Raw genomic sequence first — 57,671 nt, 5'->3', positions numbered from 1 at the left:
TGATTGAATACATTCATCAATTCACAAAAGGTGAAGCCATTGTGGCAACTGATGTCGGACAGCATCAAATGTGGGCAGCGCAGTTCTATCCATTTGAAAATGCAGATAAGTGGGTCACATCTGGCGGCCTTGGTACGATGGGCTTCGGTTTACCGGCAGCCATTGGCGCTCAGCTGGCTGATCAAGAGGCAACGGTTGTGGCGATTTTAGGAGACGGAGGTTTCCAAATGACCCTGCAAGAACTTGCCGTTATCCGTGAGCTGAACCTTCCAGTGAAAGTGATTGTTCTGAATAATCACAGCCTTGGAATGGTAAGACAATGGCAAGAAATTTTCTACGAAGAACGCTACTCATATTCTAAATTTTCAGATCAGCCAGACTTCGTTAAATTATCTGAAGCTTATGGCATTAAAGGAATCAGAATCTCATCAGACGAAGAGGCGAAAGAAAAGCTTGAAGAAGCGTTAACCTCTAGAGAGCCTGTTTTCATCGATGTCAATGTAGCGAGAGATGAAAAAGTATTCCCGATGGTCGCACCGGGGAAAGGACTTCATGAGATGGTGGGGGTGAAACCTTGAAAAGAATTATTGTGTTGACTGTATTAAATCGATCAGGCGTACTGAACCGAATCACTGGCCTTTTTACCAAAAGACACTACAACATTGAAAGCATTACGGTCGGCCATTCTGAGATTCAAGATGTATCACGCATCACGTTCGTCGTCCATGTAGACCAAGAGAAAGACATCGAACAGCTGACAAAACAGCTGAACAAGCAAATTGATGTTCTCAAAGTAACAGACATTACAAACCAATCAATCGTTCAGCGAGAGCTGGCTTTGATAAAAGTCGTTTCTGCACCGGCATCTAGAATGGAGATCACAGGGGTCATTGAACCGTTTAGAGCTTCTATTGTAGATGTAAGCAGGGAGAGTGTCGTCATTCAGGTGACAGGTGAGTCTTCAAAAATTGAAGCACTCATTGAATTACTTAAGCCATACGGCATTAAAGAAGTCGCCAGAACTGGCACCACGGCCTTTGCGAGAGATAATCAGCAAAAGCCGCAATCAAATAAAACAATTTCAATTGTCTAAACAAAAGGAGAGAGTCAAATGGTAAAAGTATATTATAACGGTGATATTCAAGAAAACGTATTAAATGGTCAAAAGGTTGCTATCATTGGGTATGGATCACAAGGTCATGCACATGCATTGAACTTAAAAGAAAGCGGCGTAGATGTGATCGTCGGCGTGAGAAAAGGCGGATCTTATACAAAAGCACAAGAAGACGGCCATCAAGTATTCACAGTAAAAGAAGCGGCAGCACAAGCAGATGTCGTCATGGTACTACTACCAGATGAGCAGCAAAAGAAAGTATATGACGAAGAAATCAAAGATCAATTAGAAGCAGGCAACTCACTTGTTTTCGCACACGGATTCAACGTTCACTTCCATCAAATTGTTCCTCCAAGTGACGTAGATGTGTATCTTGTGGCTCCAAAAGGTCCAGGACATCTTGTGAGAAGAACATATGAACAAGGCGCTGGTGTACCTGCCCTATTTGCTATCTATCAAGATGTATCTGGCCAAGCGAAAGACAAAGCACTTGCTTATGCAAAAGCAATCGGCGGAGCAAGAGCAGGCGTCCTTGAAACAACATTTAAAGAAGAAACGGAAACGGATCTATTCGGTGAGCAAGCGGTCCTTTGTGGAGGTCTTACTTCACTAGTGAAAGCAGGTTTCGAAACGTTAACAGAAGCTGGTTATCAGCCAGAGCTTGCATACTTCGAGTGTCTGCATGAACTGAAATTAATTGTTGACCTAATGTATGAAGAAGGATTAGAAGGCATGAGATATTCAATCTCTGATACAGCACAATGGGGTGACTTCGTATCAGGACCACGCGTTGTGGATGCAAACGTAAAAGAATCTATGAAAGCCGTCTTGACTGATATCCAAAACGGAACATTTGCAAAAGAATGGATTGTTGAAAACCAAGTGAATCGTCCACGTTTCAATGCGATCAATGCAAATGAAAATGAGCACCAAATTGAAATCGTCGGAAGAAAGCTTCGTGAAATGATGCCTTTCGTCAAACAAGGAAAGAAAAAGGAAGCGGTGAGCGTCGGTGCGGAAAATTAATTTTTTTGACACAACACTTCGAGATGGAGAGCAATCACCAGGAGTGAACTTAAATGCACAAGAAAAGCTAATCATTGCAAAGCAGCTTGAGCGCCTTGGGGTTAATATCATTGAAGCGGGTTTTCCCGCTTCATCCCGAGGGGATTTCTTAGGCGTACAAGAAATTGCTAGAACGATCAAAAACTGTTCAGTTGCTGGTCTTGCACGATGTGTGAAAGGTGACATCGATGCTGCATGGGAAGCGTTAAAAGATGGAGTGGAACCAAGAATTCATATCTTTATCGCTACTTCTGATATTCATCTGAAGCATAAACTAAAGAAAACACGTGAAGAAGTCGTAGAACAGGCTGTCTCAATGGTGAAATACGCGAAAGAACGTTTTCCGGTTGTCCAGTGGTCCGCAGAAGATGCGTGTCGTACAGATCTAGCTTTCTTAGCAGAAATTGTAGAGAAGGTCATTGACGCTGGGGCAAGTGTCATTAACTTGCCAGATACAGTTGGATACTTAGCGCCAAAAGAGTACGGCAATATCTTTAAATATATGAAGGAACACGTTCCAAATATCGACCGCGTCAATTTGTCTGCTCACTGTCATGATGATCTAGGAATGGCTGTAGCAAACTCACTTGCAGCCATTGAAAATGGAGCAAATCAAATTGAAACAGCTGTTAACGGAATTGGAGAACGTGCAGGGAATGCCGCTTTAGAAGAAATTGCAGTCGCTCTTCATATTCGAAAAGACTTCTACCAGGTCGAATCAACGATTCAATTGAATGAAATTAAGCGTACAAGTGATGTAGTGAGCAAATACTCAGGAATGATTGTACCGCGCAATAAAGCAGTCGTTGGCAACAACGCTTTTGCACATGAATCAGGTATTCACCAAGATGGTTTCCTCAAAGAAAAAACAACCTATGAAATCATATCTCCAGAGCTTGTCGGTGTGACAACAGATGTACTTGTCCTTGGGAAACACTCCGGAAGACATGCGTTTAAAGACCGTATGAAAACGCTAGGCTTTAAACTAACAGAAGAAGAAATCAATAAGTTCTTCGAAACCTTCAAGAACTTGACGGAGAAGAAAAAAGAAATCACTGATGATGATTTGATCTCTATTATATTAGAAGAAAAAGTAGCAGACCGAAAAATTGGCTACGAATTTGAAAGTCTTCAAGTGCACTATGGAACAGAACAAATGCCAACAGCAACGGTCTCTCTGAAAAATCAAGAAACGCAGGAAGTCATTCAAGAAGCAGCTACAGGCGCAGGCAGTGTAGAAGCTGTGTACAACACGCTGGAGCGCTGTATGGAGGAAAGAATTCATTTGCTAGACTACCGTATTCAATCGAATGGAAAAGGCAGAGATGCACTAGCGGAAGTATACGTCACTGTTTCAATAGAAGGAAAAGAAACAGCTGGACGCGGTGTGGCGCAAGATGTGCTGGAAGCATCGGCGAAAGCCTACGTCAATGCAGTAAACAGGCATTTAATCTTTAAATCAAATCTCATTGAAATTGAGAAACATCACGCGATTTCATAGGAAAGGAGGTAGGTTCTCATGAAAAAGAAAATTGCACTTTTGCCCGGCGATGGAATCGGACCGGAAGTTGTGACATCAGCGGTCGCTGTCCTCAAAGAGACAGCGGCTCAATTTCAACACGAATTCGAATTCGAAACGGCGCTCATTGGCGGTATCGCAATAGATGAAAAAAACAATCCGCTCCCAAAAGAAACGGTTGATGTATGCAAGAGCGCTGATGCGATTTTATTAGGAGCAGTCGGCGGACCAAAATGGGATCAAAACCCGCCAGAGCTTCGTCCGGAAAAAGGCTTGCTCGCTATTCGTAAACAACTGGACTTATTTGCAAACATTCGTCCTGTCAAAGTGTTCGATAGCTTAAGCGAGGCGTCACCGTTAAAACAGGATCACATTAGCGGAGTCGATTTTGTCATCGTTCGTGAATTAACAGGCGGTCTCTATTTTGGTGAACCAAGCGAGCGTTACACGGATGAAGAAGGAAAAGAAGCTGCGGTTGATACGCTTCTTTATACAAAGCAAGAGATTGTCCGTGTATTAAAAGAAGCATTCGACATGGCCTTAACGAGACGGAAAAAAGTAACGTCTGTGGATAAAGCGAATGTTCTTGCTTCTAGTAAACTATGGCGGGATGCGGTAGAAGAAGTGGCTTCTCAATATCCAGACGTCGAATATGAGCACATGCTCGTTGATAATGCCGCCATGCAGCTGATTTATAAGCCTGCTCAATTTGATGTCATTGTGACAGAGAATATGTTTGGTGACATTTTAAGTGACGAGGCTTCAATGATTACTGGGTCACTCGGTATGCTGCCATCTGCCAGTCTATCAAGTACTGGCCTCCATTTATATGAGCCGATTCATGGTTCAGCACCCGATATTGCGGGGCAAAACGTCGCAAACCCTCTAGCAACCATTTTGTCGGCAGCTAGCTTGCTTAGAACATCTTTTGCGTTAGAAGAAGAAGCGGCTGCAATAGAAGAAGCTGTGGAAGCTGTTCTTGCCTCTGGCAAACGAACAAAGGACTTATCGGCAAAAGAGGGAACGTATCAAACAACTGAAGAAATCACTCATGCAGTTGTAGACGCACTCAAGCAGCGCGTGAAAACAATTGTATAAATAGAATCTTGTGGAATTAGGTAGAGGGAGGAAAAGGGTTATGCCTCGAACAATCATCGAAAAAATATGGGATCAGCACGTTGTCAAAAGCGGCGAGGGGAAACCAGACCTTTTATATATTGATCTGCACTTGGTGCATGAAGTGACATCACCTCAAGCATTTGAAGGATTAAGACAAAAAGGGCGCAAGGTGAGAAGACCTCAAAACACGTTTGCGACCATGGATCACAATATCCCGACTGTGAATCGATTTGTGATCAAAGATGAGATTGCTAAAAAACAAGTGAGTGCTCTAGAGCGCAACTGTGCTGAATTTGGTGTCCGTCTAGCTGACCTTCACAGTGTAGATCAAGGGATCGTCCATGTTGTTGGACCGGAGCTTGGGTTGACACTGCCAGGGAAAACAATCGTTTGCGGAGATAGTCATACATCAACTCATGGCGCGTTTGGCGCACTTGCTTTTGGAATCGGTACAAGTGAGGTTGAACATGTACTTTCCACACAAACGCTTTGGCAGCAGCGTCCGAAAACATTAGAAATTAGAGTAGACGGAAAGCTGCAAAAAGGGGTAACGGCCAAAGATGTCATTTTAGCAGTCATTGGTGCGCATGGCGTGAAGTTCGGATCAGGTTATGTGATTGAATACACTGGGGAAGTATTCAGAAACATGACGATGGATGAACGCATGACGGTTTGTAATATGTCGATTGAAGCAGGCGCAAGAGCAGGATTGATTGCACCTGATGAAGTCACCTTTGAATATTGCCGCGGCCGCAAATATGCACCGCAGGGAGAAGACTTCGAAGCAGCGATTAAAGAATGGGAAGAACTTAAAACAGATCTAGGTGCAACCTATGATAAAACGATTGTTTTAGATGGGAATGAGATTTCACCAATGGTCACATGGGGAATTAACCCAGGAATGGTGCTGCCTGTAGATGCGTCGATCCCAGGACCTGAGGATTTTGCACAAGAGGATGATCAAAAAGAAGCGATTCGTGCGTACGAATACATGGGTGTTCATCCGCATCAGCGTATTGAAGATATTACGATTGAGCATGTGTTTATCGGCTCATGTACAAACTCAAGAATGACTGATTTACGCCAAGCAGCTTCTATGATAGAAGGACAAAAGGTAGCTGATCATGTCAGAGCGATTGTCGTGCCTGGCTCTCAAAGCGTCAAATTGCAAGCAGAAGAAGAAGGTCTTCATGAAATCTTCCTTGAAGCAGGATTTGAATGGAGAGAATCTGGCTGCAGTATGTGTCTTAGCATGAATAACGATGTGGTACCAGAAGGCGAACGCTGCGCATCCACATCAAACCGTAACTTTGAGGGACGTCAAGGAAAAGGTGCGAGAACGCATCTTGTCAGCCCGGCAATGGCTGCAATGGCTGCAATACATGGCCGATTTGTCGATGTCAGGAAGTTTAATCAAGAGAAAACAGTCGTGTAAGGAGTTGTCATAGATGGAGCCTTTAGTCACACACAAAGGGAAAGCCGCTGTGCTTAACCGTATCAACGTAGATACAGATCAAATTATTCCGAAGCAATTTTTGAAAAGAATTGAACGAACAGGATATGGCCGGTTTGCCTTTTTCGACTGGCGGTATTTAGCCGATGGCAGCCCAAATCCTGATTTCGAGCTGAATCAGCCGATTTATGAAGGAGCATCCATTTTGATCGCAGGAGAAAACTTTGGCTGCGGATCATCAAGGGAACATGCCCCTTGGGCACTTGATGATTATGGTTTCAAAATTGTCATCGCACCATCATTCGCAGATATTTTTCACCAAAACTGCTTTAAAAATGGGATGCTTCCGATTCGTCTTGATTATGATGTGTGGAAAACATTCGCTGCGTCATATGAGAACAAAGGGTATGAGATGACGGTTGATCTGGAAAAACAGCAAATAGAAGATCATGAAGGGAATATCACTCCTTTTGATGTGGATCCTCACTGGAGAGAAATGCTCCTGAATGGCTATGATGAGATCTCATTAACTTTACTACTAGAAGATGACATTCAAGCATTTGAAGATAAGCGCAGCAGCTGGCTGCGTGCGTAAACAACAAGAAGCCGTCCGCCCGAGGTGTGACGGCTTCTTTTTTGCATGAAAACCTCTCGTTACTTGTGTTTACTAACCTTCGTTGGTAAACTGATAAAAAATATGCGCCCGAAAGGAACGTAAGCATGAAACATGACAAGAAGAAAGATAATGTCATTTTGTTTCCTGGTCTGAAAGAAAGACTGATTGAAAAAGGAATGGCAGCATTAAAAGATAAACAGTATCAAGAGGCGCTTCACTTGTTTTCAGAAGCGAAATCTTATGATGACGATGAAGAATCCGATATTCACCTCGGCATGGCGATTTGTTTTCTGGAGCTGGGCGAGCTGCAGGATGCAAAGCGTGTTTGTGAAAAGATGCTGCATGAGGGATATGGTCATTACTTCACCGTGCTTCAAGTGTATATGACGATTTTAATTCAGCTGAAAGAATATGAAGAAGTGAAGCAGACAATTGAGGCAGTACTTGAGGAAAACCACCTTCCAGCAGAAAGCGCGGAGCATTTTTACAAGCTGCTCGAATTTAGTAGAAAAATGATTGAATCGCCTGAACAGATTTTAGATGAAGATGAGGAGGACGCCGGCGAAATCAATATAGATGATATGCTTGAGCGGCCAGAAGAGCAGGTGCAGTTCATCCATTCGTTGAAAGACCGGAACATCACACCACACATGGGTCTATTAAATACGATCTTACAAAAGCCTGATGGAAACCCTTTAGTCAAATCATTAATCCTGCAGCTTCTGTCAGATCATGATGTGGCAAAGCCGGTTCATGTGACGAAATTCGGTGATTCTTTAACGCTTGTTCCTTCTGAGGCTGTTAAGCCAGAGCAGATGCCGCTACTTCAGCAAGTCCTTCGTAAGCTCGATGACACACTCGGCAATGAGAACCCAACCCTTTACCAAGGCGTGGAAGAGTTATGGCGCCGGCACTTATTTGTCCTTTATCCATTTCTTCCTAAATACACAGATCCGAATCTTTGGGCAGCAGCACTTCATAAAGTCGGCTATGAAATGCACGGGATTGAGATTGACCTCGAAGAATTGCATCTATTGTATGAATTTAATGAACGAGAGCTGAGAGAAGCTTGCACAATGCTGAAAGATATTGAAGAAATTTCTTATTTGTAATTTGTCGATTTAGTTGAAAGACGGACTTGTTATGTTATAATATAATGGTTGTATTTGTGCATATATCGTGCAGTTGTAGATTCCAACGGTTGAAAGACGATATGTATAATCAAGTCAAATGTTGTATACATAATACCGCTTCTTGAGCGGCGTGCGTGGTTTTTGATTGGACGAAGTCTTTATGATGCTTTAGAATGTAACAACGCACAATCTGAATAGATTTTTGGAGGGAAACACACATGTCAGTAAAATGGGAAAAACAAGAAGGTAACGAAGGCGTCCTAACTGTAGAAGTTGATGCTGAAACATTTAACAAAGCACTTGATGATGCGTTTAAGAAGGTTGTCAAGCAAGTATCGATCCCTGGATTCCGTAAAGGGAAAGTACCACGTGGTCTTTTCGAACAGCGTTTTGGTGTAGAATCTCTTTATCAAGATGCATTAGATATTCTTCTTCCAGTTGAATATCCAAAAGCAATCGACGAAGCTGGTATCGAGCCAGTTGACCGCCCTGAAATCGATGTTGAGAAAATCGAAAAAGGCGAAAGCTTAATCTTCACTGCAAAAGTAACAGTGAAGCCTGAAGTGAAACTTGGTGACTACAAAGGTCTTAACGTAGAAAAAGACGACGCTACTGTCACTGATGAAGATGTACAAGAAGAGTTAAAAGGCATGCAAAACCGTCAAGCTGAGCTTGTTGTCAAAGAAGAAGGCGCAATCGAAAACGGCGATACAGTTGTGCTTGATTTCGAAGGATTCGTTGATGGAGAAGCATTCGAAGGCGGAAAAGCTGAAAACTACTCTCTTGAAGTAGGTTCAGGTTCATTCATCCCTGGTTTCGAAGAGCAGTTAGTTGGTCTTGAAGCAGGCGCTGAAAAAGACGTAGAAGTCACTTTCCCAGAAGAATATCATGCTGAAGACCTTGCAGGTAAACCAGCTGTATTCAAAGTGAAAATTCACGAAATCAAAGCAAAAGAACTTCCAGCACTTGACGATGAGTTCGCGAAAGATGTTGATGAAGAAGTAGAAACTCTTGCTGAACTAACTGAAAAAACGAAGAAACGTCTTGAAGAAGCGAAAGAAAACGAAGCAGAAGGTAAACTTCGCGAAGAGCTAGTGGAGAAAGCTTCTGAAAATGCGGAAGTTGACATCCCACAAGCGATGGTTGACACAGAGCTAGACCGTATGATGAAAGAATTCGAACAACGCCTTCAAATGCAAGGAATGAACCTTGAGCTTTACTTCCAATTCTCAGGACAAGATGAAAATGCGCTGAAAGAGCAAATGAAAGAAGATGCTGCTAAACGCGTGAAATCTAACCTAACACTTGAAGCAATTGCTGCTGCAGAAAACTTACAAGTGTCTGATGAAGAAGTAGAAGAAGAACTTTCAAAAATGGCTGAAGCATACAACATGCCAATTGAAAATATCAAACAAGCGATCGGATCTACTGACGCAATGAAAGAAGATCTAAAAGTTCGCAAAGCAATTGATTTTCTTGTAGAAAACCGTTAATATGGTGCATAATAATAAAACAGGGCGCGAGTGACTCGTGCCTTGTTTTGTACAATTTTTGACTTATCATCGCTTCTTTTGGAAACGATAGTGTAAGTCGCATCTTTCTGTTATACATATCTCAATGTGCAGTGTTAGAAACACATCATTACCGTCTTTTAGGAAAGTATGGTAAAATGCATACATACTGGACCCAGAAAGGTAGCTGACTGTTAGCTACAGGCAAGTGAAGAAGAATAAGGGGTGAAAGAATGTTTAAATTCAACGAGGAAAAAGGTCAATTAAAATGCTCGTTTTGCGGAAAAACGCAAGATCAAGTGCGTAAACTGGTCGCAGGACCTGGCGTATATATATGTGATGAATGTATCGAGCTTTGCACGGAAATAGTTGAAGAAGAGCTCGGCACTGAGGAAGAAGTTGAATTCAAGGATGTTCCGAAGCCTCATGAAATTCGGGAGATTCTTGATGAATATGTCATCGGACAAGAAAATGCGAAGAAATCCTTAGCTGTAGCGGTGTATAACCACTACAAACGGATCAATTCCAACAGCAAGATTGATGATGTTGAGCTTTCAAAAAGTAATATCTCTATGATTGGGCCAACAGGAAGCGGTAAAACTTTACTTGCTCAAACGCTTGCTCGTATTTTAAATGTGCCATTTGCGATTGCAGATGCAACATCATTAACTGAAGCAGGTTATGTTGGTGAAGACGTAGAGAATATTTTACTAAAGCTGATCCAAGCAGCCGATTATGATGTAGAAAAAGCGGAAAAAGGCATTATCTACATCGATGAAATCGATAAAGTAGCAAGAAAATCAGAAAACCCTTCTATCACTCGTGATGTATCTGGGGAAGGTGTTCAGCAAGCACTATTGAAAATTCTTGAAGGAACTGTCGCTAGTGTACCGCCTCAAGGTGGACGTAAGCATCCTCATCAAGAATTCATTCAAATCGATACAACAAATATCCTCTTTATTTGTGGTGGAGCCTTTGACGGCATTGAGCAAATCATCAAACGCCGCCTAGGTCAAAAAGTCATTGGATTCGGTGCGGAAAATAAAATCGAAGATCTTGAAAAAGAAGTCCTTCTATCAAAAGTACTCCCAGAAGACTTGCTTCGCTTCGGTTTAATCCCGGAATTCATCGGTCGTCTACCGGTTATTGCAAGCCTAGAGCCGTTAGATGAAAAAGCACTTGTAGAGATCTTGACGAAGCCTAAGAATGCGCTCGTTAAGCAGTATACAAAAATGCTTGAGCTTGATGATGTAGAGCTTGAGTTTGAAGAAGATGCTCTTAGCGAAATTGCGAAAAAAGCAATTGAGCGTAAAACAGGAGCTCGTGGTCTACGTTCAATCATTGAAGGCATCATGCTTGATGTGATGTTTGACCTTCCATCACGTGATGATATTGAAAAATGTGTGATCACTGGTGCAACGGTTGCCGATGGCGAGTCGCCGCGTCTTGTGTTAAAGGACGGCACAGTCGTCAATAAAGATACGAAAACATCTGCATAAGGGTAGTCTCACTCCTGAATCTTTTTGATTCAGGAGTTTTTTATTTATCGTGGAAGTTGTGTTTATTCCGTCCAGCTCTAGGAAATACTAGCAGACAGAAACCAATACATACGATAGATGAAGGAGGGAGCACCGATTGAGCTGGACAGGAATCGTATTATTCATACAGCTGTTCTTTGGTATCGTCATCGGGCTGTACTTTTGGAACTTACTGCGAAATCAGCGCACACAAAAGGTGACGATAGACAAAGAGTCAAAGAAAGAAATGGAAGCACTCAGAAAGATGCGGTCAATCAAGCTGAGTGAACCTTTATCAGAGAGAGTCCGGCCAAAGGGGTTTCAAGATATTGTAGGGCAGGAAGACGGCATTCGTGCACTAAAAGCGGCACTATGCGGGCCGAATCCTCAGCATGTCATCGTCTACGGACCACCGGGAGTCGGTAAAACAGCCGCTGCCCGTCTTGTGATGGAAGAAGCGAAGCGTCACGCTGATTCACCGTTTAAGAAAGATGCGGTCTTTGTAGAGCTCGATGCCACAACCGCGAGATTCGATGAACGAGGCATCGCAGACCCGCTCATTGGTTCCGTGCATGACCCGATTTACCAAGGGGCTGGAGCAATGGGACAGGCAGGCATTCCGCAGCCAAAACAAGGAGCCGTCACACATGCTCATGGCGGGGTTCTGTTTATCGATGAAATTGGCGAGCTGCATCCGATCCAAATGAACAAAATGCTCAAAGTGCTTGAAGATCGGAAAGTCTTTTTAGACAGTGCCTACTACAGTGAAGAAAATACCCAAATCCCAAATCACATTCATGATATTTTCCAAAATGGGCTTCCGGCCGATTTTCGATTGATTGGTGCCACGACAAGAACGCCTGACGAAATTCCACCAGCGATCCGGTCAAGGTGTCTGGAAATTTTCTTTAAGGACCTTGACCAGCATGAACTGAAAATCGTCGCTGCCAAGGCTGTCCAAAAAATTCAAAAGGAATTAAGTGATGAAGGGCTGAACCTTTTAACATCCTATGTGAAAAATGGACGTGAAGCGGTCAACATGGTGCAGATTGCCGCTGGTATGGCTGTCACGGAAAACCGAAAAGACATCACGATCGAAGATGTAGAATGGGTCATTCATTCAAGCCAGCTGACACCAAGATATGAACAAAAAGTACCAGAAAAGCCAAAAGTGGGGGTAGTCAATGGACTGGCCGTTTATGGACCAAACAGCGGCGCCCTGCTTGAGATTGAAGTGAATATCTGTAAGGCGCTTGAAAAAGGCAGTATCAACATTACAGGCATTGCAGAAGAAGAAAGCATTGGCAATCAGTCGAAATCCATTAGACGAAAAAGTATGGCCAAAGGGTCAGTTGAAAATGTATTAACGGTGCTTCGAAATTTAGGCATTCGGACAAATGAATATGACATCCATATTAATTTTCCAGGCGGTGCCCCTATTGATGGACCGTCTGCTGGGATTGCCATGGCGACCGCGATCTTCTCAGCCATACATCAAATCCCGATCGATCATCTGACAGCCATGACGGGTGAAATCGGATTGCAGGGTCAGGTGAAGCCGATCGGCGGTGTGATACCGAAGATTAAGGCAGCGAAACAAGCTGGTGCCACAACCGTCATTATTCCTTATGACAACCAGCAGTCGATCTTAAAAGAGATTGAAGGGGTCACCATTGTGCCTGTGAAGCACTTCCAAGAAGTGCTGGATCAGTGTTTGGTCAACCCGCCAGACGAGAAGAAAGATGGACTAGAAGACGAAATGAAAAGAAAATCTGTTTAATCCCCATCACATATGGGGATTTTTTAGTGAAATAGATCTTTTTTTCTTTTTCATGATAAAAAGAAAGGGTATACTACGGTAAGATCAACATTTCTCAAGTCTTTTACATTGTACAAGACTGAAACAGGTATATTATAATGATTCATACTAGTGACGGAGGTGTCAATCAACATGGCAGATGAAATCAAAAAGAATGTTCCGCTCCTTCCATTGCGAGGTTTACTTGTTTATCCAACAATGGTCTTGCATTTGGACGTTGGACGCGAGAAGTCTGTTCAAGCATTAGAACAGGCGATGATGAACGATCATATGATTTTTCTAGCAACACAGCGGGAAATTTCAATAGATGAACCAGGTGAAGAGGAAATTTTCAAAGTCGGCACCTACACAAAAATTAAACAAATGCTGAAGCTGCCAAATGGAACGATTCGTGTACTCGTTGAAGGCTTAAATCGAGCGCAGATCGAATCATACGTAGAGCTGGAGGACTATACGTCCGTCGACATAAAAGAAATGGCAGAAGAAGAATTAAAGGACGCAGAAGCAGAAGCACTCATGCGCACATTGTTAGATCACTTTGATCAATACATAAAAATTTCAAAAAAAATCTCAGCTGAAACATATGCAACAGTGACGGATATTGAGGAACCAGGGAGAATGGCAGATATCGTCGCTTCTCACCTGCCGCTCAAATTAAAGGACAAACAAGAAGTACTGGAAACAGTGGATGTCAAAAAACGGCTGAATCGGGTCATCAGCTTAATACACAATGAAAAAGAAGTACTGGAGATTGAAAAGAAAATCGGGCAACGCGTGAAACGTTCAATGGAACGTACGCAAAAAGAATATTATTTGCGTGAACAAATGAAAGCCATTCAAAAGGAGCTTGGAGACAAGGAAGGGAAAACTGGCGAAGTCAGTTCTTTAATGTCTAAAATCGAAGAGTCGAGCATGCCGGATTCTGTTCGTGAAACAGCGCTCAAAGAATTGAACCGTTATGAAAAAATTCCTTCAAGCTCTGCTGAGAGCTCTGTGATTCGAAATTATATTGATTGGCTGATCAATCTTCCATGGGGCATCTATACAGAAGATCGTCTAGATTTAAAGCTTGCAAGTGAAATTTTAGATGATGAGCATCACGGGCTGGAAAAGGTCAAAGAACGGGTGCTTGAATATCTTGCTGTACAGAAGCTGACCAATTCATTAAAAGGACCGATTCTTTGCTTAGCAGGACCTCCTGGGGTAGGGAAAACGTCACTTGCCAAATCCATTGCCAAATCACTTGACCGAAAGTTTATCCGGATCTCCCTTGGCGGTGTGCGCGATGAGTCTGAGATTCGTGGACATAGAAGAACGTATGTAGGTGCGATGCCAGGCCGTATCATTCGCGGAATGAGCAAGGCAGGAACGATGAATCCGGTGTTCCTTTTAGATGAAATCGATAAGATGTCCTCTGATTTTAGAGGTGATCCATCTTCAGCGATGCTCGAAGTCTTAGACCCAGAGCAAAATCATAACTTTAGCGATCACTATATTGAAGAAACATTTGATTTGTCTCAGGTGCTATTTATTGCCACTGCCAACAATTTAGCAACCATTCCAGGTCCACTTCGTGATAGAATGGAGATTATCACGATTGCAGGGTATACAGAGGTTGAAAAAGCAGAAATTGTGAAAGATCACCTTCTGCCGAAGCAGCTAAAGGAGCACGGATTAAAGAAAGGGAACTTGCAGCTTCGTGAAGCAGCGATTTATGATACCATTCGCTATTACACAAGAGAAGCGGGTGTTCGTGGATTAGAGCGTCAGCTTGCGGCGATTTGCCGAAAAGCGGCAAGAGCGATTGTGGCTGAAGACCGCAAACGCATCACGGTGACGGAAAAGAATTTATCTGAATTTCTCGGAAAAAGACTTTACCGTTATGGCCAGGCTGAAACGACAGACCAAGTGGGGGTTGTCACAGGACTTGCGTATACCACTGTTGGCGGAGACACCTTGTCGATTGAGGTATCACTCTCACCGGGTAAAGGCAAGCTCTTGTTAACAGGGAAGCTTGGTGATGTCATGAGAGAATCTGCACAGGCGGCATTCAGTTATATTCGTTCGAAAGCAGATGAACTGAACATTGATCCTAATTTTAATGAAAAGCATGATATTCATATCCATGTTCCAGAGGGTGCGGTTCCAAAGGACGGGCCATCAGCTGGTATCACCATTGCGACGGCTCTTGTATCAGCCCTCACAGGTCGACCTGTGTCAAAAGAGGTTGGTATGACAGGAGAGATTACGTTAAGAGGAAGAGTGCTTCCAATTGGCGGACTAAAAGAAAAAGCATTAGGCGCACATCGCGCAGGACTGAAAACCATTATTCTTCCAAAGGACAATGAGAAGGATATTGATGATATTCCTGAAAGTGTGAGAGAAGGACTAACCTTTATTCCGGTCTCACATTTAGATGAGGTGCTTGAGAAAGCGTTGGTAGGAGAGGGAAGATGAAAGTAACAAAATCAGATATCGTCATTAGTGCGGTAAAACCAGAGCAGTACCCGAGCGGGGGACTGCCTGAAATCGCTCTTGCTGGACGATCAAATGTTGGGAAGTCCTCGTTCATCAACTCATTGATTAATCGTAAAAATTTAGCGCGTACGTCTTCTAAACCAGGTAAGACTCAAACGCTTAATTTCTACATCATCAATGATATGCTCCATTTTGTGGACGTTCCAGGCTACGGCTTTGCTAAAGTATCAAAGACAGAGCGCGAAGCCTGGGGTAGAATGATCGAAACGTATATTACAATGCGTGAAGAATTAAAAGCAGTCGTCCAAATTGTGGACCTGCGTCATAAGCCATCAGTAGATGATGTGAACATGTATGAATTCCTGAAATATTACGGAGTTCCCGTGATCGTCATCGCAACAAAGGCGGACAAAATTCCAAAAGGCAAATGGGAAAAACATGCGAAAGTCGTCAAACAGACACTCGACATTGACCCATCAGACGAACTAGTCCTGTTCTCTTCTGAAACGAAAAAGGGAAAAGACGAAGCCTGGAATGCCATCCTTGCGAAGATTAACAGCTAAAAGAAAAGGCATCTGTCATGGACAGATGCCTTTTTATTGTATAAGTTATTTCCTTTTTAAAAATAATAAGAGGAGACTGACAGCAATCAGTACATAAGGCCAGTACAATTCAAAACCGGAAGTAGGGATCGAAAGGGAACTTAGCTGTTTTGTAATTTGCTGAAAGAAATAAAGGAACAGACCGAGTGCAATGAGAACAACACTTTCAATACGATATTCTTTTTTCTGAGATGATTTCATAAAGAGTGCAAGTCCAACGATGAATACGATCATCGTAAATGTGTCTGGCCAGTGGTCTAATTTTGGTTGAAGAATAAAGTGTAGCGAAAGGCCCGTCATAAGCATACCGATAAACACATGAGCGCTTTCTTGCTCCTTCTTTCCTTGATATAAGAAAGCGAGGCCAAAAAGCAGTATGAGTGTATACCATTTCTCTTGATCCTTCCAAATGTCAAATTGACCTCCTGAGAGAATGGCATATAGCGCTACAGCCAGCAAAGTGAGCGGCAGCAAAATGGATTTTTTCTTCAAAGATGTCACCTTCTTTTAAGCAGATCATTTGTCCGCACGCGCCAAATCTGGTAAATTGCTTGAAGTGATGATATGGCATAATTAGTGTCGAACATTTTTCTACTATATCACAACATTTTTGAAATCTGTTCACAATTTTCATCCAGTTAAAAATGAATATATGTTATAATCATTATAAATAATAAATTCTATATTGTAATTATTATAAATTAGACAGGGCGTTGGGGGTGCAAGCTGAAGTTATGCATATTCTTGTTGTGGGTTTAGATTATAAAACAGCCCCTGTTGAGATACGGGAACAGCTGAGCTTTGAACCGAGCGAGCTCGGAACAGCGATGTCCAAGCTTAAAGAAGAAAAAAGCATTCTAGAGAATATCGTCATCTCAACATGTAATCGAACAGAGATCTACGCAGTGGTAGATCAGCTTCATACTGGACGGTTTTATATAAAAAGATTTTTAGCCGATTGGTTCGGTTTAGAAAAAGAAGATGTCTCTCCTTATTTGAAGTTCTATGAAAATGATGGAGCGGTTGAGCATTTATTCCGTGTGGCCTGTGGACTTGATTCCATGGTGATTGGCGAAACACAAATACTTGGTCAAGTGCGCTCTAGCTTTAAAGTAGCTCAAGAGGAGAAGACCATTGGTACCGTTTTCAATTATTTATTTAAACAGGCGGTCACCGTTGCAAAACGCTCTCATGCGGAAACAGACATTGCGTCTAATGCCGTGTCTGTCAGCTATGCAGCTGTCGAGCTTGCGAAAAAAATCTTTGGACGTCTTTCTGATAAACATGTCCTGATTCTTGGTGCGGGTAAAATGGGCGAACTAGCGGCTCAAAACCTTCAAGGTCAAGGGATTGGTCAAGTAACGGTCATCAATCGAACGTATGAGAAAGCAAAAGAATTGGCGGGTCGTTTTTCAGGAGAGCCTAAAAGCTTAAACCAATTGGAAAAAACATTATCCGAAGCGGACATTTTAATTAGCTCCACTGGTGCGAAACAATTTGTCATTACAAAGGAAATGGTCGAAAGTGCGAATAAAAAGCGGAAGGGCAGACCTCTATTTATGGTGGATATTGCTGTGCCCCGTGATTTAGATCCAGCCATTTCTGAAGTAGAAGGTGCTTTTTTGTATGACATTGATGACCTTGAGGGCATCGTGGCAGCCAACTTAAAAGAGCGCCGTGCGGTGGCTGAGCAGGTTGAGCTCCTCATTGAAGCAGAAATTGTGGAATTTAAGCAATGGCTGAATACGCTTGGTGTGGTTCCTGTCATTTCTGCACTTAGAGAAAAGGCGCTGACGATTCAAGCGGATACGATGCAGAGTATTGAACGAAAGCTTCCGAACCTCACACACCGTGAAATGAAGCTATTAAATAAACATACGAAAAGCATTATTAATCAAATGCTGAAAGATCCTATCTTAAAGGCAAAAGAAATTGCCGCGGAGCCGAATGCAGAGGAAAAACTTTTACTCTTCAAAGAAATCTTTGATTTACAGGTTGAAGATGAAGAGCAAAAGGTGGAGCCTGTACAGGTGGAGCAAGGGTCATTTCAGCTGTTCAAACCAAATATGGCACAAGGCTTTGCTACAGTTGCCAGTGAGTGATTAAGCGATGATGGAATCCATTGTAGCGAGACTAGGCGAAGCGACGACCTTGATCTATGCACTAAGTGTCTTGTTCTATTTCATAGATTTTCTTCAACACAACCGGAAGGCTGGAAAAATGGCTTTCTGGTTGCTTTCTATTGTCTGGCTGCTGCAAACAGTCTACATGTTCTATATTATGATGGAAACAGACCGATTCCCTGTGTTGAATGTAGCAGAGGGTTTATATTTTTATACGTGGGTGCTTGTGACACTTTCACTTGTTCTCACAAAAGTATTGCGTGTTGAATTTATTGTCTTTTTTACAAATGTCATCGGTTTTTCCATGATGGCGATTCACACCTTTACACCATCTGATCTCCACTCAGCAGAACTAACGGGGAAGCTGACGAGTGAACTGCTTGTGATTCATATTACGATGGCGATTTTATCATACGGTGCTTTTTCACTTTCATTTGCTTTCTCCCTTCTCTATCTCTTTCAATATCGTTTGCTGAAAAAGAAAAAATGGGGAAAATGGCTTCTGAGAATTGAAGATTTATCGAAGCTTGATCATATGGCGTACGTATTAAACATTATTGGTGTGCCAATGCTCTTGCTTAGTTTGATTCTTGGCATCATTTGGGCATATATTTCGTATGATACGTTGTACTGGACAGATGCAAAGGTGCTTGGTTCGTTTATTATGCTGTTTTTATACGGCTTTTACTTATATATCAGATTGGTGAGAAATATGCAGGGCAAAATCGTGGCACTGTGGAATGTTGGTTCATTCATTGTGCTGATGATCAATTATTTTCTGCTTGGTAGCTTATCAACCTTTCATTGGTTTCAATAAATAATGATGAGTCTAAAGGGCATTGTCGGGAGGAAGACGTATTGCGTACAATTAAAGTAGGTTCTAGAAGAAGTAAGCTTGCAATTACACAAACAAAATGGGTTATTCAAAAGCTGTCTGAACTAAACCCTTCTTATTCTTTTGAAATAAAAGAGATTGTGACAAAGGGTGATCAAATTTTAGATGTGACCTTATCAAAGGTTGGCGGAAAAGGACTGTTTGTCAAAGAAATTGAACAGGCGATGCTGAATCATGACATCGATATGGCGGTTCACAGTATGAAGGATATGCCGGCTGCTCTTCCTGAAGGTTTAGTCATTGGCTGTATTCCTGAGCGTGAAGATGTAAGGGACGCTCTTATTTCGAAGGATCATCTGCGTCTTCATGAACTGCCGAAGGGTGCTATTGTGGGAACAAGCAGCTTACGGCGCAGTGCCCAGCTTCTTCAGGAAAGACCAGATCTTGAAATTAAATGGATTCGAGGAAACATTGATACAAGATTGGAAAAGCTGAAAAATGAAGAATATGATGCCATTATTCTAGCGGCTGCTGGGCTGTCCAGAATGGGATGGAGCAAAGAGGTTGTGTCGGAATTTTTATCTCCTGAGACTTGCCTGCCCGCCGTTGGCCAAGGCGCTTTGTCGATTGAGTGCCGCGGGGATGATGAAGAGCTATTGCAGCTCCTCGCTCAATTTACGAATGAATATACGAAGAAAACGGTTCTCGCTGAAAGAGCTTTCCTCAAACAAATGGATGGCAGCTGTCAGGTGCCGATCGCTGGCTATGCAACGATGAATGAGCGTGATGAAATTGAACTGACGGGTCTTGTGGCATCAGCTGACGGACACACGATTATTCGAGAAACTGTATCAGGCACTGACCCTGAGGCAATTGGGACAGCATGTGCGAAGCAGATGGCTGATAAGGGAGCAAAAGATTTAATCGACAAGGTGAAAAAGGATCTGTCCTCCCAATGACCATAGGCAAATCGCTTCACGGACAGACGGTGCTTGTCACTCGAAATGAACGTCAAGCGGGTGTGTTTCAGCAAAAGATTGAAGAGCTGAACGGCCATGCTGTTTTAACCTCTCTTATTAGGTTTGAGCCTATGCTCACAAAAGAAAAAGCGCAGGCCTTTTTAAAGGACTTAGAAAATAGCCAATGGCTTGTTTTCACGAGTGTGAATGGTGCGTCTTTTTTTCTGAGCTACATAAAGGACCATCATTTACATAAGAGTTTATCGCATTTGAAAGTGGCTGCTGTAGGTGAGAAAACCTCTGCCTATCTTGAGCAGCACGGCTTGAAGGTGGATGTGGTACCAGAACGATTCATAGCGGAAGAGCTCGCAGATGCGTTACTTGACCATGTGCGTCCGGGAGAGCGTGTGTTTGTAGCAAAAGGACACCTGTCTCGAGATGTCGTGAAGAAAACCCTCATTCCGCTTGGCATAGAAGTAAAGGAATGGATTTTATATGAAACCGTCAAGGATGAGGAAGGTATTGCCGCTCTCAAAACGGCGATGACGAAGCAATCATTTGATTTTATTACATTTACGAGCTCATCCACTGTCCATTCATTTATGCATGCCATGGAGGCAGATGCAGCGAAGCTGGCTGCTTCTGGCACCTGTTTTGTGACGATCGGTCCTCTGACAAAAGAGGCACTGCTTCAATACGGGATTTCTTCTGAAACCCCAGATACTTATACGGTAGACGGAATGCTTGAATTGATGTGCCGTTTATCTGAAAGGAAGTTGAACCAATGATGAAATTTAACAGACACCGCAGACTGCGGACAAGCGCAGGAATGAGAGAATTAGTCAGAGAAACCTTTTTAAGACCATCTGATTTCATTTATCCGATCTTTTTTGTAGAGGGAGAAAATGTCCGAAAAGAAGTCCCTTCAATGCCGGGTGTTTATCACATTTCAGTGGACCTTGTAAAAGAAGAAGTCCAAGAACTTGTCGACCTAGGTATCAAATCAATTATTGTATTTGGTGTTCCAGATCATAAAGACCATGTGGGCAGTGAGGCGTATCACGACCATGGCATTGTTCAAAGAGCGACGCTTGAGATCAAAAAGCATTTCCCAGAACTTGTGGTCATTGCAGACACTTGCTTATGCCAATATACAGATCATGGACATTGCGGCATCGTTGAAGATGGTGAAATTTTAAATGATGAATCTCTTCAGCTTTTAGCGAAAACAGCTGTTAGCCAAGCGCGCGCAGGTGCAGATATCATTGCTCCTTCCAATATGATGGATGGATTTGTTGTGGCCATTCGTGAGGCACTTGATGAAGCTGGTTTTATTCATGTACCTGTCATGTCATATGCTGTGAAATATGCAAGTGCTTTTTACGGCCCGTTTCGTGACGCGGCGCATAGCACACCGCAGTTTGGAGATCGTAAAACATACCAAATGGACCCTGCAAACCGTTTAGAGGCACTCAGAGAAGCGCAGTCTGATGTAGAAGAGGGGGCTGATTTCCTCATTGTCAAACCATCCCTTTCTTATTTAGATATTATGCGTGATGTCAAAAATGAATTTACACTCCCTGTTGTTGCTTACAATGTGAGCGGAGAATATGCAATGGTCAAAGCCGCTGCTCAAAATGGCTGGATTTCTGAAAAAGAGCTTGTTCTTGAAATGCTGACAAGCATGAAACGTGCAGGAGCAGAGCTCATCATTACGTATCATGCAAAAGATGCAGCCAAATGGCTCTCAGAATAAAGAACGGATAGACAGGAGGACGTTGAAATGGGACGTAGCTATGAAAAATCAAAGCAAGCATTTGAAGAAGCGCAGCATTTAATGCCTGGTGGTGTCAACAGCCCTGTGCGTGCATTTAAATCAGTTAACACAGACCCGATTTTTATGGAACGAGGCAAAGGCGCCAAGATATATGATATTGATGGAAATGAATACATCGATTATGTCTTATCATGGGGACCGCTAATTTTAGGGCATACGAATGACCGTGTGGTTGAAAGCATTCAACGAGTTGCGGAACAGGGGACAAGCTTTGGTGCTTCCACGTTAGTTGAAAATGAATTAGCTAAGCTTGTATCAGAGCGAGTTCCTTCCATCGAAGTCATTCGTATGGTCAGCTCTGGTACAGAGGCGACCATGAGTGCACTTCGTCTAGCTCGCGGCTTTACAGGCAGAAATAAAATTGTGAAATTTGAAGGCTGCTATCATGGCCACGGCGATTCTTTGCTCATTAAAGCGGGTTCAGGTGTCGCAACGCTAGGGCTTCCAGATAGCCCAGGTGTACCTGAAGGGACTGCAAGCAACACGATCACAGTGCCGTACAATGATTTAGAGAGCATTCAAGTTGCTTTTCAGGAGTTTGGAGACGATATTGCAGGTGTCATTGTCGAGCCGGTTGCAGGAAATATGGGGGTTGTTCCTCCGCAAGAAGGTTTCTTACAAGGGCTGAGAGACATCACGGAGCAATACGGAGCTTTACTCATTTTTGATGAGGTCATGACTGGCTTCCGTGTGGATTATCACTGCGCGCAAGGCTATTTTGGCATCACACCTGATCTGACGTGCCTTGGTAAAGTGATCGGAGGCGGTCTCCCGGTCGGTGCTTATGGCGGAAGAGCGGATATCATGAGACAAATTGCACCAAGCGGTCCAATTTATCAAGCAGGAACGTTATCTGGTAACCCTCTTGCGATGACAGCAGGCTTAGAAACCTTAAAACAGCTGACACCTGAGTCTTATGAAGAGTTTAGACGAAAAGGAGACCGGCTGGAAGAAGGCATTTCAAAAGCGGCGAAAGTACACGGAATTCCATTAACGTTTAACCGTGCGGGTTCGATGATTGGATTCTTCTTTACAAATGAAGAAGTGGTCAATTATGACAAAGCAAAAACCGCTGATCTCGCTTTATTCGCTGAATTTTACAAGGAAATGGCGGATCGCGGCATCTTCCTTCCTCCTTCTCAATTCGAAGGACTGTTCCTGTCAACAGCTCATACAGATGAAGACATCGAATATACGATTGAGACAGTGGAAAAGGTATTTCAAAAACTGCGTCGATAAACGAAAGCCGGTATGGGGACATATCGGCTTTTTTGTGTTGCTGAAAACCAATCATATTTTCACTGCCTCTCACATACATCTGTATTGACATCTAATTTTATTTTGAAGGATTAGATGAAAGGAGGACACCGACTTGTCTCAAAACAATCGATTACAGTTTTCGGTAGAAGAATCCATTTATTTCAAAAGCGGACAGGAAGTCAGTGAGCTGCTGTCAATTTCTCTCGATCCTGACATTCTCGTTCAAGAAGTGAATGATTATGTTTCGATTAGAGGTTCACTCGAGCTAACAGGAGAATACAAGATAAATCAAGAGGAGCTATTGGGTGAATTGAGTTCCTATGCATCATATAGGGAAGCTGATGAGGTGAAGGTAAGAGAAGACGGAACGGCGGAGCTTCTGCATCAATTCCCGGTTGATATCACCATCCCTAAGAATAAAATCAGTCATTTAAATGATGTGTTTGTGTTTATTGATGCGTTTGATTACCAGCTGACAGAAAATCGTTTGCTCACCATTCAAGCTGATCTGGCGATTGAGGGTCTATTAGACGAGAAAATGCCTCAAGCGCCTGTAGTGGAGCCGTATGAATTTGTCCATCGTCCTCAAGAAGAATATGGCGATGTGACCTACAATTATCAGCTGCAGCCAGAGCATGAGGAACAAGAAGAGCTGCAAGGCAATGAACGTGAGGTCTATGAGGAACAGGCTGTATTACAGCATGATACACGCGCCGAGCAAGAAGAACAGGAAGAAGAACGGGAAGAAGAAATTGAGATAGAGCTGGTGAGTAGGGAAGAAGAGGGAGAAACCGAAGAACTGGAAGAATCGGAAGAACTGGAGGAAACGGAGAGCCAAGAATATGAGGAACAGGCTGTATTACAGCATGACACACGCGCCGAGCAAGAAGAACAGCAAGAAGAACAGGAAGAAGAAATTGAGATAGAGCTGGTGAGTAGGGAAGAAGAGGGAGAAACCGAAGAACCGGAAGAATCGGAAGAACTGGAGGAAACGGAGAGCCAAGAAGAAGTGGCGCTTGATTATCGCTCCTTACCTGAAGCTCAGGTGCAAGAACCACCATTTTTTGAACCGCCTAAGCTCTTAGAAGAAGAGAAGCGGGAAGATACGTTCTTTGAGGTGGAAGTGAGAAAAGATCCGGAAGCAGCCGAAGAGCTGGAAGAAACGGTTCAGCCGTATCCAATATTTGAATCACCCACTTACCACGTAGAAGAGGAGCAAGAGGAACAGGAACAGGATGATACGAACCAGCTCGGACGGTTATATGAACGAGAAGCACCAAAAGTATATGAGTCAGCTCAAGAAGAAGAGGAGCCTGAATATGACGAGAGAGAAACGTCTGGCAGTGAGAACTCTCTTTATTTAACAAAGCTATTTGCTAAGCAGGAGGAGGAAGATTTTTCTCGCATGAAAATATGTATAGTTCAGCAAGAAGATACGGTCGATCTTATTTGTGAGCGATATCAGTTGAATGTGCAGCAGCTCCTTCGCACAAACTCATTATCGGTTGATGCGGAGCTTGAAGAAGGGCAGATTCTTTATATTCCTGAATATCAAAAAAGCAATGCATAACAAGCGATGACCGACCGAGAAAATGTGGTGAGTGAACGTGGATGAAATCCAATCTATCCTATACGAATACGGGCTTGAGGCGGAATACATTGAACCTGTCAGTCCTGCTGTTGTCAAAGTATATACAAAGCAGGGCATATTTGCCCTAAAGCGAGTAAAAGCCAATCGACATATGCAGTTTACAGAGCAAATGCTTGAACTAGAATCAAAGGGCTATCGCTCTTTTGTGCCGATTTATCGGACGAAGAGCGGTTCTTTTTTCTCAAGTCATCGAGAAAGCCAGTACGCATACTATCTCATGCCGTGGCTGACGAATGAAAAGAGAGAAGAGCAGGACGATAAACATGAATATTTATTTCAAGAGATTGCAAGACTTCATAAGCGGACTGAAGTGATGATGGATATCACAGAGCAAGAGATAGAAGCGCACTACACACAAATCAAGACCAAATGGGAAACAGAGAAAGACATGTATGAACGATTCATAGAGCGGGCAGAGCAGACTTGGTATATGTCACCATTTGAGCTGGCTGCTGCGATGTATTTTTCAGAGGCGATGTCTGCCAGCGAATTTGCGCTTGAACGATTAGAAGATTGGCATGAAGAAATGAAAGATCAAGAGACAACACGTGTTGTGTTAAATCATGGGCAGCTGTCGATTCATCACTTTTTGTATAATGATGTGGGCACAGGACATTTCACCAATTTTGAGCGGTCTAAAAAAGCCGCCCCCATTTATGACCTTCTAACCTTTTACTTTCGGACATTCAAAACCTATCCTACGTCTTGTCCTGAATGCACTTCCTTGTTTTATACGTACCAAAAAGGAAATCCTCTTCGGGAGGAAGAGCTGCATTTGTTTCTTAGTTACCTTGCTTATCCGCAAGGTCTGTTTGATACAGTAAAAGCCTATGAAGCAGGCGGGCAGGATGAAATGGAGAGCTGTCAGCGGCTGTTAAGAGCGTATTGGCAGATGAAAAATTCAGAGCCGATCGTCATGAAGATTCATGAGATTGAGCAGGCTAGACGGCTTGAAGAAGAACAAAGTGCCTCGTCATCAGCGGAATGACGAGGTTGTTTTGTGTTCATATTGACCGGTACATAAGCGCGAGAGTTTAAAACCAATCAAGGTGAAAGGCGCAGGCGAGAAAAATCAGAATACCTAGGATGAGGACGTCAAATGTCGTGGGGAAAATGATCGTACGAAACCCTTGAAATATCGCAATCGGGAGAACGACTTGGGAGGCCACTGCCCGAATTTGTCTCAGCCAGGGGGGAAGTGTGTAAGGATTGATCTTCTTCAAAGCAAACGCCCTCCTTCTTCATTTTGTTATTATCATATGGGTAATAGGGCAAAGGGTGCCTGCCCAATTTGTATAAAGAAGAAGAAAAGCGGAAAAGATGATTGACGAAAACAAAAGGCATTTAGTAATATAAATAAAAGATGAGTATGTGCTGATGAACGTGATATATCGTAAGCGTGGATCAGGAAGAGTACGAGCAAGACCCTAAAGAGAGGGAGACCATGAGCTGAAAGGTTTCCTAGGATGTACTTGTTTGGAAGGTCGCCTGTGAGCTTAATTTCTTGAATGAACAAGTAGAGAAATTCGGGAGAACCCCGTTATCCTTTAGAGTGTATGGGACACGTCTATGTGTTCCATGAAAAAAGGTGGTACCGCGAAAAAGCTTTTTCGTCCTTTTATAAGGATGGAAAGGCTTTTTTTATGTTTCATCAGCCGAAAAAATGTGGAGGTTACACAAATGGGAACAAATAATCAAGAAATGCCAACAAAGTACGATCCAAATGCGATTGAAAAAGACCGCTATACGTACTGGCTTGAAGGGAAATTCTTCGAAGCACAAAATGACAAAACGAAAGATCCATATACAGTCGTCATTCCTCCACCAAACGTGACAGGAAAACTGCACCTTGGGCATGCATGGGATTCTACACTTCAAGATATTGTGACGCGTATGAAACGGATGCAGGGCTATGATGTTCTATGGCTTCCAGGAATGGACCATGCCGGTATTGCGACCCAAGCAAAGGTAGAGGCAAAGCTTCGCGAAGAAGGCGTGAGCCGTTATGACCTTGGCCGGGAGAAATTTGTGGAAGAAACGTGGAAATGGAAAGAAGAATATGCGGACTTTATTCGCAGCCAGTGGGCGAAAATGGGACTTGGTCTTGATTATTCACGTGAACGTTTTACATTAGATGAAGGTCTGAATAAAGCGGTACGCCAAGTGTTTGTCCAATTGTATGAAAAAGGACTTATCTATCGCGGAGAGTACATCATTAACTGGGATCCAGCGACGAAAACGGCACTTTCTGATATTGAAGTCATTTATAAAGATGTTCAAGGTGCGTTTTATCACTTGAGATACCCGCTTTCAGATGGCACGGGTTCAATTGAAATTGCGACGACAAGACCTGAAACCATGCTTGGGGATACAGCCGTTGCCGTGCACCCTGATGACGAACGCTATCAGCATTTGATTGGAAAAACAGTGGTCTTACCAATTACAGGCCGAGAGATTCCAATCGTTGGTGATGACTATGTCGATATGGAGTTTGGTTCAGGAGCTGTGAAAATTACACCTGCCCATGACCCGAATGACTTTGAGCTTGGAAACCGCCATGAGCTAGAGCGTATTCTTGTCATGAATGAAGATGGCACAATGAATGCAAATGCATTGCAATACAAAGGAATGGACCGCTTCGAATGCCGTAAACAGCTTGTGAAAGATTTACAAGAAGAGGGTATTTTGTTCAAAATTGAGGACCACATGCATTCAGTTGGTCATAGTGAGCGAAGCGGAGCTGTCGTTGAGCCTTATTTATCTACTCAATGGTTTGTAAAAATGCAGCCGCTGGCAGACGAAGCCATCAACCTTCAAAATGGGGACGACCAAGTTCAATTTGTTCCAGACCGCTTTGAAAAGACGTATTTACACTGGATGGAAAATATCCGTGACTGGTGTATTTCTCGTCAGCTATGGTGGGGACACCGCATTCCGGCTTGGTATCATAAAGAAACGAAAGAAGTATATGTTGGACTGGAAGCGCCAGAAGATCTGGAGAACTGGGAACAGGATAACGATGTGCTTGATACATGGTTTAGTTCAGCGCTTTGGCCTTTCTCTACAATGGGCTGGCCGGATGCAGACAGTGAAGACTTCAAGCGCTACTATCCAACAAACCTGCTGGTCACAGGCTATGACATCATTTTCTTCTGGGTCTCTCGCATGATCTTCCAAGGCCTTGAATTTACAGGGGAAAAACCGTTCAAAGACGTTCTGATTCATGGGCTCATCCGCGACGAACAAGGACGTAAAATGAGTAAGTCGCTCGGCAACGGAATTGATCCAATGGAGGTCATTGATCAATACGGTGCAGATTCATTAAGATATTTCTTAGCGACTGGAAGCTCACCAGGTCAGGATCTTCGCTTTAGCTTTGAAAAGGTTGAATCCACTTGGAACTTTGCGAACAAAATTTGGAACGCATCGCGTTTTGCTTTAATGAACATGGATGGCTTAACGTATGATGAACTTGATTTGACTGGAGAAAAATCAGTCGCTGACCAATGGATTTTAACCCGCTTAAATGAAACGATTGAAAGTGTCACACAGCTAGCTGACAAGTATGAATTCGGTGAAGTGGGCAGACATTTATACAACTTCATTTGGGATGATTTCTGTGATTGGTACATTGAGATGGCGAAGCTTCCACTTTATGGTGAAGATGAAGCAGCGAAAAAAACGACTCGTTCGATCCTTGCGTACGTATTAGATCAAACGATGAGACTTCTTCATCCGTTTATGCCGTTCTTAACAGAAGAAATCTGGCAGCATCTTCCGCATGAAGGTGAGTCCATTACTGTAGCAGCTTGGCCTGAGGTGAAGCCGGAGCTTTCAAATGATCAAGCTTCTGCTGATATGAAACTGCTTGTTGAACTCATTCGCTCTGTTCGTAACATTCGCAGTGAAGTAAACACACCAATGAGCAAACAAGTCGAACTTTACATCAAAGCATCCACATCTGATGTACAAGAACGTTTAGAGAAGAATCGTTCATATATTGAGCGCTTTACGAACCCAAGTGTACTTGAAATTGGCACAGATGTCCCAGCTAGTGATAAAGCGATGACGGCTGTTATTTCTGGAGCAGAGCTCATTCTGCCGCTTGAAGGCTTAATTAACTTAGATGAGGAAATTGCTCGTCTGCAAAAAGAGCTTGATAAGCTGACAAAAGAAGTAGAACGCGTCCAGAAAAAGCTTGGCAACGAAGGCTTTATGAAAAAAGCACCTGAAAGTGTCGTAGAAGAAGAGCGTGCGAAAGAACGTGACTATGTCGCAAAACGCGAAGCTGTTCAAAAGCGGATTGAAGAGCTGAAAGCATAAGGTTGAAAAGACGGCTCCTAACAAAATGGAGTCGTCTTTTTTGAAAATTTCGGATGAAATGAGAGATGACATTGTTTACAACCTATCATGAAGCCATTGAGTGGATTCACAGTAGACTTGCCTTTGGTGTAAAACCAGGTCTTGAAAGAATGAAGTGGCTGATGAACAGACTAGGCCATCCGGAACAACGCATAAAAGCGGTGCATGTTGCAGGTACAAATGGAAAAGGTTCAACCATTGCGTTTACTCGTTCCGTTTTACAGGCTGCAGGCTATTCGGTCGGAACCTTCACCTCTCCGTTTATTTTAACGTTCAATGAACGAATCAGCGTGAACGGAGCGCCTATACAGGATGAAGAATGGCTGAGTTTGGTGAATAAGGTCAAGCCTTTTGTTGATGAATTAGATCAAACAGAGCTTGGAGCAGCAACAGAATTTGAAATCATTACCGCATGTGCATTTGCTTATTTTGCCGATGTGCACCAAGTAGACTTTGTCCTATTAGAGACAGGGCTTGGTGGAAGACTTGATTCAACAAATGTTGCCGTACCTATTTTAACAGCGATTACGTCAATTGGTCATGATCATATGGCAATTTTAGGTGACAAACTTGAACAGATTGCATCTGAAAAAGCGGGCATTATCAAAGAGGGTATCCCGATGATCACTGCTGTTCATCAACCGGAAGCACTTGCGGTCATTCAAAACATCGCAAAAGAAAAGAATGCGGAATGCATCTCATTACAGGATACTTGTACCTTCGGTGAGCAGCAGCCAACAGAAACAGGCGAACGGTTTACGTTACACACATCAAAAAGGCAGTATCCGCAGCTTGAAACAGGGTTGATCGGAACGCATCAACGGCAAAATGCTTCTCTTGCCGTTCTACTCATTGAATGGCTGGAGCAAGAAGGCTATATCAGCGTGACAGAAGAGCAGATGTATGAAGGCATTCGGCAGGCAGTGTGGGCTGGAAGATTTGAAAAGGTCAAAGATCATCCACCAGTTTATTTAGACGGCGCTCATAATGAAGAGGGAATCGACCGTTTAATTGAAACCGTACAAGCCCATTTTTCTAGTAAACAAGTGCATGTCTGTTTTAGTGCTTTAAAGGATAAGCCGTACAAGCAAATGATTCAAAAGCTTGAAGCTGTTAGTTCATCTATTCATTTTGTTTCGTTTGACTTTCCAAGAGCTGAATCAGCTGAGAAACTTTATGCGTGCAGTCAGTTAGAGGCAAAATCATATGATGATGACCCTCGTGCAGCGCTTGAATGGATTCAGAAAAAGAGTGATGATCCTTCAGCGGTGATCCTTGTGACAGGCTCTCTTTATTTTATTTCAGATATACGAAATCGTATGATCGGGTAACGAAAAGACGCAAATGGCTTTGATGCCTCCTGCGTCTTTTTCTTTTTATATGTAGTAAAGGGGGAAAATCATATTTTCACTAGATGCTTTAGTGGATAGGGTCATGGTAAAATCCGGTCTATCTTATTCCCGGAAGGAGCACCATATATGATTGAGATTTTTCTGTTTATTGCAGGCATCACGATGGGTTCGTTCTTTCATCTCGTTGGCGAAAGGCTGCCGGTGAAGCGGTCTATTCTCTTCCCTCGCTCTCACTGCATAGCCTGTAAACAGCCGCTTTCTCTATACGAGATGGTCCCGATAGTTTCGTATGCTTTCTTGAGGGGGGCCTGTAAACATTGCGGCACTCGGTTGTCTAGGTTATATCCAATGGTTGAGCTGCTGTCAGGCGGTCTTTTTTTGTTCATTTATAGAATCGCTGGTTTTTCGTTTGAAGGTCTTTTCCTTGTGATTCTTTGTAGTTTATTCGTGATTGCTGTCGTGAGTGATCTTCTCTATATGAGGGTGCCGAACGAGCTGTTTCTCTTCTTTTTCCCTCTTTTCGTCATATACCGCACGCTGGAACCGCTTCTTATCTACTGGGAAGGAGCGGCTTCCCTGATTTTTTGCATTCTTTTGTTTTCTAGTCTAGATTATTTTAAGCCAAATAGCATGGGCGGAGCTGATATGAAGCTGTTCAGTTTGCTTGCGTTTTGCTTTGGCTTCAAGCCGTTCCTCCTCATGCTTTTTCTCTCATGTATCGCTGGAATGGTCTATGCGAAGGTCTTTTCCTTTCAATTAGACGAGCCATTCCCCTTTGTTCCTGCGATCGCTTTTTCTTTTTGGCTGTATCTCTTTGAGGCTCATGTCTTGTTTCTATTTGACTAGTCGAAGGGATGAAAAAATTGGCGAACACTTTTTTGCCCTGCCGACAAAAGTCTTGTTCTTTTTTTTTACTGCTATGTTAAAGTGTGAAACAGAAAGAAGGACGGGTTAAATTCGCGCTGATTCATTGGACAGAAAGGTCTTTCTTACAAACATGTCAGAAAGCGGGGAATGACAGTGAAAAAGAGGCAGGCAAAAAAACAAGGGCTCAAGGTCAATATTAATGGCAAGGAAGAAATGCTGCATGAAGATGATCATCAGCCGCCAAAACAGCAAGAAGATCAAGTGACGTTTTCGAATTGGGAGGAAAAGAGGCAGTCGGAACAGGAGACAGCGGCTTCTCAGGAAGATTCGTCTAAACCGAAAGAAGAAGATTTCCAGTGGGATGATGCAGCTGATCATATTTATCATTCTGATCCAAAGGTCGTCACGCCTTATCAAAAGAAAAAAGGCTCCTTTGATCAGAAGTTTGGTAAAAACCGCGGTCCCTTCAAGAGAGTAATGACAACGATTGTGTTTGCGGTGGTTCTTGGGACAGGCCTTGGGGTGTTTGCGCTTAGTTTAAGTCAAGATGGTACACCAAGTCCATCAGGTGGAGATATCAGTGTCTCAGCATCTGGATCTGGAAATCAATCATCGATGAAAGCCGGCGGGGATGCGCCGAAAGCAGGTACTACGGATGAATCAAAAGAGAACAACGATGAAAAAAGTGCCTCTGGCAGTTTGTCAACCTTTGTTGTACAGGCTGGGAAATTTTCCTCTGAAAAAGGAGCAGATGACTTAGTTGGAAGCTTAAAAGATGCAGGATATGCGGGGAAAAAGGTCTCGATGGATGATGGATATTATGTCATTGCTGGGCTTGCGACAGAGCAGGGAATGACAAGCGCTGTAGGGAAGAAGCTGATCGATCAGCACTTTGAGGCGTGGGGAGGAAAGGAGCTCTCATTTCAAGTACCGGATGAGCTGACTAGTTTAATAGAAAAGGCATCTGTATTATCCTCTAAAGTGATTGCCGGCGATGAAGTGGATCAAAAGGAAGTCACGCAGCTGGTTTCTGAGCTTGAAAGTGCCAAAACAGCGGACGCATCGGCTAAAAGCAGTTTGCTAAAAGCTGTGCAGCTATTAAATGACCCAACTGCTGAAAACGGCTGGAAATCTCAGCAGGCACTGCTTGATCAATTAAATACGTAAAATCATTTTTTAAGAAACGAAACTAGTCAAAAAATGACTAGTTTTTTTCTTTTACATCCAACATAATGATGAAGGTACATGAAAAATGAATTTTCGTAGATTGTCGGTAAGATGTACATTTGCTAGGATGAATGGGTATCTTACTTCTTAGGCTAAACCCTGAAAGGATGAACAAAAATGAACCAATTGATTCTCGCATCTCAATCACCTAGAAGAAAAGAATTGCTTGATCTAGTAGGGTTTTCTTATGACATTCAAGCAAGTCATTTAAAAGAAGAAATAAATCGAAACCTTTCTCCTGCTGAGAACGTCCAATGGTTGGCAGAACAAAAAGCAAATGATATTCAAAGATTAAATCCTAAAGCTGTGATCATTGGTGCAGATACAATTGTTGCAATTGATGGCAAATGTCTTGGGAAACCAAAAGATAAGAAAGAAGCGGCTTTCATGCTTCAATTATTATCAGGAAAGACACATCAAGTCTTGACGGGTGTCACGGTTCAGTCAGAGAATAGAAAAGAAACATTTTATGAACAGACAGAAGTGACATTTTGGACGCTGACTCAAAATGAAATAGACCGCTATATCAATACGGGCGAGCCCCTTGATAAAGCGGGAAGTTATGGCATTCAAGGGAAAGGCGCACTGTTTGTTCAAAAAATAGATGGTGATTATTTTTCCGTTGTAGGTCTACCTATTGCGAAAACAGTCAGAGTGCTTGAAACCTTTGGAATCACCCCTTTTTGAAGACAGGAAGGAATTCTAAAAGGAGTGGTCATCCTGAACGATTTCCCTATGCTGCTAAAGCATTTCCCTCATGATGAAAAACCGAGAGAACGATTTATCAAATACGGGCCCAGCAGTTTGTCAAATCATGAACTTGTTGCGATCCTTCTAAGAACAGGCACAAAAAAAGAATCAGTTCTCCAAATTTCCGCAAGACTTCTGCAAACATTTGGCGGTCTTCGCTCTGTAAAAGAAGCCTCAATTGAAGAAATGTCGAAGATCCGAGGAGTTGGAAAGGCGAAGGCGATTTCTCTTTTAGCTGCTTTAGAACTCGGCACTAGATTACACCATCAAACGACGGATAACCGCTATGTGATCCGCACACCAGAAGACGGAGCGAACTTTGTGATGGAAGATATGAGATTTTTGACACAGGAAAATTTCGTTTGTCTTTATCTCAATACCAAAAATCAAGTTCTTCATAAACATACCGTGTTTATTGGAAGCCTGAATTCATCGATCGTTCACCCGCGTGAAATTTTCAAAGAGGCCTTTAAACGTTCGGCGGCTTCATTTATATGTGTGCACAACCATCCATCTGGAGATCCGACGCCCAGCAGGGAAGATATTGAAGTTACACAGCGACTTTTTGAATGTGGAAAGCTGATTGGAATACAGCTGCTTGATCATCTTGTCATAGGTGATCAAAAATTTGTGAGTTTGAAGGAAAAAGGGTATTTGTAACACTTTTTTTTTCAATGTTTTACGATATAATAGAGTTTATGAGTTTTTCCCTAAAGGGAATTTTGGTTTAAGAAAGGAAGATACATACATATGTTTGGAATTGGTACAAAAGACCTTGGAATAGATCTTGGAACAGCGAATACGCTTGTTTTTATTAAAGGAAAAGGCATTGTTGTAAGAGAACCTTCGGTCGTAGCTTTGGAAACTGATACGAAGTCTATAGTGGCGGTCGGAAATGACGCTAGAAACATGATTGGCCGTACACCTGGTAATGTTGTGGCACTACGCCCGATGAAAGACGGAGTCATTGCAGATTACGAGACGACAGCAACAATGATGAAATATTACATTAATCAAGCATTAAAAGGCAAAGGGCTTTTTGCTCGCAAACCTTACGTGATGGTATGTGTACCATCTGGTATTACAGCTGTAGAAGAGCGTGCAGTCATTGATGCGACAAGACAAGCTGGAGCACGTGACGCATACCCGATTGAAGAACCATTTGCTGCGGCGATCGGTGCTAACCTGCCTGTATGGGAGCCAACAGGAAGTATGGTTGTGGACATTGGCGGCGGTACAACAGAGGTAGCCATTATTTCTCTTGGCGGCATTGTGACATCACAATCGATCCGCGTGGCAGGAGATGAAATGGATGATGCGATCAGCAGCTACATCCGTAAAACGTATAACCTGATGATCGGTGATCGTACGTCAGAAGCCATTAAAATGGAAATCGGTTCTGCGCAGCCTGATGTACATGATGAGATGGATATTCGCGGCCGTGACCTTTTAACTGGTCTGCCAAAAACGATCTCTATTACGGCAGATGAGATTGCAAAAGCGCTTCGCGATACGGTGGAAACAATTGTCGATGCGGTGAAAATGACACTTGAAAAAACCCCGCCTGAGCTGGCAGCAGATATTATGGACCGTGGAATCGTTTTAACTGGCGGCGGTGCATTGCTTCGTAATCTTGACAAAGTCATTAGTGATGAAACGAAGATGCCAGTCATTATTGCTGAAGACCCGCTTGACTGTGTGGCGATCGGAACAGGAAAAGCACTAGAGCATATTCATTTGTTCAAAGGAAAATCTAAAGATAATCGATAATCGGGCGTAAATAAAGAGGTGTAAGACATGCCGCAGTTTTTTATGAATAAAAGATTAATGTTGCTCCTTGTCTGTGTCATCGTACTGGTGGCCATGATTGGTTTTTCAGTGAAAAGCGGCAGAGGTGCTTCATGGCCGGAAAAATTAGTGGGGGATACGACAGGCTTTTTTCAAGGTGTCTTTCATAAACCATCACAATTTATTGCCGGTATTTATGGGAACGTACAAGATTTAAAGAACACATATGATGAAAACGAGCGTCTTCGAAAAAAACTTGATGGACAAACTCAATATGAGGCGAAACTTCAAGAGCTAGAAGATGAGAACAAAAAGCTTCGCAAGCAGCTCGGATATGTGAACTCTATTCGTGATTATACGCCAATTCTATCAACGGTTATCGCGAGAAACCCGTCCCTTTGGGATAGCTTTGTGATGATTGATAAAGGGAAAAAACAAGGCGTTGACAAAGATATGGCGGTCACAAATGAGAGTGGTGCGTTAATTGGGAAAATTGAAAGTGATAAGCTCAACAATTTTACTTCAACTGTAAGGTTGCTAAGCTCTACGGACCAAAATAATAGAATTTCAACGAAAATTTTTGCGAAAAAGGGCAAAGAAGAACTCAACGGAATTATTAACGGTTATGACAGTAAGAAAAAAATGCTGACAATGAATATTCTGAAATCTGATGCAGATGGAGATGTCAAAAAAGGAGATCTTGTTGAAACATCTGGAGCAGGGGGCGTATTCCCGCAAGGCTTGACGATTGGTAAGGTGAGTGAAATCGAACCAGATCATTACGGCCTGACAAAAATTATTTATGTAGAACCAGCGGCTGAACTCAACAATTTAGACCGCGTGATTGTGGTGAATCGCAGCTCAAGTACGGCAGATGCATCTGAATTGACGAAGGAGGAAGGCTCGTGAGACGTGTCCTTCTTGCTTTCGTTATGTTGTTTATCTTCGTATTTGACAGTATTTTTGTCGATCTAGTGAAGCTCCCATTTGTTTCAGACAATCAAATTTTAGCTCCTCATTTCATCTTACTCGCACTTGTATTTATGACTGCTTTTGTGAATCAAAAATATGGTGTGATTTTCGGTTTTATCTTTGGACTTTTATATGATATTTCGTATACAGGCATACTTGGTGTTCATATGTTTGGCTTTGGAGCGCTCTGCTATTTGCTAGCGAAAGCCTTTAAAGTTCTGCAAACGAATATGTTAGTGGTCGTCTTTCTGTCGATTATTGCTGTTTCCGTGATGGAGTTTTATGTATACGGCGTTCAAGCGACAATTCAACCAGGAATTATGCCGTTTAATACGTATGTCATCGAACGCTTTATTCCAACGATTCTTTTAAATACTGCTGCGTCTCTCATACTTGTTGTGCCGCTTAGGCTCTTTTTCATCAATATGAAACAAGGACTGATCGACGAATAAAAGCAGGAGTTTGTCCAATTACGGCGAAATGAGTATGTTGTTGAGGTGAGCATCTTGAAAACTCAAAAACAGCAATATGTGACGATAAAAGGTACAAAAAACGGATTAACATTACAGTTAAATGATGACTGTTCGTTTGATGACCTTCTTTCTGGCTTGCGAGAGGTTCTTTTACTTGAGCAATATACAGATGGTAGAGAAGGGCATAAGGTCAATGTGCATATTAAGCTTGGTTTTCGGTATTTAACAGAGGATCAGGAAATGCGTTTGACTGAAGCGGTCTCTGAAAATGAACATCTCGTCATTCACTCCATTGAAAGTGACGTCATGTCAACTGAAGAGGCGAGACGATTAAAAGCAGAGGCCGAAATTACCTCTGTAGCCAAAATTGTGCGCTCTGGACAGGTGCTGTATGTCGAAGGAGATCTCTTATTAATAGGAGATGTCAATCCTGGCGGAACGATTCGTGCAGGGGGAAATATTTTTGTGCTCGGCTCTTTAAAAGGCGTGGCACATGCTGGATGTAATGGGAATAAACAAGCTGTCATTGCGGCATCTCGTATGATTCCAACACAGCTTCGCATCGCACAAGTGTTTAACCGTGCACCAGATCAAAAAGAAGATGGAAACGAAATGGAATGTGCTTATTTAGATATAGATGGCAACATGATCATTGAACGCCTGCAGCAATTGGCTCATATAAGACCTAATCTGACAAGGCTTGAGGGAGGAATGTGAAATTGGGCGAGGCTATTGTGATTACCTCAGGAAAAGGCGGCGTTGGCAAAACAACAACATCTGCAAACTTAGGCACAGCACTAGCAATTCAAGGGAAAAAAGTGTGTCTAGTGGATACCGATATTGGCCTTCGGAATCTAGATGTCGTGATGGGGCTTGAGAACCGCATTATTTATGATCTAGTCGATGTAGTAGAAGGAAGATGTAAAATTCACCAAGCGCTTGTAAAAGATAAGCGTTTCGAGGATCTTTTGTATCTTTTACCCGCTGCTCAAACAAGCGATAAAACGGCTGTAGAGCCGGAGCAGATCAAAGAATTAATTCAATCATTGAAACAAGACTTTGATTATGTCGTCATTGATTGCCCTGCTGGAATTGAGCAAGGCTTTAAAAATGCTGTATCTGGTGCAGATAAGGCAATTGTCGTGACGACGCCTGAGATCTCAGCTGTGAGAGATGCTGACCGTATCATCGGCTTGTTAGAACAAGAAGATATCGAACCACCTCGTTTGATTGTCAACCGTATTCGTACACACATGGCGAAAAGTGGCGATTCAATGGATGTGGATGAAGTTGTACATCACTTATCGATTGATCTTCTTGGCATTGTCGCAGATGATGATGACGTGATTAAGGCTTCAAACAATGGTGAACCGATTGTCATGGATGCTAAAAACAAAGTATCGATTGCGTATCGCAATATCGCCCGCCGTGTACTAGGCGAATCTGTTCCGCTTCAATCATTTGAAGATGAAAACAAAGGAATGTTTGCGAAGCTGAAAGCATTTTTTGGTGTAAGAGCATAAGCATTCAAGTAAGATGAGACCGATTCGATGAGAATCGGTCTTTTTGTTGCATATCAGATGAGGTCGTCACATAAAATGTACAAACTGTTTGTATGTAAAGGGTGATCTCATGAAAAGAGTGGACGAGTACCGAAAGAAAATTGCGCAGCGCCGCAAAACGAAGCAGCCAGCTGCTCCACCTAAGAAGACGACTTTCAAGAAAAAAGAAGATATCCCTCCATGGGTCATGCTGACAGAGGAAGAAAAGCATTCAGGGTCGTCTTCCTTTGAGTCGTCGTCTCATCAGCCGAAGAAATATCGGCATCCGTTATTTAACCCCAATACCTTTGTGCTGAAATGTTTATTATCTGCGTCCCTTGTGTTGATTGCAGCCATTTCATTTAAAGGTCAGGCAGGGCCGTTTCAGCAGCTGAAGCCGATCATTACGCAGACCTTTGAGCAAGATTTTCAATTTGCTGCTGCCAATCACTGGTTTGAGAAAACAGTTGGAAACCCCCTTGCCTTTTTAACCGACAAAAAGGCAGACCAAAAAGATGTACAAGCGAACCAAGAACTGGCTGTACCTGCTTCTGGAAAAGTGCAGGAATCCTTTACGCAAAATGGAGCAGGTGTCAAAGTCGAAACATCGGCTGAAGCCATTGACAGTATGAAAGAAGGCTATGTGGTAGAGGTAAAAAAGAAAAGTGACACAGGGCTTACAGTGGTCGTGCAGCATGCGGATAACAGCTATAGCTGGTACGGTCAGTTAAAGGAAGCCGATGTGGCCTTATACGATTTTGTCGATAAGGGTGAGAAAATTGGCCAGATCTCACTTGATGATCAAGGAAAGGGCACATATTACTTTGCCATTAAGCAAAATGAACAGTTTATCGATCCTATTCAGGTGATGACCTTTGAATAGATGGCTGGTCATGCTGACGAAAATTCACATTCATCCGCTGCTGTGGATTGTGATGGCGTTTGCGATTCTCTCTGGTCAAATCAAGCCGCTGCTTTGTCTGCTCATCATCGTCTTTGTCCATGAGCTTGGACATGCAGCGGCTGCTTGCTATTATCATTGGCGCATTCGGCGGATTTTTTTACTGCCATTTGGCGGAGCGGTAGAAGTAGAAGAGCATGGGAACCGTCCGCTAAAGGAAGAGTTGGCGGTCATTTTATGCGGGCCGCTCCAGCATGTACCGCTCCAGCTTATGGCATGGCTTTTCATGGAAACTTCTCTTATTTCGCACGACATTTTTACGATGTTCACTTTTTATAATATGGCGATTTTTCTTGTGAATCTTTTGCCTATTTGGCCGCTTGATGGCGGGAAATTATTCTTTTTGCTCTTATCAGCATATTACCCTTTCCAACGTGCACATGCCCTTGCCATAAAAGGCTCCCTTGTCTTTTTCGGTCTATTGACAGGCGGATTACTTTTGTTTGCGCCTCTGCAATTCAATGGCTGGGTGCTGCTCACTTTTTTAGCCTATTCACTCGTAATGGAGCACCGGCAGCGGCATTACGTCAGGGTCCGCTTTTTACTAGAACGCTATTACGGTAAAAAAGAGCAAAAGGTAGAAAAGCTTATTCCGCTGAGAGCGAGCGCTGAGGAAAAAGTATATGAAGTAATGGCGCGATTCCAAAGAGGCTGTAAGCATCCGATTATTATTGAAAGAGATGGCGTGAAAATGAGCCAGCTTGACGAAAATGAACTGCTCCATGCGTATTTTTCAGATCGAAGAACCACCTCCTCAATGGAAGAGCTCCTTTTGCCGTACTAGTGATGAAAATACGTTGACATTCTGCGTCTAATTTGATATATTTTTTAATGTTATGGATATGTAGCACCCGTGCTACAACCGCGCGAAGCAGGTGTAAAGAGCCTAAGGCCCCCTGTATTCGGCGAGTCTGAGTTTATTAGGAGGTGCAGAGATGTACGCAATTATCGAAACTGGTGGTAAACAAGTAAAAGTTGAAGAAGGTCAAACTGTTTATGTTGAAAAACTAGCTGCTGAAGCAGGTGAAACAGTAACTTTTGAAAACGTATTGTTTGTCGGCGGAGACACTGTCAAAGTGGGTAACCCTTCAGTTGCTGGAGCAACAGTAACGGCTAAAGTTGAAAAACAAGGTCGCGGTAAGAAAATTACTGTGTTCAAGTACAAACCGAAGAAAAACAACCACAAGAAACAAGGTCATCGTCAACCTTACACTAAAGTTGTTATCGAAAAAATCAACGCTTAAGGCGTGTGAGTGATATGATCAAAGCAACCATTACTCGGTCGGCAGCAGATGAAAGCATTACGTCTTTTCAGATGACTGGACATGCCGAGTTTGCTGAAAAAGGTCAGGATCTCGTTTGTGCAGGTGTATCTGCTGTTGTTTTCGGCTCAGTCAATTCAATTATTGCACTGACAGGAATGGATCCACTGCTCGATATTGGTGAAGAAGGCGGCTATTTCTCTTTTGAATTGCCAGCTGATACAGATACAGTATCCTTTGAAAAAGCCCAGCTGCTTTTAGAAGGCATGGTCGTTTCCTTAGAGACAATCGAACGAGATTATCACGATTATGTGAGAATATCTACAAAAAAATAGGAGGTGAACTTCATGCTTAGATTAGATCTTCAATTTTTCGCATCTAAAAAAGGGGTAGGTTCTACAAAGAACGGACGTGACTCTGAGTCTAAACGTTTAGGCGCTAAACGTGCTGATGGTCAATTCGTAACTGGTGGTTCTATCCTTTATCGTCAACGTGGAACGAAAATCTATCCAGGTGAAAACGTTGGACGCGGAGGCGACGACACTCTTTTCGCTAAAATCGACGGAACGGTTAAATTCGAACGTTTCGGTCGTGACCGTAAAAAAGTGAGCGTATATCCTGCGGCACAATAATTGCTAAAAACTCCGGTCATTGACTGGAGTTTTTTTCACTTTTTACAAGTAGTATCGAAGATGATAAAAGAAGATGCACTCCATAAATATCAAAGAACGTTTGCTGACTTTGCCTCATTTTCTCCTATAGATCAGAAAAAACAACCTTTCCTCACATAACTAGTGTTTTTCTATGCTGTCTTCTCTGTTATAATTCAGGGAGACATAGTGATGATAAGACTCCTAAAAGAGAGACCAAACGATTGGGAGTGCGATAATGGAAGAGATACCAAGTAAACAAAACGAAAAATTAACTCACGTTGCATTAACAAATGAATTGATCTATCTGCTCAGTCGTTCAAGACACGACTGGATGAATAAATTGCAGCTGATCAAGGGCAACTTGACATTAGAAAAATATGACCGGGTGTTTGAAATTATAGAAGAAATGGTCATTGAAGCACAGCATGAATCCAAACTCTCAAATTTAAAAATTCCCCAATTGGCCTATTACTTTCTAACATTTAATTGGGAGTCGCATTTTATCACCCTAGAATATGAAGTGCTTGGTGAAACCCGAGACTTATCAGCATATGAATCGCAGCTGCTAACGGTATCACAGGAGTTGTTTTCGATATTCGATCAATCAGTTTGCCAAAAAACTGAAAATCATTTAACGGTCACGTTCCAAACAGATCAAGAAGAGAATGATGTGGTCTTATATTTTGATTTCAAAGGAAAATTAACAAGTTTGGATGCGTTAAATGCGTTCCATGACGCAAACTATCCATGTATGAGTGTAGCTCAATTTCATGTGACAAGTCATGAGTCCATGATTGAGCTTTGTTTGAGGCAAGAACGAGATATGTGATGCAGAGAAACGGAGGAAGTTATGTTTGTAGATCAGGTTAAAGTGTATGTTAAAGGCGGTGACGGCGGAAACGGTATGGTGGCGTTCCGTCGTGAAAAATATGTGCCAAAAGGCGGACCAGCTGGCGGCGACGGCGGAAATGGTGCAGATGTTGTATTTGAAGTAGACGAAGGACTCAGAACGTTGATGGACTTTCGTTATAAGCGCCATTTTAAGGCGGATCGCGGCGAGCATGGAATGAGTAAAAACCAGCATGGCCGAAATGCGGAAGAAATGATTGTCAAAGTTCCGCCCGGTACGGTCGTGACAGATGCAGAGACGGAACAAGTACTCGCTGACTTAACAGAGCATGGACAGCGGGCAGTCATTGCAAAAGGCGGACGAGGCGGACGTGGAAATTCACGTTTCGCAACACCGGCAAACCCTGCACCGCAGCTTTCTGAAAACGGTGAGCCGGGAAAAGAACGTGACGTCATCTTAGAACTAAAAGTACTTGCAGATGTTGGACTTGTTGGTTTCCCAAGTGTCGGGAAGTCGACACTGCTTTCAATTGTCTCTTCTGCGAAACCGAAAATTGCGGATTATCATTTCACAACGCTTGTGCCGAACCTAGGAGTTGTCGAAACAGATGATAACCGAAGCTTCGTCATGGCGGATCTGCCAGGACTGATCGAAGGAGCGCACGAAGGTGTTGGCTTAGGTCATCAATTTTTACGCCACATTGAGCGGACAAGGGTTATTGTCCATGTCATTGATATGTCAGCACTTGAAGGACGTGACCCGTACGAAGATTATGTGACGATTAATGAAGAGCTTGAGCAATACAATATGAGATTGACTGAGCGTCCACAAATCATTGTAGCGAATAAAATGGACATGCCAGATGCAGCTGACAATCTAGCGGCATTTAAAGAAAAATTAACGGATGACTATAAAGTGTTCCCTATTAGTGCGATCACAAGAGAAGGGCTTCGTGAGCTTTTATTTGAAATCGCCAATCAGCTTGAAACAACACCGGAATTCCCGCTCTATAATGAAGAGGAACTGTCTGATAACCGCGTGATGTACAGGTTTGATGAGGGAGACGCGCCATTTGAGATCACAAGAGATCCTGACGGTACGTTTGTCATAACGGGTAAAGCACTTGAGCGACTGTTTAAGATGACAGATTTCTCAAGAGATGAGTCCGTGAAACGATTCTCTAGACAACTGCGCGGAATGGGTGTCGATGATGCCTTGCGTGAGCGTGGTGCAAAAGACGGCGACATCATTCGTCTGCTTGAATTTGAATTTGAATTTATTGATTGATCAAAAGGAGGGTCCAGTCCATGGGCTCTCCCGTTTTTAAAAGGGGAGAAAACAGGTGAAAGAAGAAACGTTCTATTTAGTAAGAGAGGATGTCCTTCCAGATGCGATGCGAAAAACGCTTGAAGTCAAAAAGCTTCTCGATCGCAAAAAAGCGGATTCAGTTGCCGATGCTGTTCAACAAGCGGATTTAAGCCGCAGTGCTTTTTATAAATACAGAGATGCTGTTTTTCCATTTTATACGATGGTGAAAGAGCAGATCATCACATTGTTTTTCCACCTTGAGGATCGGTCTGGGGCTCTGTCAAGGCTGCTTCAAATTGTGGCGGACTCTGGCTGTAATGTGTTATCCATTCACCAAACGATTCCGCTGCAGGGAAGAGCGAATGTCACCCTATCCATTAGCACGGCTGGTATGGCAGATGATATCAATACAGTCATGAATCAATTAAGAAAACTTGAATTTGTCGAAAAAGTTGAAATTCTAGGTTCTGGGGCGTAAAAGGAGAGATCATAGCAGATGAAGCAATTAACTGTAGGTTATTTTGGACCAGAGGCAACATTTACTCATTTGGCCGTATGCTCTTGCTTTCCAGCAGATGCAGTGCAGCGTGCCTATGCAACGATTCCGCAATGTATGGATGCTGTGTCAAAAGGCGAAGTCGATTTGGCGGTCGTTCCACTTGAAAATGCACTCGAAGGATCTGTGAACTTAACGATTGATTATTTAATTCATGAAGAAGCGCTGTCCATTGTTGGTGAAATGACAGCACCGATTCGGCAGCATTTGCTTGTCCACCCATCAAGAGCGGAAAGCTGGGAGACATTAGATGTGATCCAATCACATCCGCACGCTATTGCCCAGTGTCATCAATTTCTGAAAAAACAGTACCCAGATATTCCGCACCGTCCGGTAGAATCAACAGGCTATGCAGCCAAATATATCAGTGAGCATCCGGATGAGGCTGCTGGGGCCATTGCCAATGAAATTGCCGCACAAACGTATGGTTTAACGATTGCAAAAAAAGACATTCATGATTATCCGCACAATCATACACGCTTTGTTATTTTACATAAAGATCCTAAGGCGTCGTTCCCAATGAATGCTGGGTTCTCATCGAAGCCAAAAACGACCATTGTGGTCAGTCTGCCAAAGGATGATCAATCAGGTGCATTGCATCGCGTGTTATCTGCTTTTTCTTGGCGGAATCTCAACTTGTCAAAAATTGAATCTCGTCCGACAAAAACAGGTCTTGGACACTATTTATTTATTATAGATATAGAAAAAGAAATGGATGATGTCCTTGTCCCTGGCGCGATTCAGGAATTAGAAGCGATTGGCTGTGAGGTCAAACTGCTCGGCAGCTACCAAACATATGAACTAACGAATGAAAAATAGTGTCCCTTGCAGGACACTATTTTTTTAGTCTTTAATTAAAAAACCAGCGTCATCGAGCGCTTGAATGGCTTGGTCAAGCTGCTTTTGACTGTAAGAAGTGAGTGTATGTAAATGCACGCCGTCTGTTAGTTCTGACAAGTAGGAGGCGCCCGTGTTAGAAATGTGATGAACGAAATCAGCTACTTGCTTGCGAGTACTGACGCGAATAGAGGCCGTTAGTTCACCGTAAACAGGGTGCTCTATGATCACATCTTTCACTGTCACACCAAAGTCTACAATCAAGGTCAGTTCCTCTTCTGTGCGAACAGGATCATGCTTGCAGGCGATGATTTGTTCAATTTCTCTTTCTGGCGCATGCTGCGGTGCCATATACACATAGCCTTGACTTGTGGCAATAATGGGTTCGTTTTTTGCTTTTAATAGTGACATATCTTGTACAATGACTTGTCGAGAGACAGCCGCCTTTTTAGCCAAAAAACTTCCGGTGAGCGGTGTATCTGTTTCTTTCAGCCACTCTAAAATGGCGTTTCTTCTCTCTTCGCCAATGAGTTTCCTCTCTTGCTCCACGTCTTATGCTCCTTTCTTCTCCTTTTGCAATTGTTCAAATGTATGCAAAAGCTGATCGATGTCCTCTTTTGATGACTTCGATCCAAATGATAGTCGAATGAATTGAAGGGCATCACGATCTGATATGTGCAATGCCTTCACAGCGGGGGAAGGATGATGATAACCTGAAGCACATGCGCTTCCAGTCGATATACAAATCCCATGCCGGTTACATGCTAACATTACATATTGTCCTTCAAACCCTTCAAAAAAACAACCAATAATATGAGGCAGCATGCGGCGATTGCCATTGTTTTGAAGTGTACGAACAGGAAGTTGTCTCATTTTCAGCTGCTGAAGAAAATAATCACGAAGCAGCTCATTCTGTTGATGCTGCTCATCTAGCTTAAGCATCAATTGTTCGCTCGCAGCAGCAAAAGCACCGATGCATGGAACGTTCACTGTTCCAAGGCGGAAGCCATTTTCCTGAACTGCACCTGAATATAAAGGCTTCCAAGCAACATGTGCGCCCATATAGACAGCACCAGCGCCCTTAGGTGCATACACTTTATGGCTAGAGATGGAAACGGCATCAACCCCAAGCTCCTTGATGGACACACGAATCTTTCCGAATGTTTGCACGGCATCTGTATGAAAAAGTATGTGCCTTTCTTTTAAAAGGGGTGCTAATTCAGCAAGCGGCTGGATAATCCCTGTTTCTGAATTAGCATGCTGAATAGATACTAGTCCTGTTTCAGGCAATAATGCTTCTTTGAGAATGTCCTTAGTGATGATCCCATCTTGATTCGGTTCAATGATTGTGACCTTCACGCCAAGACGCTCTAAGCTACTAACCGCATGATGAACAGAAGGGTGCTCTACAGAAGTTGTGATGACATGCTGCCTGTGTGCTGGCAGACCATTTGCAATCGATTGAATCGCAAGAAGGTTGGATTCTGTTCCGCCGCTTGTAAAGTAGATGCCGTCTGGTTCGCCCTCAAGAATGGCAGCGAATGATTGTCTGCTGTAAGTCAGTATGTCATTTGCTCTTCCACCTGCATCATGAAGACTGCTTGCATTCCCGTAGCAATCTTGACTTAGCTGCTGAAAAACATGCAGTGCTTCCTCTGAAACAGGTGTAGAAGCTGCGTAATCTAAATAAACCAATCCATCCATCTCCTATGAGAAAATTTTTTCTTGTATTTATTGTAGTGTTGTGTAATGATATGTGTCAAGACAGGTGTAAATGACAGGAGGGGCGAAGGTGTCATCAATCAAAAAAGTCATTGTGGTGGGATCAGGCATTGCAGCGCTTTCCTTTGCAAAAACCATTTCAGAAAGCTGCCAAGTTATCATGATGACAAAAAAACAATTTTCCTCTAGTAATTCCATGCTTGCACAAGGAGGAATCGCTGCTGCCTTTTCAGCACAGGATTCAGTTCATCAGCATGTACAAGACACATTAGCTGCCGGCGGTGATCACAATGATGAGAGGGCGGTACAAGAGATCGTAAGTCGTGGAAAGCAATTGGTGGAGCAGCTCGTAGAAGAAGGCTGTCCATTTGATCAGACGGAGACGGGCGAGCCGCAATTAGGTAAAGAGGGGGCACATACGACTCATCGCATTTTGCATGCAGGAGGAGACCAAACAGGCAAAACCCTCGTGCAGTATTTAAAAAGTCAGCTTGGCTCACATATTCATTTATACGAATATCACCATGTCATTGATCTATTGGTCCATGAAGGAACCTGCATAGGGGTGGTGTGGAAAGATGAGAAAGGACACGTCCATACCATGACCGCAGATGCAGTTGTTTTATCCACGGGCGGCTGCGGCTCCCTATATGAAACAAACACAAATGACCCTTCTGTAACAGGAGACGGACTGATGATGGCCTATCGAGCCGGGGCACAATTAGCAGATCTTGAATTTGTTCAATTCCACCCCACCCTCTTGACGATCGCTGGAAAAGCAGTCGGTCTCGTTTCAGAGGCAGTCCGGGGAGAGGGAGCCTATTTAGAAGATGAAACAGGCAGGAGGATGATGAAAGGCATTCACCCACAAGCTGATTTAGCGCCTAGAGATGTGGTCGCTAGAGCTATTTTTCATGAGCAGCAATTAGGTCATGATCTGTATCTCAATATCCGCGAGATTCCACATTTTTCAGCTCGTTTTCCAGCAATTAATGCGATGTGTCAGCGGGCAGGTGTCGATATGGCAAGCGGCAGGCTCCCAGTTTCCCCTGGTATGCATTTTTTAATGGGCGGAATCTGTGTGAATGAATATGGAGAAACCACTGTTCCATCTCTTTTTGCTATCGGAGAAGCGGCCTGTACAGGCTTACACGGAGCGAACCGATTAGCGAGTAATTCTCTCTTGGAAGGTCTCGTTTTAGGACACAAAGCGGCACGGAGAATTGAACAGGTACCTAAACAGAAAAAAATAGTCCCATCTTTTTCTATTCAAGAAGTATGGTCCGTCCCAGCGATTTCAGAGGATCAGTTGAGACAATGGATGATGACATATGCCGCAATTGTAAGAGACGAAAAAGGGCTAAAGGCCTTGCTTCAAGTATTACAGCAAGTCCCTTATCAGCAAACGAATGTGAAGAATATCACAAGTGAACAGATCGAATTAAGCAATCAATGGTCATTAGCGATTTGCCTTGTGAAGTCTGCATTACTTCGTACAGAAAGCAGAGGCGGCCATTTTCGAATGGATTATCCAAATCGGAATGATGCTTTGTGGCGGGGCATGCAGATTGTCCATGAAAAAGGCCACATTCATATGATGAAAAATGAAAGGATCGGTGCCAAATGGAACGTTTACAGTTAAAACAAATGATGACTCATTTTTTCACAGAAGATATTGGCTTTGGAGATGTATCAGCTGATGCCATTTTTGGAGAAAAGAAAGGAACAGCATACATCATCGCAAAACAATCGGGTGTATTGGCAGGTTCTCAAGTCATTGACATAGGGTACCGCCTGCTGAATGAACAGATTCAAGCTGAGTTGTTTTTTGAGGAAGGTGATTGGATTCATTCAGGCGCTGTGCTGGCGAAAATAAAGGGGCCGGTCAGCGACTTATTAAAAGGAGAAAGGGTCATTTTGAATGTTTTGCAGCGCATGACAGGTATCGCCACATTAACACATGAAGCGGTGCAGCGATTAGCGGATCCGTCGATTACGATTTGTGATACGAGAAAAACGACTCCCGGCTTGCGCATGTTTGAGAAATACGCTGTGAAGACAGGAGGCGGAAAGAATCATCGCTTCGGCTTATCAGATGGAGTGATGATTAAAGATAATCATATTGCCGCATGCGGCTCTATTCGTGAAGCTGTAGATAAAGCAAGAGCATATGCCGGTCATATGGTGAAAATTGAAGTAGAAATTGAATCAGAAACGCAGCTAATGGAAGCCATTGATGCAAAAGCCGATGTCATCATGTTTGACAACTGCTCTCCAAAAAAAGTAAAACGTTTTAAACAAATGACGCCGGAGACAATTCTGACGGAGGCTTCAGGAGGCATCACGTTAGAGACATTGCCAAGTTACAGGGGGACAGGTGTCGACCTTATTTCACTTGGTTTTTTGACACATTCTGCTCCAGCATTTGATTTTAGTATGAATATGGAATTCAGTCATAAAGGGGGAACAACTCATGTCACTGCTTGATGTACTCGCAAATCAACATGCAGCCATGATGCCAGAAGAATATAAGCACCGCTCTGTTGATGAGATGAAGCAGCGTGTGTTAGACATTAAACGGGCCTTTGGATCAAAGCTTTTTATACCGGGGCATCATTATCAAAAGGATGAAGTCATCCAATTTGCAGATGCAACAGGAGATTCATTGCAGCTCGCACAAATAGCCGCGGACAATCAGGAGGCTGAGTACATTGTGTTTTGCGGTGTTCACTTCATGGCTGAAACGGCAGATATGCTGTCAAATAAGAATCAAAAGGTCCTATTGCCAGATATGAGAGCAGGCTGTTCAATGGCTGATATGGCGAACATGAAGCAAACGGATAGAGCATGGGAGCAGCTCACTGATCTGTTTGGGGATACGATCCTGCCGCTCACGTATGTCAACTCAACAGCGGATATTAAAGCATTTGTCGGCAAGCATGGCGGGGCGACTGTTACATCGTCAAACGCTAAAAAAGTGCTGGAGTGGGCGCTCACACAAAAAGAGCGGATTCTGTTTCTCCCTGATCAGCATTTAGGGCGTAATACGGCATTCGATTTAGGCATTTCACTAGAAGAAATGGCTGTCTGGGATCAAATAGAAGAAAAGCTCATCACCGATCAGCCGCTTTCTCGCATCAAGATGATTTTATGGAAAGGCCATTGCTCTGTCCATGAGAAATTTACGGTGCGGAATATTAAAGAAACGAGAAAAAGAGACCGTGACATTCAAATCCTTGTCCATCCAGAATGCACGCATGAAGTCGTCAGGGCTTCTGATCTTGCCGGTTCAACGAAATTTATTATTGATACGATTAAGGAAGCGCCAGCAGGAAGCAAGTGGGCGATTGGAACAGAGATGAATTTAGTCAAGCGGATAATAGATCAGCATCCAGATAAACAAATTGAATCCCTCAATCCGGATATGTGTCCATGTTTGACCATGAATCGGATCGATCTTCCTCATTTGTTATGGTCACTAGAAAGCATTGAGAAAGGTGATTCGGTCGGTTTGATTCAGGTCAATGAAGACATTACCAAAGAGGCTTTACTTGCACTGAATAAAATGCTCGCCATTAAATAATAAATCAGCCCCTCCTATCAGAAAACAAGTTTTTATCATATCGGCTTGTAAATAGGCATAAATTTATGGTGAAACATATTGTACTTCTGACATAACCGTTACGTTCACGTTTTGCATAGGAGGGGAAAACGTTGAAAATTCATATTGTGCAAAAAGGAGACTCCCTTTGGAAAATTTCAAAGAAATACGGAGTCGACTTTCAAGAATTGAAAAAACTAAATTCACAACTCAGTAACCCAGATTTGATCATGCCGGGTATGAAGATCAAGATTCCATCTAGTGGTGTTCCTGTAAAAACAGATCATCACAAAGCAAAAGAAATGCCAAAGCCGAAAGAACATCCGTATGTGAAAGAAAAGCCAAAAGATGTCGTGCAAGTGCAAGATACGAAGCCGAAAGAAAAGCCAAATGAACCGGTACCTTATGTACCGCCAGTGCCAAAGATCGAGCATCCAGTTTTTCCACAAGTCGATGTGAACTATTATCAGACCAATCTCTACCAGCCATTCACGCCTCCTCCCAAAAAAGAACATCATGAGAAAAAAGATTACGTTCATGAAAAGAAAGATCATGTTCATGACAAAAAGGATCACAAAGATCATGTTCATCATGAAAACAAGGACTATAAAGATAATAAGGAACATTTTCATCATGAAAATAAGGACCATAAAGATAATAAGGAACATTTTCATCATGAAAATAAGGACCATAAAGATAATAAGGAACATTTTCATCATGAAAATAAGGACCATAAAAATAACAAGGACCATTTTTATGATGAAAATAAAGGCCATCTAAAAGATGAAGTGGCAAAGGGGTATGATCCGTTTATTCATATTCCGCATCAAAAGGAGGAGGGAAAAGATATGGAGCAAAGCAATTACCCAAACCTTCCTAATTTCCCGCAAATGCCGAATGTTGGAGGCGCAGCGGTAGGAGGAATGGCTGGGAATAAAGAGCATCATCACCATCACCAGCATCATGATTCATATGATCCTTATTATGGTTTTGGTCATGGACATTACATGCCGGCAATGTATCCATACCCGCAACAAATGGTGCCAGCATCGCCAATTTTACCAGGTTCAGGTCTTTGTTATCCTGTCCAGCCATATTATCACCATCACATGATGCCATATCCATACCAAGCTCAGCCGTATTATCCTGCGTATCAAGCGCCAGCTTATTACGGGGAACATTATGAACATCATGCAAACGACGGGCATCACTGGCACCACCATATGCACCCAAATGCCAATGCGAACGTGAATCAAGGCTTTTATCCAAACGTTTCAAATGAAGCTTATGGCAAGGAAGACTGCGGATGTGATGATGGCATGAAGCAGCATCAGCCGTGGCCAGGACATTATCCGAATCCTGTTCCTTATGGCCAAATGGGGGCTTTTCCAGCTCAGCCTTATATGCAGCCATATCCAGGTCAATCTGTTTTTGCAAGACCAGAAGAAGACGAAGAAGAGTAATGACAGAAGGAACGATCTCAATCGTTCCTTTCAGCGTGTAGACAAACCCTCGCATTCGTTGTCAGGGCTGTGCTCCGGTGCTCACGAATGTCAAATTCGCTCCGCTCCGGTGCTCGCCCTTCCTAGACTGCAAAGGTTTTCTATCACGCTGAAAAAGAGACAAAGGGCTAAAATAAAGATCATTTTAACAATCTGGAAGGAACGATCTCAATCGTTCCTTTTTTTGTTTATAACTGACAGCTTGATTTTTTCCCAAACTGTACATGCTAAAACAGAGCCTGTTTCGCGCTCATGAGATTGAATTTGTACAGGGGGTTTTTCGTTTGAGACAAAAATGGCAAAAAACGATCGCATTAGTGCTTCTTCCTATTGGGTTAACGGCATGTGGTACAAATGATAATGCAGGTGTAGATACACGTCATAATCAATCAGGTCAGCCAGTCGGATATCATTCGAATAACCGTGCGGCTGACAATAATCAAGATCATCAAGGGCCAGTTTCTGAACTCATGGAGGGGATGAACGGTGGGAACACTGGGAACACAACGAATGTTGATTATCGCACCCGTCCTCAAGCCGATGATCGAATGCCTCTCGCAGGTGGAGATGGACGCTACAGTCATGGAGATATGAACTATCATAACCAAATGTCGTTCTCTGGCTACGATAAACAAGAGAACGTCCAGCGTTCAAGAAAAATTGCCAACCGTGTCAATAAAATGAACCACGTTGCAGACTCACAGGTGATGGTGACAGATGAAAATGTGTATATTGCCATTAAATCAGATGGACGTTTGACGTCAGAGGGCGTATCACAAGTTGAAGAAGCAGCGACTCGTTATGCGGATGGAAGAGCTGTCCAAGTCATTAAAGACGAGGGTGCTTTCACACGCTTTAGAGATATGAGAAGAACACAATTTGAAACAGGCCAAACAGGCATGACTCGATAGGTTGGAGAATAAGAAAGGCTAAAGTTCCTCAAGAACTTTAGCCTTTTCTTAAAAATAACCCTTGATGCTTGTATAAAAATCGTTAAAGAAATACCAGCCAAATCCAAGTAATAAAATACCTTTCTTGTTAAGGATACAAGGGGGAGAAGACCGATGTCATGAAGGAGAATCCCTGCCAAAATACCGCCTGAAGCCAGCATAAATTCAGATGAATCTGTTTTTGTATATGCATCTGCCAGTACAGCACCGAATACTGAAACCCAGAACACAAGGTTTCCAGGGGACACCGCAACAAGCAAGCCGTTTCTGTACGTTTTTGCGAATGATTTATTGACTTTTTCGCCAGCTAAATGGATGTCTTGATCCGAATTATTAAGAATACTGCTCCGATCAGCCAGAGCGGGATTTGGACAAATGGCAGTGATAAAAACTGAGCAAATTCAGCATCCATGAAAGAATCCGTTTTTTAATCCCTTTTTGTCATTTCAACCGTGATCGCTCCAACTGGCAGAGCAATTGACAATCCTACGACGATAAATGCGAGAAATGTTTGCAATCGACTAGAACTTCCTTTGGAAAAATTTGTATAAAAATTCTCAGTTTAGATTAACTATACATAATAGGAGAAAAGGATCAATGATTATTTCATATTTTATCGAAATGATTGGGAGAGATGATGTATATAAAGGTGCATATCAAGCTTGCTGTATCTCTTTTGTAGTGGAAAGGAACTATTTTCCTAAAACTTCTTTTTTTCATGGCATCTCTATGCTACACTGTTGTGGAAATCAATAAATGTGACTAGGGGTGCCCGCAGTTGGGCTGAGAGAGAAGTGTATGCTTCTTAACCCTTTGGACCTGATCTGGCTCGTACCAGCGTGGGGAAGTTGAAGATGATACATGGGTCATATGAATGACATTCATGTTTATTTCTGTCGACGAAACCAGGTTCTGTTCATAGAGCCTGGTTTTTTTGCTGGTGCTGATTCCATCCTGTCCGGTGACAAGAAGAGAAGGAGAGAACAGCAAATGAAAGAAAAGAAAAATACCCCAACAACTCAATCCTTATTATCAAGCTTTGACGGCAGCCGAAAGGTGTATGAGAAAGGATCAAGACCTGACATTTTAGTGCCAAAAAGGGAGATTGCCCTCTCAAAAACTGTGACACAGGCGGGGAACATTCAAAATGAACCGATTCGTGTGTACGATACGAGTGGACCGTACACCGATGAGAGAGCCCATATTGATGTCACTAAGGGATTAAAACGCCTTAGGGCAGCATGGATCGAAGAAAGAGGGGATACAGAAAGCTATGAAGGGCGCCATGTGAAACCAGAAGATAACGGATATCGTTCTAAGGAAAAAGAGTCCTTTCATCATGTTCATACTGATTTTCATCATGAGCCGCTCCGCGCAAAACAAGGTGCCTGTGTGACGCAAATGTATTATGCAAAAAAAGGTATTGTTACGCCTGAAATGGAGTTTATCGCGTTAAGAGAAGAGCTAAGCCCTGAGTTTGTGAGAGAGGAGGTAGCCAGCGGAAGAGCAGTCATTCCAGCGAATATTAACCATCCTGAAAGTGAACCGATGATTATTGGAAGGCATTTTCACGTCAAAATCAATGCGAATATTGGCAATTCAGCTGTGACATCATCCATTGATGAAGAGGTAGAAAAGATGACATGGGCGATCAGATGGGGTGCAGACACCATGATGGACCTGTCTACAGGAAAGGACATTCATACAACGAGAGAATGGATCATACGGAATTGCCCAGTCCCAGTAGGAACCGTTCCCATTTATCAGGCGCTTGAAAAAGTAAATGGAGTGGCAGAAGATTTGACGTGGGACGTGTACAGAGACACATTAATTGAACAAGCAGAGCAAGGAGTAGACTACTTCACGATTCATGCGGGCGTGAGGTTAAGGTATATTCCGCTGACAGTCGATCGGGTGACCGGAATTGTTTCAAGAGGCGGTGCCATTATGGCAAGGTGGTGTCTTGCCCATCATCAAGAGAATTTCCTCTATACCCACTTCGAAGACATTTGTGAGATTATGAAAACGTATGATATTGCTTTTTCACTTGGAGACGGTCTGAGACCAGGCTCGATTGCTGATGCCAATGATGAGGCGCAGTTTGCAGAGCTTGAAACGTTAGGTGAATTGACAGAGATCGCTTGGAAACATGATGTACAGGTGATGATTGAAGGGCCTGGACATGTTCCGATGGATAAAATCAAAGAGAATGTGGACAAGCAAATGGAGATTTGCAAAGAGGCACCATTTTATACGTTAGGGCCTCTTACAACAGATATTGCCCCGGGATATGATCACATTACATCCGCCATCGGTGCGGCCATGATCGGCTGGTATGGAACAGCGATGCTATGCTATGTGACGCCAAAAGAGCATTTAGGTCTGCCGAACAAAGAAGATGTAAGAGAAGGTGTGATTGCCTATAAAATTGCCGCACATGCCGCTGATCTAGCAAAAGGACATCCTGCTGCTCAAAAGCGCGATGATGCTTTATCGAAAGCGAGGTTTGAATTTAGGTGGCGTGACCAATTCCACCTGTCACTTGATCCAGAAAGAGCTATGGCGTTCCATGATGAAACATTGCCTGCAGAAGGCGCTAAGACTGCCCATTTTTGCTCGATGTGCGGACCGAAGTTTTGCAGTATGAAAATTTCACATGATATTCGCAATCAATCAGAAGAAGTGAAAAGAGAGATGGAGAAGAAGGCGAAGGAGTTTATCAGCCAAGGAAGTCAAATTTATTCATCCTAAAAAAAGAACCTCGCACATATGTTGTGCGGGGTTCTATCAGATCGCGGAAAAGGCTTTTCTTAAGATGTGGAAAAATGTCTTTAATGCAATCCCTATCATGTCCAGACTCGGAATGAGGGCATCTGTTAAATGAAAAAAGACGGTTTGTCTTTCGGGAGATGTTCGTTTCTTTTTCCGTTTCATGAAGACAGCCTCCTTTTTAAATAATATACTTCTTTGCAAAGCAGAGGGATAGAGATGTTGTTTGAATTTAAACAAAATTTAAACTTCTTGTGTTTGAAAGGAAAGAAGGAGGGGAAACGAGTTGAATAGAGAATGAATGAAAAGAGCCGATCTATTTGGCCAGCTAACAAGAAAGAGTGGAAGGTGATCTTATGATGAAAGTATTTAAGGTAACATTTCATATGAACAATGGGGAAGTGCTTGATTTCGAGCTAAAACGCCCAGCTACCTATGATGTGTATAAGAAAATTGAAGAAGCCAATCATTGGTTTAAGCTGAATAATGAAATCATTAACTTATTAAATGTGAATAGCATCCACGTAGAAACAGATTAAAACAGAAAGCCGCTCGGAGAGAGCGGCTTTCTGCGTGTAGACAAACCCTCGCATTCAGTGTCAGTCCTACGTGCCGGTGCTCACGAATGTCAAATTCGCTCCGCTCCGGTACTCGTCCTTCCTAGGGCTGCAAAGGTTTTCTATCACGCTGAAAAGAAGACAAAGGACTAAAAGAAAGATCATTTTAGTCCTTTGTCAAAAATCTGAATCCGTTCTCTCTGAGCGGCTTTCATTATGCAGAAAAATCATTTCGATTATTAAGCTGACCGCGGGACAGCCAGTTCTTTTTATACAAATAAGCAATCACTTCAAGCCATAGACGCGGTGCTTTTTTAGGGAAAAAAGGTTTTTGATAATAAGCGTAAGCGGCTTTTAAATCATTCCATTGATGGCATGCTTTTGTTTGTGTGAAACGGGCTACGTCGATGACCCTGACCTGGCCTTCCTTTGTTAAGATCAGATTCCGCAGATGGATATCAGAAGGATTCAATCCTTTCTCGCGTGCTTCTTCTAGCGCATCATCGACTTGTTCAATCATTTGTTTTTTAATAGGAATCCCCTTTGTGAGGCATTCATAGAATGTGTAGCCTTTAATATATTCCATTAAAATATACTGATCCCCAGATTCATAAATCTCAGGGTAGTAAGACGAACCAGAAAGTTTTTCATAAATGGCGGCTTCTTTGCGGGCAATATGTTGATAAGAAGGGAAAAAGACTTTTAGTGCCATTTTCTTGCCGTCTTTTTTGTATGAAAAGACATAGGCACTTCTTCCTTTGCCGCACAGTTCAAGCTCTGCCGGTTTAAAGGCAAGCTTATGAAGACGTTTATCTTCATGATACTGAATCGATTCGGCTAATCTTTTAACATCTGACATTGACTTCACCTTCTTTGGTTTCAGTTTATGCGGCTGAAAAACGAATGATGAAAAAACCGAGTCATTCGAAAAGCAATGGATTGTATAAAACATACCATTTACGAATGAAGGATACAACGAAAGACTCTTCCCATATATTCATTCATCGATTTGGTTAATGTTTAGAAAAATGGGTCAAACTACATATGTCATGCATCGATCTCATGTTCTAAAGAGGTGTAAATAGTGAAAGTGAAGATGAAATGTTTCGTTACAGGACTTATCATGACAAGTGTGCTTTTTTTCGCTGCGGATATGGAAGGAAAAGAACACTTGCAAAAGCAGTCAAACTCTATCACCGTGCAGCTTGAAAAAGTCTATCTAGACGGAGATGTGAGTATTGAAAGACACCGGGCATCATTAGAAGACAAAGACACATTCTGGGCACAGTATAAAGGCTGGACGCTAGTAGAACAGAGAGAGGATTTTGCGCTTTTTAGAAAGCAAATTGATGATATCTCTCCATTAAGTAAAGCAAATGGATATATCGGATTATCAGAGGACGGTGTGATTTCTACGTTTCATGGAAGGCCTGACGGCTGGGCGGAGCCTATTCATCTCTTTTTTCAAATTGATACGTCCCGTTTAGAAAGTCATGTGGAGGAGCAGCTTGAGCAAGGCATTCCTTTTCGAACAAAGGATGAATTTGAGCATGTGCTTGAAGTCATGAAGCCTTACCGAAATGAAATATCGTTTTAAAGCGTGTAACAGCTTGCTGGTGTGAAGGCCGCAAGCTGTTTTTCGTGGTTTTATCGTAAAAATGCATTGAGCGAACGTATGTTAACTTTTATTGCGGTTTTCTTCTCGATTTATGTTACAATGAAGAACAGTCAAAGAGGTGAAAACGGTGATAGAGTTTGTAAAAGGGACCATTGATTATGTGTGCCCGCAATATGTTGTCATTGAAAACGGCGGAGTGGGATATCAAGTCTATACCCCAAACCCGTTTATCTATCAAGTAAACAAACAAGAAACGATTTATACGTATCATTACATAAAGGAAGACGCTTTTTCGTTATATGGATTTCAAACGCGAGAAGAAAAAGCGCTGTTCACAAAACTGTTAAATGTCACGGGGATTGGGCCGAAGGGGGCTCTAGCGATTCTTGCTTCCGGTGATCCTGGCGCTGTCATTTCAGCGATAGAACGTGAAGATGAAGCGTTCCTGATTAAGTTCCCTGGTGTTGGCAAAAAGACAGCTCGCCAAATCATTCTCGATCTAAAAGGAAAGCTAGCCGATGTCGTACCGGAAATGATTGGCAACCTATTTAATCACGAGGACCATATTCAGGTCGAAACGCA

Annotated in this window: 56 protein-coding genes, 1 pseudogene, 1 riboswitch and 2 other annotated features (2 of these 60 cut by a window edge); of the genes and pseudogenes, 50 read left to right on the top strand and 7 right to left on the bottom strand. The window is 42.8% G+C overall.

All coding sequences use genetic code 11. The features are described from left to right. From ilvB to yihA, 13 genes are all read left to right on the top strand, one after another. Nucleotides 1–578, top strand: the 3' portion of a protein-coding gene (gene ilvB, locus C6Y03_RS16130; protein WP_106039621.1) for an acetolactate synthase large subunit. It extends 1,147 nt beyond the left edge of the window; 578 of the gene's 1,725 nt are visible here — the last part of the coding sequence; the start codon falls outside the window, past its left edge; the stop codon is at nucleotides 576–578. Beyond that, the gene (gene ilvN / locus C6Y03_RS16125) at nucleotides 575–1,093 is read left to right on the top strand and encodes an acetolactate synthase small subunit (protein ID WP_034661705.1); all 519 of its coding nucleotides are present in this window, start codon (nucleotides 575–577) and stop codon (nucleotides 1,091–1,093) included. Before ilvB ends, ilvN begins: the two co-directional genes overlap by 4 nt. Before the next feature lie 18 nt (nucleotides 1,094–1,111). Continuing rightward, entirely contained in the window at nucleotides 1,112–2,140 is a 1,029-nt protein-coding gene (gene ilvC, locus C6Y03_RS16120; protein ID WP_034661704.1) for a ketol-acid reductoisomerase, read from the top strand. After that, on the top strand, nucleotides 2,127–3,680 hold the full coding sequence (locus tag C6Y03_RS16115) for a 2-isopropylmalate synthase (protein ID WP_034661703.1): 1,554 nt from the start codon (nucleotides 2,127–2,129) through the stop codon (nucleotides 3,678–3,680). The genes ilvC and C6Y03_RS16115 overlap by 14 nt, the downstream gene beginning before the upstream one ends. 18 nt (nucleotides 3,681–3,698) lie before the next feature. After that, nucleotides 3,699–4,796 carry a 3-isopropylmalate dehydrogenase gene (leuB, locus tag C6Y03_RS16110; protein ID WP_106039620.1) on the top strand — a complete coding sequence of 366 codons (1,098 nt, stop codon included), beginning with the start codon at nucleotides 3,699–3,701 and terminating at the stop codon, nucleotides 4,794–4,796. Between the two features lie 40 nt (nucleotides 4,797–4,836). Beyond that, complete coding sequence (gene leuC, locus C6Y03_RS16105; RefSeq protein WP_106039619.1) at nucleotides 4,837–6,252, top strand: 3-isopropylmalate dehydratase large subunit; 1,416 nt, start codon at nucleotides 4,837–4,839, stop codon at nucleotides 6,250–6,252. Between the two features lie 13 nt (nucleotides 6,253–6,265). After that, nucleotides 6,266–6,865, top strand: a complete 600-nt coding sequence (leuD, locus tag C6Y03_RS16100; RefSeq protein WP_060596899.1) for a 3-isopropylmalate dehydratase small subunit — start codon at nucleotides 6,266–6,268, stop codon at nucleotides 6,863–6,865. A gap of 125 nt (nucleotides 6,866–6,990) precedes the next feature. Next, nucleotides 6,991–7,998 carry a DNA damage checkpoint antagonist DdcA gene (gene ddcA, locus C6Y03_RS16095; protein WP_066030586.1) on the top strand — a complete coding sequence of 336 codons (1,008 nt, stop codon included), beginning with the start codon at nucleotides 6,991–6,993 and terminating at the stop codon, nucleotides 7,996–7,998. 239 nt (nucleotides 7,999–8,237) lie between these two features. After that, complete coding sequence (gene tig, locus C6Y03_RS16090; protein WP_034661695.1) at nucleotides 8,238–9,512, top strand: trigger factor; 1,275 nt, start codon at nucleotides 8,238–8,240, stop codon at nucleotides 9,510–9,512. Between the two features lie 251 nt (nucleotides 9,513–9,763). Then, the gene (gene clpX, locus C6Y03_RS16085) at nucleotides 9,764–11,029 is read left to right on the top strand and encodes an ATP-dependent protease ATP-binding subunit ClpX (RefSeq protein ID WP_012010785.1); all 1,266 of its coding nucleotides are present in this window, start codon (nucleotides 9,764–9,766) and stop codon (nucleotides 11,027–11,029) included. A 136-nt stretch (nucleotides 11,030–11,165) separates the two neighbouring features. Continuing rightward, on the top strand, nucleotides 11,166–12,827 hold the full coding sequence (lonB, locus tag C6Y03_RS16080; protein ID WP_012010784.1) for an ATP-dependent protease LonB: 1,662 nt from the start codon (nucleotides 11,166–11,168) through the stop codon (nucleotides 12,825–12,827). A 171-nt stretch (nucleotides 12,828–12,998) separates the two neighbouring features. After that, entirely contained in the window at nucleotides 12,999–15,323 is a 2,325-nt protein-coding gene (gene lon / locus C6Y03_RS16075) for an endopeptidase La (protein ID WP_106031228.1), read from the top strand. Next, nucleotides 15,320–15,907, top strand: coding sequence for a ribosome biogenesis GTP-binding protein YihA/YsxC (gene yihA, locus C6Y03_RS16070; protein ID WP_034661689.1), 588 nt, complete (start codon nucleotides 15,320–15,322; stop codon nucleotides 15,905–15,907). The genes lon and yihA overlap by 4 nt, the downstream gene beginning before the upstream one ends. 45 nt (nucleotides 15,908–15,952) lie before the next feature. On the opposite strand, the gene C6Y03_RS16065 is transcribed toward yihA, so the two are convergent. Then, a complete protein-coding gene (locus C6Y03_RS16065; protein WP_060596895.1) occupies nucleotides 15,953–16,438 on the bottom strand; it encodes a hypothetical protein in 486 nt (161 codons plus the stop codon). A 242-nt stretch (nucleotides 16,439–16,680) separates the two neighbouring features. On the opposite strand from C6Y03_RS16065, the gene hemA reads away from it, so the two are divergent. From hemA to ysxE, 8 genes are all read left to right on the top strand, one after another. Continuing rightward, nucleotides 16,681–18,048, top strand: a complete 1,368-nt coding sequence (gene hemA / locus C6Y03_RS16060) for a glutamyl-tRNA reductase (RefSeq protein WP_012010780.1) — start codon at nucleotides 16,681–16,683, stop codon at nucleotides 18,046–18,048. Between the two features lie 7 nt (nucleotides 18,049–18,055). Next, nucleotides 18,056–18,886, top strand: coding sequence for a cytochrome c biogenesis protein (locus C6Y03_RS16055; RefSeq protein ID WP_034661681.1), 831 nt, complete (start codon nucleotides 18,056–18,058; stop codon nucleotides 18,884–18,886). Nucleotides 18,887–18,927: 41 nt separating this feature from the next. Continuing rightward, the gene (gene hemC / locus C6Y03_RS16050) at nucleotides 18,928–19,863 is read left to right on the top strand and encodes a hydroxymethylbilane synthase (RefSeq protein ID WP_066030588.1); all 936 of its coding nucleotides are present in this window, start codon (nucleotides 18,928–18,930) and stop codon (nucleotides 19,861–19,863) included. Next, nucleotides 19,860–20,651 carry a uroporphyrinogen-III synthase gene (locus C6Y03_RS16045; protein ID WP_106031230.1) on the top strand — a complete coding sequence of 264 codons (792 nt, stop codon included), beginning with the start codon at nucleotides 19,860–19,862 and terminating at the stop codon, nucleotides 20,649–20,651. Before hemC ends, C6Y03_RS16045 begins: the two co-directional genes overlap by 4 nt. Next, a complete protein-coding gene (hemB, locus tag C6Y03_RS16040; RefSeq protein WP_034661673.1) occupies nucleotides 20,648–21,619 on the top strand; it encodes a porphobilinogen synthase in 972 nt (323 codons plus the stop codon). Before C6Y03_RS16045 ends, hemB begins: the two co-directional genes overlap by 4 nt. 27 nt (nucleotides 21,620–21,646) lie before the next feature. Continuing rightward, nucleotides 21,647–22,939 carry a glutamate-1-semialdehyde 2,1-aminomutase gene (hemL, locus tag C6Y03_RS16035; protein WP_034661671.1) on the top strand — a complete coding sequence of 431 codons (1,293 nt, stop codon included), beginning with the start codon at nucleotides 21,647–21,649 and terminating at the stop codon, nucleotides 22,937–22,939. 133 nt (nucleotides 22,940–23,072) lie between these two features. Beyond that, nucleotides 23,073–24,530, top strand: a complete 1,458-nt coding sequence (locus tag C6Y03_RS16030) for a LysM peptidoglycan-binding domain-containing protein (protein WP_106039618.1) — start codon at nucleotides 23,073–23,075, stop codon at nucleotides 24,528–24,530. 37 nt (nucleotides 24,531–24,567) lie between these two features. Further along, nucleotides 24,568–25,599, top strand: coding sequence for a spore coat protein YsxE (ysxE, locus tag C6Y03_RS16025; RefSeq protein ID WP_060596890.1), 1,032 nt, complete (start codon nucleotides 24,568–24,570; stop codon nucleotides 25,597–25,599). A gap of 46 nt (nucleotides 25,600–25,645) precedes the next feature. On the opposite strand, the gene C6Y03_RS16020 is transcribed toward ysxE, so the two are convergent. Then, nucleotides 25,646–25,834 (bottom strand): hypothetical protein, encoded by a 189-nt coding sequence (locus tag C6Y03_RS16020; RefSeq protein ID WP_003216497.1) that lies wholly within the window; start codon nucleotides 25,832–25,834, stop codon nucleotides 25,646–25,648. 168 nt (nucleotides 25,835–26,002) lie between these two features. After that, nucleotides 26,003–26,232, top strand: a binding site (T-box leader). Nucleotides 26,233–26,291: 59 nt separating this feature from the next. On the opposite strand from C6Y03_RS16020, the gene C6Y03_RS16015 reads away from it, so the two are divergent. The 20 genes from C6Y03_RS16015 (at nucleotide 26,292) to pheA (ending at nucleotide 44,352) form a co-directional block, all read left to right on the top strand. Beyond that, nucleotides 26,292–28,934 (top strand): valine--tRNA ligase, encoded by a 2,643-nt coding sequence (locus tag C6Y03_RS16015; protein ID WP_106039617.1) that lies wholly within the window; start codon nucleotides 26,292–26,294, stop codon nucleotides 28,932–28,934. Between the two features lie 65 nt (nucleotides 28,935–28,999). Next, nucleotides 29,000–30,304: a bifunctional folylpolyglutamate synthase/dihydrofolate synthase gene (locus tag C6Y03_RS16010; RefSeq protein WP_106039616.1), complete on the top strand. Its 1,305-nt coding sequence runs from the start codon at nucleotides 29,000–29,002 to the stop codon at nucleotides 30,302–30,304. 147 nt (nucleotides 30,305–30,451) lie between these two features. After that, a complete protein-coding gene (locus C6Y03_RS16005) occupies nucleotides 30,452–31,171 on the top strand; it encodes a prepilin peptidase (protein ID WP_106039615.1) in 720 nt (239 codons plus the stop codon). A 168-nt stretch (nucleotides 31,172–31,339) separates the two neighbouring features. Then, a complete protein-coding gene (locus C6Y03_RS16000; protein ID WP_106039614.1) occupies nucleotides 31,340–32,359 on the top strand; it encodes an SPOR domain-containing protein in 1,020 nt (339 codons plus the stop codon). Nucleotides 32,360–32,536: 177 nt separating this feature from the next. Then, nucleotides 32,537–33,106: a Maf family protein gene (locus C6Y03_RS15995; protein WP_106039613.1), complete on the top strand. Its 570-nt coding sequence runs from the start codon at nucleotides 32,537–32,539 to the stop codon at nucleotides 33,104–33,106. Nucleotides 33,107–33,154: 48 nt separating this feature from the next. Then, the gene (gene radC / locus C6Y03_RS15990) at nucleotides 33,155–33,829 is read left to right on the top strand and encodes a RadC family protein (protein WP_034662037.1); all 675 of its coding nucleotides are present in this window, start codon (nucleotides 33,155–33,157) and stop codon (nucleotides 33,827–33,829) included. A gap of 90 nt (nucleotides 33,830–33,919) precedes the next feature. Continuing rightward, a complete protein-coding gene (locus tag C6Y03_RS15985) occupies nucleotides 33,920–34,939 on the top strand; it encodes a rod shape-determining protein (RefSeq protein ID WP_012010766.1) in 1,020 nt (339 codons plus the stop codon). Nucleotides 34,940–34,966: 27 nt separating this feature from the next. Further along, nucleotides 34,967–35,866, top strand: coding sequence for a rod shape-determining protein MreC (mreC, locus tag C6Y03_RS15980; protein WP_003216396.1), 900 nt, complete (start codon nucleotides 34,967–34,969; stop codon nucleotides 35,864–35,866). Further along, nucleotides 35,863–36,381: a rod shape-determining protein MreD gene (gene mreD, locus C6Y03_RS15975; protein WP_034661648.1), complete on the top strand. Its 519-nt coding sequence runs from the start codon at nucleotides 35,863–35,865 to the stop codon at nucleotides 36,379–36,381. The genes mreC and mreD overlap by 4 nt, the downstream gene beginning before the upstream one ends. Before the next feature lie 54 nt (nucleotides 36,382–36,435). Further along, nucleotides 36,436–37,119: a septum site-determining protein MinC gene (gene minC / locus C6Y03_RS15970; RefSeq protein ID WP_106039612.1), complete on the top strand. Its 684-nt coding sequence runs from the start codon at nucleotides 36,436–36,438 to the stop codon at nucleotides 37,117–37,119. A gap of 2 nt (nucleotides 37,120–37,121) precedes the next feature. Further along, nucleotides 37,122–37,925 (top strand): septum site-determining protein MinD, encoded by an 804-nt coding sequence (gene minD, locus C6Y03_RS15965; protein ID WP_003216504.1) that lies wholly within the window; start codon nucleotides 37,122–37,124, stop codon nucleotides 37,923–37,925. A 109-nt stretch (nucleotides 37,926–38,034) separates the two neighbouring features. After that, on the top strand, nucleotides 38,035–38,826 hold the full coding sequence (locus tag C6Y03_RS15960; RefSeq protein ID WP_106039611.1) for a M23 family metallopeptidase: 792 nt from the start codon (nucleotides 38,035–38,037) through the stop codon (nucleotides 38,824–38,826). Beyond that, nucleotides 38,819–39,688 carry a M50 family metallopeptidase gene (locus C6Y03_RS15955; RefSeq protein ID WP_106039610.1) on the top strand — a complete coding sequence of 290 codons (870 nt, stop codon included), beginning with the start codon at nucleotides 38,819–38,821 and terminating at the stop codon, nucleotides 39,686–39,688. The genes C6Y03_RS15960 and C6Y03_RS15955 overlap by 8 nt, the downstream gene beginning before the upstream one ends. Before the next feature lie 66 nt (nucleotides 39,689–39,754). After that, nucleotides 39,755–39,827 (top strand) — a sequence feature (ribosomal protein L21 leader region). Nucleotides 39,828–39,839: 12 nt separating this feature from the next. Beyond that, nucleotides 39,840–40,148, top strand: coding sequence for a 50S ribosomal protein L21 (rplU, locus tag C6Y03_RS15950; protein WP_003216781.1), 309 nt, complete (start codon nucleotides 39,840–39,842; stop codon nucleotides 40,146–40,148). Nucleotides 40,149–40,162: 14 nt separating this feature from the next. Beyond that, nucleotides 40,163–40,501 (top strand): ribosomal-processing cysteine protease Prp, encoded by a 339-nt coding sequence (locus C6Y03_RS15945; RefSeq protein ID WP_106039609.1) that lies wholly within the window; start codon nucleotides 40,163–40,165, stop codon nucleotides 40,499–40,501. 12 nt (nucleotides 40,502–40,513) lie between these two features. Then, on the top strand, nucleotides 40,514–40,798 hold the full coding sequence (gene rpmA, locus C6Y03_RS15940; RefSeq protein WP_003216586.1) for a 50S ribosomal protein L27: 285 nt from the start codon (nucleotides 40,514–40,516) through the stop codon (nucleotides 40,796–40,798). Between the two features lie 256 nt (nucleotides 40,799–41,054). Further along, nucleotides 41,055–41,648 (top strand): sporulation initiation phosphotransferase B, encoded by a 594-nt coding sequence (locus tag C6Y03_RS15935; protein ID WP_034661629.1) that lies wholly within the window; start codon nucleotides 41,055–41,057, stop codon nucleotides 41,646–41,648. Between the two features lie 21 nt (nucleotides 41,649–41,669). Then, nucleotides 41,670–42,956: a GTPase ObgE gene (gene obgE, locus C6Y03_RS15930; protein ID WP_066030594.1), complete on the top strand. Its 1,287-nt coding sequence runs from the start codon at nucleotides 41,670–41,672 to the stop codon at nucleotides 42,954–42,956. Nucleotides 42,957–43,011: 55 nt separating this feature from the next. Beyond that, a complete protein-coding gene (locus tag C6Y03_RS15925) occupies nucleotides 43,012–43,455 on the top strand; it encodes an ACT domain-containing protein (RefSeq protein WP_003216269.1) in 444 nt (147 codons plus the stop codon). Nucleotides 43,456–43,473: 18 nt separating this feature from the next. Further along, nucleotides 43,474–44,352: a prephenate dehydratase gene (gene pheA / locus C6Y03_RS15920; RefSeq protein ID WP_034661622.1), complete on the top strand. Its 879-nt coding sequence runs from the start codon at nucleotides 43,474–43,476 to the stop codon at nucleotides 44,350–44,352. Nucleotides 44,353–44,376: 24 nt separating this feature from the next. Here the strand turns inward: pheA and C6Y03_RS15915 are convergent, their stop codons facing one another. Further along, nucleotides 44,377–44,919 (bottom strand): transcription repressor NadR, encoded by a 543-nt coding sequence (locus tag C6Y03_RS15915; RefSeq protein ID WP_060596884.1) that lies wholly within the window; start codon nucleotides 44,917–44,919, stop codon nucleotides 44,377–44,379. 3 nt (nucleotides 44,920–44,922) lie between these two features. After that, nucleotides 44,923–46,065 carry an IscS subfamily cysteine desulfurase gene (locus C6Y03_RS15910; RefSeq protein ID WP_066030595.1) on the bottom strand — a complete coding sequence of 381 codons (1,143 nt, stop codon included), beginning with the start codon at nucleotides 46,063–46,065 and terminating at the stop codon, nucleotides 44,923–44,925. A gap of 97 nt (nucleotides 46,066–46,162) precedes the next feature. Between C6Y03_RS15910 and nadB the strand changes: the two genes are divergently transcribed. The 5 genes from nadB to C6Y03_RS15885 all read left to right on the top strand — a co-directional run bounded on the left by nadB (nucleotide 46,163) and on the right by C6Y03_RS15885 (nucleotide 52,106). Continuing rightward, a complete protein-coding gene (nadB, locus tag C6Y03_RS15905; RefSeq protein WP_106039608.1) occupies nucleotides 46,163–47,734 on the top strand; it encodes an L-aspartate oxidase in 1,572 nt (523 codons plus the stop codon). Then, on the top strand, nucleotides 47,716–48,579 hold the full coding sequence (nadC, locus tag C6Y03_RS15900) for a carboxylating nicotinate-nucleotide diphosphorylase (protein WP_106039607.1): 864 nt from the start codon (nucleotides 47,716–47,718) through the stop codon (nucleotides 48,577–48,579). The genes nadB and nadC overlap by 19 nt, the downstream gene beginning before the upstream one ends. After that, on the top strand, nucleotides 48,566–49,675 hold the full coding sequence (gene nadA / locus C6Y03_RS15895) for a quinolinate synthase NadA (protein WP_106039606.1): 1,110 nt from the start codon (nucleotides 48,566–48,568) through the stop codon (nucleotides 49,673–49,675). Before nadC ends, nadA begins: the two co-directional genes overlap by 14 nt. Before the next feature lie 131 nt (nucleotides 49,676–49,806). Next, the gene (safA, locus tag C6Y03_RS15890; RefSeq protein ID WP_106039605.1) at nucleotides 49,807–51,156 is read left to right on the top strand and encodes a SafA/ExsA family spore coat assembly protein; all 1,350 of its coding nucleotides are present in this window, start codon (nucleotides 49,807–49,809) and stop codon (nucleotides 51,154–51,156) included. A 323-nt stretch (nucleotides 51,157–51,479) separates the two neighbouring features. Next, nucleotides 51,480–52,106 carry a YhcN/YlaJ family sporulation lipoprotein gene (locus C6Y03_RS15885; protein ID WP_106031238.1) on the top strand — a complete coding sequence of 209 codons (627 nt, stop codon included), beginning with the start codon at nucleotides 51,480–51,482 and terminating at the stop codon, nucleotides 52,104–52,106. A gap of 48 nt (nucleotides 52,107–52,154) precedes the next feature. Here C6Y03_RS15885 and C6Y03_RS15880 read toward each other — a convergent pair. Further along, nucleotides 52,155–52,662, bottom strand: a pseudogene (locus tag C6Y03_RS15880) (lysine transporter LysE). 237 nt (nucleotides 52,663–52,899) lie between these two features. Continuing rightward, nucleotides 52,900–53,008, top strand: a riboswitch (TPP riboswitch). 127 nt (nucleotides 53,009–53,135) lie between these two features. Between C6Y03_RS15880 and thiC the strand changes: the two are divergent. Continuing rightward, nucleotides 53,136–54,896, top strand: coding sequence for a phosphomethylpyrimidine synthase ThiC (gene thiC / locus C6Y03_RS15875; protein WP_106039604.1), 1,761 nt, complete (start codon nucleotides 53,136–53,138; stop codon nucleotides 54,894–54,896). Nucleotides 54,897–54,932: 36 nt separating this feature from the next. On the opposite strand, the gene C6Y03_RS19220 is transcribed toward thiC, so the two are convergent. Continuing rightward, nucleotides 54,933–55,079: a hypothetical protein gene (locus tag C6Y03_RS19220; protein WP_162839368.1), complete on the bottom strand. Its 147-nt coding sequence runs from the start codon at nucleotides 55,077–55,079 to the stop codon at nucleotides 54,933–54,935. Nucleotides 55,080–55,270: 191 nt separating this feature from the next. On the opposite strand from C6Y03_RS19220, the gene C6Y03_RS15870 reads away from it, so the two are divergent. Further along, entirely contained in the window at nucleotides 55,271–55,453 is a 183-nt protein-coding gene (locus tag C6Y03_RS15870; protein WP_003216799.1) for a hypothetical protein, read from the top strand. A 232-nt stretch (nucleotides 55,454–55,685) separates the two neighbouring features. Here the strand turns inward: C6Y03_RS15870 and C6Y03_RS15865 are convergent, their stop codons facing one another. Further along, entirely contained in the window at nucleotides 55,686–56,330 is a 645-nt protein-coding gene (locus C6Y03_RS15865) for a serine/threonine protein kinase (protein ID WP_034661587.1), read from the bottom strand. Nucleotides 56,331–56,567: 237 nt separating this feature from the next. On the opposite strand from C6Y03_RS15865, the gene C6Y03_RS15860 reads away from it, so the two are divergent. Beyond that, entirely contained in the window at nucleotides 56,568–57,068 is a 501-nt protein-coding gene (locus tag C6Y03_RS15860) for an intercompartmental signaling factor BofC (RefSeq protein WP_181185478.1), read from the top strand. A 148-nt stretch (nucleotides 57,069–57,216) separates the two neighbouring features. After that, nucleotides 57,217–57,671: the 5' portion of a Holliday junction branch migration protein RuvA gene (gene ruvA, locus C6Y03_RS15855; RefSeq protein WP_034321303.1), read on the top strand. Its footprint extends 151 nt past the window's final position; the window shows 455 of its 606 coding nt (coding positions 1–455); it begins with the start codon at nucleotides 57,217–57,219; its stop codon lies beyond the right edge, outside the window.

The organism is Bacillus sp. LNXM65 (genome assembly GCF_002998575.1).
GTDB lineage: Bacteria > Bacillota > Bacilli > Bacillales > Bacillaceae > Bacillus.
Note: the sequence above shows the minus strand (reverse complement) of the source record. Positions and strands in the feature narration are given on the sequence as shown.

Excerpts from the sequence above, each read along its gene's own strand:
- hemA (WP_012010780.1), top strand. The coding sequence starts at position 16,681 with ATGCATATTCTTGTTGTGGGTTTAGATTATAAAACAGCCCCTGTTGAG.
- C6Y03_RS19220 (WP_162839368.1), bottom strand. The coding sequence starts at position 55,079 with ATGAAACGGAAAAAGAAACGAACATCTCCCGAAAGACAAACCGTCTTT.
- nadC (WP_106039607.1), top strand. The coding sequence starts at position 47,716 with ATGGAACGTTTACAGTTAAAACAAATGATGACTCATTTTTTCACAGAA.
- mreC (WP_003216396.1), top strand. The coding sequence starts at position 34,967 with ATGCCGCAGTTTTTTATGAATAAAAGATTAATGTTGCTCCTTGTCTGT.
- C6Y03_RS16010 (WP_106039616.1), top strand. The coding sequence starts at position 29,000 with ATGACATTGTTTACAACCTATCATGAAGCCATTGAGTGGATTCACAGT.
- thiC (WP_106039604.1), top strand. The coding sequence starts at position 53,136 with ATGAAAGAAAAGAAAAATACCCCAACAACTCAATCCTTATTATCAAGC.
- clpX (WP_012010785.1), top strand. The coding sequence starts at position 9,764 with ATGTTTAAATTCAACGAGGAAAAAGGTCAATTAAAATGCTCGTTTTGC.
- rpmA (WP_003216586.1), top strand. The coding sequence starts at position 40,514 with ATGCTTAGATTAGATCTTCAATTTTTCGCATCTAAAAAAGGGGTAGGT.
- radC (WP_034662037.1), top strand. The coding sequence starts at position 33,155 with ATGCTGCTAAAGCATTTCCCTCATGATGAAAAACCGAGAGAACGATTT.
- leuD (WP_060596899.1), top strand. The coding sequence starts at position 6,266 with ATGGAGCCTTTAGTCACACACAAAGGGAAAGCCGCTGTGCTTAACCGT.
- leuB (WP_106039620.1), top strand. The coding sequence starts at position 3,699 with ATGAAAAAGAAAATTGCACTTTTGCCCGGCGATGGAATCGGACCGGAA.
- hemB (WP_034661673.1), top strand. The coding sequence starts at position 20,648 with ATGATGAAATTTAACAGACACCGCAGACTGCGGACAAGCGCAGGAATG.
- rplU (WP_003216781.1), top strand. The coding sequence starts at position 39,840 with ATGTACGCAATTATCGAAACTGGTGGTAAACAAGTAAAAGTTGAAGAA.
- nadA (WP_106039606.1), top strand. The coding sequence starts at position 48,566 with ATGTCACTGCTTGATGTACTCGCAAATCAACATGCAGCCATGATGCCA.
- C6Y03_RS15960 (WP_106039611.1), top strand. The coding sequence starts at position 38,035 with ATGAAAAGAGTGGACGAGTACCGAAAGAAAATTGCGCAGCGCCGCAAA.
- ilvC (WP_034661704.1), top strand. The coding sequence starts at position 1,112 with ATGGTAAAAGTATATTATAACGGTGATATTCAAGAAAACGTATTAAAT.
- C6Y03_RS15870 (WP_003216799.1), top strand. The coding sequence starts at position 55,271 with ATGATGAAAGTATTTAAGGTAACATTTCATATGAACAATGGGGAAGTG.
- lon (WP_106031228.1), top strand. The coding sequence starts at position 12,999 with ATGGCAGATGAAATCAAAAAGAATGTTCCGCTCCTTCCATTGCGAGGT.
- C6Y03_RS16055 (WP_034661681.1), top strand. The coding sequence starts at position 18,056 with ATGATGGAATCCATTGTAGCGAGACTAGGCGAAGCGACGACCTTGATC.
- C6Y03_RS15945 (WP_106039609.1), top strand. The coding sequence starts at position 40,163 with ATGATCAAAGCAACCATTACTCGGTCGGCAGCAGATGAAAGCATTACG.
- C6Y03_RS15985 (WP_012010766.1), top strand. The coding sequence starts at position 33,920 with ATGTTTGGAATTGGTACAAAAGACCTTGGAATAGATCTTGGAACAGCG.
- C6Y03_RS15860 (WP_181185478.1), top strand. The coding sequence starts at position 56,568 with ATGAAATGTTTCGTTACAGGACTTATCATGACAAGTGTGCTTTTTTTC.
- C6Y03_RS16005 (WP_106039615.1), top strand. The coding sequence starts at position 30,452 with ATGATTGAGATTTTTCTGTTTATTGCAGGCATCACGATGGGTTCGTTC.
- ddcA (WP_066030586.1), top strand. The coding sequence starts at position 6,991 with ATGAAACATGACAAGAAGAAAGATAATGTCATTTTGTTTCCTGGTCTG.
- tig (WP_034661695.1), top strand. The coding sequence starts at position 8,238 with ATGTCAGTAAAATGGGAAAAACAAGAAGGTAACGAAGGCGTCCTAACT.
- C6Y03_RS16045 (WP_106031230.1), top strand. The coding sequence starts at position 19,860 with ATGACCATAGGCAAATCGCTTCACGGACAGACGGTGCTTGTCACTCGA.
- leuC (WP_106039619.1), top strand. The coding sequence starts at position 4,837 with ATGCCTCGAACAATCATCGAAAAAATATGGGATCAGCACGTTGTCAAA.
- C6Y03_RS16015 (WP_106039617.1), top strand. The coding sequence starts at position 26,292 with ATGGGAACAAATAATCAAGAAATGCCAACAAAGTACGATCCAAATGCG.
- hemL (WP_034661671.1), top strand. The coding sequence starts at position 21,647 with ATGGGACGTAGCTATGAAAAATCAAAGCAAGCATTTGAAGAAGCGCAG.
- pheA (WP_034661622.1), top strand. The coding sequence starts at position 43,474 with ATGAAGCAATTAACTGTAGGTTATTTTGGACCAGAGGCAACATTTACT.
- C6Y03_RS15995 (WP_106039613.1), top strand. The coding sequence starts at position 32,537 with ATGAACCAATTGATTCTCGCATCTCAATCACCTAGAAGAAAAGAATTG.
- obgE (WP_066030594.1), top strand. The coding sequence starts at position 41,670 with ATGTTTGTAGATCAGGTTAAAGTGTATGTTAAAGGCGGTGACGGCGGA.
- yihA (WP_034661689.1), top strand. The coding sequence starts at position 15,320 with ATGAAAGTAACAAAATCAGATATCGTCATTAGTGCGGTAAAACCAGAG.
- C6Y03_RS16000 (WP_106039614.1), top strand. The coding sequence starts at position 31,340 with ATGACAGTGAAAAAGAGGCAGGCAAAAAAACAAGGGCTCAAGGTCAAT.
- C6Y03_RS15865 (WP_034661587.1), bottom strand. The coding sequence starts at position 56,330 with ATGTCAGATGTTAAAAGATTAGCCGAATCGATTCAGTATCATGAAGAT.
- C6Y03_RS15935 (WP_034661629.1), top strand. The coding sequence starts at position 41,055 with ATGGAAGAGATACCAAGTAAACAAAACGAAAAATTAACTCACGTTGCA.